We start from the raw sequence: 57671 nt of genomic DNA, 5'->3' as shown, positions 1-57671 counted from the left end.
TTCGCCCACCTAATTATCGTTGATGGATTCGACGCGGTTCTACCAACCCATGTGCTTCCGCTGGTCATTGTTCCAACCCTTCGGGGAGTCGGAAGCGCCGCCACGATCGCGACTCAGCTTCCGCTCTTCATTCCTGTATCGCTGATTATCGTTCTCCTACCATTGCTAACGGAGGATCCATGGAGGCTGGCAGCGGCAGCACGAGATCGACTTGGGTGGTTTGCCGCTCTCGCCCTTCTACCACCGATGATGCTTTTGGCTTGGCGCATCATGCGCACCCAATCAGCGAACGTTCTTCACACGGCAGCGGATCGCCTTTCGGCGCTTTCGGATCGTGATGCAGTTGCCCTCCGGGAGATCAAGAAGATGCGCCATAGCCGTGATCAGGAACTTGACGAGGCGTCAATGAGACGCGAAATCCGTTCCGCTATGGAGACGGATCAACCCGAGGAAGCGGCGGCACGAATCCTCGAAGCCGCCAGAACTTCAACGCGCCTAAGGGCGGCTCGCCGCCTAGGCTCTCTCGCTCTCGGGGTGTCCGTTATTATATGGGCGTTAATATATTCTCTAGCTTGGGCCTCAATGCCTGTCTCGCTAGCAGCCGACTGGTCGAAGGCAGAGGTCACCTTTGAGACTTTGAATATTTTTTGGGTCAACATTACGGTGCCGGTAGCTCCTTACGTGTGGGTATCCACATTATTGGCGATCGTCGCGTGCGCAGGGTTCTTCGGCTTCGCATTGACCGAGGATCAGCATTCTGACGCATTATGGGAAACGGTCGCTCAGAAGCCTGCCGACACGTATCTCCTCATGGCGCTTCCTTACTTGCAGGCATTCGGAGGCGGGGACCGCATTGAGAGCAAGACGAAAAGCTCTTCCAATCTGCCGACTCCTCGGCAAAGGCCCCGCGGAGATGCTTCCAAAGGCAGTGAGAATGCCCCTGGTCGACGTTCTAAATCTCACAAGCAACGTCCGACTAAATAAATAAAAGGCCTTCACCTCAAGTGCGCCTTGACGACGGATGTTCGGACGTCGACCAACGCGGCCGTCGCGACGAGGCCGTGGTGGGGATGCGGCGCGCGCATACCGGGCAGGCCCCTGTAGCAGGGCGCCCCGGCCCTGTTTGCCCAGCTCAGGAAGGGTGACGGCGTCACTTGGCGTTGAACTGTCGCCCGATGGCAGGCGAGCCGGGTAAAGGTGGTTCACCCCTCGCCTGAGCTGCTCGAACTCCGGGCATCGACCGTCACCGTTAGGCACCTTTGGTCGACGTTTCACGGCCTGGCGACGGCCTGAACCTCGACCCGATGCGAGGAGGTTCGGCCGTTGCCGACTCAGGCGAGCGGGCAAAGTCCGGCAGGCAGGGGGTCGCCCAGGCATCACGGCCGCCGACCAACCTCCATACTTGCACTGTGACCGTCGACTGGGGTGACGCCCCCGCCTGGGCTGGATTCGCCATCTCCCTAGGTGCCAGCGTCATCGCACTACGCGCTCTCAAGCACTCGAAGGACTCTGCCGGCGCATCCGTGATCTCAGCCCAAGCTGCGGTCAGGCAAGCTGCGGCCGCCGAGCGTCAAGTTGAACTGGCCGAAGCTGCGTTCAAGGCTGCCGAGGAGAAGGCTGCAGAGCCGGCCGCGGCCGTGGACACACGCCCCGCCCAGGAGGTGTTGGTAGGACCCACCCCGCCCTACGTTGCTTGGTGGATCGAGCAGAGGTCCAAGAACAACTACGTGTTGCGCAACATCGGAACAGACACCGCGCGTAACGTCGAGATTGACAAGTCCCGTATCGAATGCCCTTTCAGGGGGGCAACCGAGGTCGAGGAGTTGCCGCCGCAGGCGTCGCTCGGCCTGCTCCTCATCCCGGCTTGGGGGGCTCCCAAACCGAACGAACTCTGGGTCCGCTGGGATGAACATCCCGACTGGGTCGCCGTCCCGGTGCCGTAAGGCATGATCCGTATCCTCGGGCGAGAGTAGGGACTGCGACCGACAGGCCCGTCGCCTCGGCCTCAGGGCACCCACCCTCCTCGCCCCCGCTCCGGCGGTGGGCCGACTTCAGACGTTGAAGCGAGCTTAGGTCGACCTGCCGTTGAACTGCACCGACGTGCTTGCGGCGCAGGTCAGGCGGCTTTGGCACCTCACAATGCTGCCAGCTGCTTGCCAACGTTTGACGACGTCTTGTGCCCTAGCCGTGCCCCCAGACGGTCGCTGTACCGCTAGTCGCCCACGAGCCACTGTCAGATCTTCGACATAACCTCCTTGGAATTTGTGCGGAGGCGGTGCAGTCGATAAAGGCAAGGAGTTCGTACTAGGATGCGGCTATGGCTAGTGGGCGGACCGGTAGGCCAATTCGGGGAATCAGCACAATGGCGCGGGCAATCGCAAGGAGGTGGAAAAACGCCCGATCCAAGAGCTATCAACCTAAACCCTTCTTAGTCATCTATTTGCTCTTACTCCTACTGGGTACTGCTGGCGCATTCGTCACCTACCTCGCCCTAGTTAATTGGGTTCCAGGAGCAAGAAGCAATAGCCTGGACGCACTCAAAACATCCTTGACCGTTGTTGCAGGAACTGGTGCAGCTGCCGCCATTTATGTGAGCTATCGCAAGCAGAGGAATGACGAAGCGAATAGCACTCGAGAACATGACCGACTATTCACTGATCGCTTCACAAAGGCTTCCGAGCAGCTTGGCCACGACGCTGCGGCCGTACGACTGGCCGGCATGTATGCGCTTGCGCGGATCGCGGACGATTCAGAGCGCGACCGCGAAACATGCATGAAGGTGATATGTGCGTACCTGCGAATGCCTTTCGACCCGACAGCCCCAGACTCGGACCTTGCCGAGCGCAACGTGAGGGCCACCGCCTTAAAACTCTTAGAGGAACGCTTGCGCCCTTCGCATCCTCACTTCTGGAAGGGTGCGGATGTCGACCTGAGCGGTGCCTATTTAATCAATGCAGCATTCGCTAGGACCGTTTTAGATAAGGCCATCTTTTCCGATGCGCATTTCTATGGTGTTGCGCTTTTCAGCCTTATGCGATTTGGCTGGCGCACGTATTTTGAGCGTGCAACATTTCACGACAGAGTGTGGTTCGGGTACTCAGAGTTTCACGATCAAGTCACCTTCAGGGGCGCTCGGTTTCTTTCCGAAGCAGCCTTCTGCCACGGTCAATTCTTAGACAAGGTGACCTTCTTTGATGAGGCTAGATTTGAGGGGGCGGCCGACTTTTCGAATGCAAAATTCCCCGCGTCTGCCTCCTTTAAGGACGTCCACTTCGAGTCCGCCCCGACCTGGCCAGAGGGATACGAGTTGAACGATGGCAAGCTCGTCAGGGTTGTATCTGACGTACCGAAGCAACAAACGCCAGAGGATGTTGCTTAGCCGGTTCGCCCACACACGCCCACGTGACCCAGTCGCATGTACGGACGCTGCCGGAACGGAGTGAGTCGGCTCTCGTGTCACGGACCGTGCCCCCGGCGGACACCGCCACAGTGGCGCAGTTGACTTGACCTCGCCCGGCACGGACCCTGCTCCCGGGGCCGGATCTGGCCACCGACGGCCACCGCTCCCCCCTCCCAGGTGAGCGGTTGATCTGACCCTGAGCGGCTGCGGAGCGGGCTCCTGGATGACCTGCAACGCCCTCGGCGGACACCGTCCCCATGCTTGGGGCTTGCCGCGCGGACCCCGGCGCGCCCTCCCCTGCGCTGCGCTGCTCAGGCGCGGCGCGGCCGGTTGCCGGCGACGAACCTCCACTACTCTCACCGCTATCCCGTCTGCGGCGGCCCCGGGCTCCCCACTCTCCGCGCCAGCGGCCGGGCATAAGGCGTGACGGCCGCAGAGCGACAGCGACGCGGCCAGGCACGCGCCCAGGCGGCGGCGCGTGCGGCCCGTTGCGGGCCGCCTTGATAGACGTACAGAAAGTCCTCCCAGACGGGGGCCGGCGGCCAGCTGTCGGATCACAGGGCCGGCGGCCGGCTCCTGCGCCGCTTGATGGGTCGCATGTGAGCGCGTAGAAAGCCGGTGGTTCGGCAACGGGCGGTCGGGCTACGGTTCGCGGATGAGCATCCTGCCCGGGGCGACGAGACAGTCGTTTGCGGGTCGCAATCTTCGGCATCGCACCCTGGACAGGCACTCCTTCAAGTTCTGCGATTTCCGGGGCGCCGACCTTCGGGGCGCCTCTCTCCGAGGTGCTCACTTCGCTGGCTGCGATCTGCGGGATGCTGACCTGCGCGATGCCGATCTTTCCTACGCACAGTTCACCTACGTGAGAACACACGATCCGGAGTACGGACGCACAGACGTAACCGGGGCCCGGTGGGACGGGGCCACCCTCCGAGGCATAATCACGGAGCGCGTCCTTGGGTGGCCGGATGGCCTCTCAGACTCCGGCATTACTTCGGGTTGACGTGTCGGTACCCGGTGCTACTCTTGCGCTCGTCGAGCACGCCAGCGCGGCCTTCCTGCCGGATCGCTGGACTCGACGCCGAAGATGCCGAGCGGCCGTCCTGCCGCTGATGCGGGCCACGCCCCGCCGGCTCTCGATCGCACCGGCCGCTATGCCGGTCCCCTGAATCCGATTAACCGGCCCAGCACGGCCTTTGCCTGCCGTCCACTATGGCCCGGATTCGCTGATCTCCACGGGTGGGGGCAGCCTGCGGCAACCCGCCGGATGCCGACATCCCAGGCTCCCCACCCGTGCCGGCCTCGATGCCAAAACCACGAGCGTGAAAGGACATGACCCCATCGGCGGGAAGTGGCACCACCACGATTCCGCCCTCCGGCGTCAGCCGCCCTCTCGGCGGTGCCAGGAGACACGACGAACACCACCAGCGGACAGGCGTCCACGGCTGGTGGTGCTTCGTCTCCCGTCCCTGCCACCCCCGCACGAGGAGACAGCCATCTTCGCCACCTACCGTCCCGGCCTCGCCGCCGGTCGTGACGCCCAGGTCCTGCACCGCGCCGCTACGCCGGAGTTCTCCGGCTGGCTGGAGCACACCCGTCCCGCTGGCGGCTGTGCTCGCCCGGTCCGTCTCAGCGGCACGATCGCCGCCGTTGACCGGAACACCGGCCGAGTCCTGAGCGAGCAGCACACCGACGAGCTGCCCGACCGGACGCTGTACAAGGCGTGTGGCAACCGCCGCGGATCGGTGTGCCCGGACTGCGCCTGGGTCTACCAGGGCGACGCGTACCAAGTCGTCTGTCGCGGCCTGACCGGCGGCAAGGGCATCCCCGCCTCGGTCGGCCGGCACCCGGTCGTCTTCGCCACCTTCACCGCCCCGTCCTTCGGCCCGGTCCACCACCGCCACGTCCCAAGCCACACCTGCCGCAACCGGCAGCGCTGCGACTGCCGACCCGCACCCTGCCGCGCCCGCAGCAACGCCGGCACCTGCAAGCACGGACAGCCCATAGCGTGCTTCGCCCGCCACGACGCCGACGATCCGCGGCTGGGCCAGCCGTTGTGCCTCGACTGCTACGACCACGCCCACCAGGTCGTCTGGAACCACTTCTCCGGCGAACTGTGGCGACGTACCAAGCAGGCCGCCGAACGCCACGTCGCCGGGCGCTGCCGTCGACGCGGCATTCCGAAGGTCGGCATCGTCACCGCCTCCGGCAAGGTCCGCTGGGTGCCGCCCGTGCGGGTGTCCCACGGCAAGGTCGCCGAGATGCAGCGTCGGGGAGCGGTGCACTTCCACGTCCTGTTGCGCCTGGACGGCGTTGACCCCGACGACCCGGACGCCCTCGTACCGCCACCGGACGGCATCACCGTCGACGACCTGGAAGACGCGATCCACGCCGCCGCCCGGCAGATCACCGTCACCACACCCCCGCACCACGACCAGCCGCAAGGCTGGCTGGTCACCTGGGGCGAGCAGGTCGACGTCCGACGCATCAACACCGTTGGCGGCGAGCTGACTGACGGCAAGGTGGCCGCCTACCTCGCCAAGTACGCCACCAAGGCCACCGAAGCCACCGGCCACTCCTCCACCCGACTCACCACGGCCACGATCGACGACTACGCCGACCCCGGAGGCGACCACGTCGCCCGCCTCATCGACGCCTGCTGGCACCTCGGCCGCCCCATCCACACCGATGTGACCGGCGGCGCCGCAACCGGCGACCACCGTCAAGCCAGCCTTGACACCAAACCGACCGCTTACACCGGACTGCGTCGCTGGGCGCACATGCTCGGATTCGGCGGCCACTTCCTCACCAAAGCCCGCCGCTACTCCGTCACCTTCGGCCAGCTCCGCGCCACCCGCACCACCTACCGCCGCGGAGAGGACGACGAACCCGCCGACACCATCACCGTCGGCACCCTCACCTACATCGGCTCCGGCTGGCTCACCGAAGGCGACGCATTCCTAGCCAACACCGCCGCAAGGCAGCGACGCGAGAGCAGACGCATCGGACGGGAAGAACTCGCCCACGAGGCGTGGCTAGGGGTGGCCGCATGAGCCGTGACCTCACCCCGCGCTGGTACTCCCCCGCAGAACTCGCCGTCCTGCTCGGCTTCGGCATCTCCAAGGTCAAGATGAAGATCGCCACCGGCGAGCTGCGCTCCATCAAGGACGGCAAGTACCGCCGCATCCTCCCCGAGTGGGTCGACGACTACATCCGCGAGCAGGTCGAGCGCCAGGAGGCCGCCTGATGCCCGGACGTGCATGAGCCAACGGAGAAGGCTCGATCTTTCCGTACCGCAACGGCTTCGCCGCGTACGTCTGGGTCACCAAGCCCGACGGCCGACGCACCCGGAAGTACGTCTACGGCAAGACCCGCGAGGCCGTCCACGACAAGTGGATCAAACTGCACCAGCAGGCCAAGGCCGGACCGGTGGCAACCAGCGTCCCCACGGTCGGCAACTTCCTCACCTATTGGCTGGCTGAGATCATCCAGCCGAACCGGGCACCCCTGACCTACGCCACCTACGAGACGTTCGTCCGCCTCTACATCTCCCCCGGCCTCGGCGCGAAGCGGCTCGACCGGCTCCAGTCGCGGGACGTGCAGACCTGGATCAACCGGGTCGCCCGGACCTGCCAGTGCTGCGCCCAGGGCAAGGATGCCGCCCGGCCGAAGCACAAGCGCCGCTGCTGCGCGGTCGGCCGCTGCTGCCAGGCCGTCCCGTCGACGCGGACGGTCAGCGACATCCGGGCCGCGCTGCGGGCCGCTCTCACCCACGCCCAGGCCGAAGACCTCATCGCCAAGAACCCGGCCGTGCCGGTCACCCTCGCCACCGTCCGCCGCCGCCGGGGCAAGTCATGGTCGAGCGACGAGGCCCGGAAGTTCCTGGAGTCCGCGAGAGCCGACGACGACCCGCTCTACGCCGCCTACGCCCTGGTCCTCGTCACCGGACTCCGCAAGGGCGAAGCGCTGGGACTCACCTGGGAGGACGTCGACCTCGATGCCGGAGAACTGACCATCGGCCGCCAACTGCAACGCGTACGCGGGCAGCTCCTGCACCGCGACACCAAGACCCAGGCATCCGACGCCACCCTCCCCCTGCCCGACATCTGCCTCACGGCCCTGAAACTGCGGAGCGAGCAACGCGACGAGGCTGAAGCAGCCGCCGGCAAGGCGTGGCACGAAACCGGACTCGTCTTCACCACCCGCTACGGCACCCCGATCGAGCCGCGCAACTTCCAACGCTCCTGGCAGACGAGATGCGACAAGGCGAACGTCAAGCCGATCACCGTCCACGACGCCCGGCGAACCTGCGCCACACTGCTGGCCGACCTCGACGTCCACCCCAGAGTCGCCATGCAGGTGCTCAGGCACGCCCGCTTCTCGGTAACGATGGAGATCTACACGCAGGTCACATCGACAAAGACGAGAGAAGCACTCAAGCGCCTCGGCGAATCCCTGAGCCGCTGACGAGAACTGCTGTACAAAGCTGCTGTACGCAAGCAGAAAGGCCACCTCCCGAACCCGGGAAGTGGCCTTTGACCTGCGTGGGCGATACTGGGATCGAACCAGTGACCTCTTCGGTGTGAAGCAGGACGCCGCACCGACTCTGACCTGCGGAAACGAGAAGCCGCAGGCAGGGGTGGGTGCAGTTGCGCACCGTTGGGTGCCGTTCGGTGCGGTTGAGGGCCGTTCAGTGCACCCTGTTGCTCCCAACCTGCTCCCCCAATCCCGGGCCCGTGACCGGGTTGCTGCAGCCAGGCTGGAACGGGCGTCCTACAGGTCGTTCGTCAGAGATCGTGGCCGCTTGCCCGAGCGGCCTTGGCTGGCGTCGGCGCCGGTTAGCCGCGCCCCGCGTACCGCTCAGACCACCGCGGGCTGGGCTCGGTCGCCACCCTGCCGACCAGCACGATCCGCTGCGGGTCGAGCAGGAGGCAGCACGTGACGAGCCAACGGGCCAGTTCGTCGACGCGCTGGCGAAACTGCTCGCCGGGCGTCCAGATCGCCTCGGTCGTGACCAGCGAGCCGTACACCGGTTACCGGATCGAGGTCAAGATCCCGTTCAGCGTGCTGCCCGACAACATCTACTCCGGAGGACGGGGGCGCGCCGGTCAGAGCGTCGCAAGCACCCCGGCCAGAACGACCAGGCAGCACCCGATCTCGATCATCCCGACCTGCACAGGGCGGAGCCGGCGTGCCGGCAGCAGCGCGGCCCGGAGCAGGAGCAGCAGGAAGACCGGACCGAGCAGCACATCCAGCAGCCAGACCACGGCGGCCAGGGCGAGCACGTGGTATCCGATGGAGAGACGGAGGAAGCGACTGTCACCGCGTTGCCGGATCATCGTCTTGACACAGAGGACAGTGCCGAACAAGTAGAGCAGGAGCACTGCGAAGGCCGGGGCGACCCGGGTGACGGACACACCGGCGATGGTCGCCGCGACGAAGACCAGCAGGCAGCTCTGCGCCACCGAGGCCAAGTCGTTGAGCAGTGCCCGTTCCCGGCGATGCCAGGCGTATCCGGCGTTGACCGCCAGCAGCGCGGCGTAGCCCGGGGCGTACCAGAGGACGGCGGGCCGGGCGAGCGCCACAGTCGCCGCGAGCGGCGCCGCCAACAGGCCGTACACCAGCAGCTGGGGGGTAAAGCGGCTCGGCCGACGGCTCTTGATCGCCTGGAAGGCGTAATACGACAGCAGGTAGCCGGTCAGCCAGGCGCCGAGCAGCGGCAGGTGCGGCCAGCGCGGGCCGGCCAAGGCCACCCCCACGGTGTACGGCAGCAGGAGCATCGCCCACGCGCCGTGCTGGGGTGGGACGAACTGGCGCACGCGGCGGCGGCGCGTTACCGGGCGGTCGGCTACGACAGCGGTGTTCATGGTGGTCACCGGACCTCGAACAGGCCACGGGCGCCGCGCTCGGCGTCGACCATGGCGTGACTGACGAACGGGTAGTGCCCGGCTGCGGGGAAGACCGTCTCCACGAAGCCGCCGCCGGCCGGGGTGAGGGACAGCACCTGTGCTCCACCGGGGTCGGTCGGCCGGTTCTCCCAGTGCCCCTCCCGGTAGACGGTGTCGAACTGGGCGCCGACGATGTGGAACGAGCTGTCTCGGTTGGGGCCGGCGTCGAGCAACCAGACTCGGACCCGTTCACCGGCCCGGGCGGGCAGCGGACGGTGCGCGTACTGGGCGGGGTAGCCGTTGAAGACGACGGCGTCGGGGCGCTCCGCCTGCATCGCGGCCAGGTCGCCGGGCTCGCCGTCCGGGCCGAGGTAGAGCTCGGACTGGACGAGCACGAACTCGCGATCGACGCGGGGCAGGTCGGGCGGGTCGACGATGACCGCACCGTACATCCCGTTGCCGATGTGGTGCAGCATCGGCATGGTCGAGCAGTGGTACATCCAGATGCCGGCGCGGGTCGCGGTGAACCGGTAGGTCAGCCGCTGCCCGGGGTCGATCGGGCGCATCACCTCGTCCGGGGCGACGGCACCGGCGTGGAAGTCGATGCCGTGGTCCAGGGTGCCGTCGTTGACCAGGGTGATCTCGAAGGTGTCGCCGACTCGGCCGCGCAACACCGGGCCGGGCACGGTTCCGTCGAAGGTCCACAGCCGCTGCCGTACCCCGGGCGCGACCTCCCGGACGACTTCCCGGACGTGCAGCTCACGCCGGTGCAGCCGGCCGGGCGGCACGGGCGGAGCGGTGGCGTCCCGGGCGACGAAGGCCGCGCCAGGGTCGGCCATGGCATCGAGGCGCGGCCTCGTTCCCTCCGTCGCCGCGGCCGTCCCTGTCGGAGCGGCCACAGTGGCCCCCGTCGGGACGATCCGCAGTGTCATGCCGGCCTGCCGGTGGGCGGGCAGGGAGCACCAGCCCTCCACCGTCGCCCCGATCACGCCGGCGTCCAGCCGGGCGTCGCCGCCCCGCGTCAGCAGCGGTGTCTTCGCCCCGGAGGCCAGGACGAGGTCGTGGCGGCGGTTGTCCCGGTTGGTCAGCTCGATGACCAGTCGATCACCCCGGGGCACGTCGATCCGGTCGGGGTGGAAACGCATGCCGTCGGCGACCACGGTGACCGTGGTGGTGTGCCCGGTCGGGGTGACGGCGGTGGCGGCGGCGGGGACGGGCGCGTCACCGGAGACGCGTTGGGCGGCGACCCCGACGAGGACGGCGACGAGGACGAGGGCGAGACCCGCGGCTGCTCCGCCGAGCGGGCGGGGCACGGGGGCGTCGGTGCGCGCGGACACGGGTTACCTCCGGGCGGTGAGCAGGACCCGCACGGCCGGCACGAGGAACTGCACCAGCGCGGCGAGGATCAGCAGTGAGGTGGTGATGCGGACGAACGGCGGGGTGGGCAGGACGAGGACCAGCAGGGCGGCGTTGGTCATCGCGACGCGCTGCGGGCCGTGCCGCTCCAGCAGCGCGGCGCGGCGGCGCACCGGCGCGGGTCCGCCGCCGAGCACCACGGGCAGCAGGTGGGTCAGGGCTCCGACGAGGACCTGGGCGACGAAGCCGACCAGCAGCGGGAGCAGCACCGCACCGAAGCGGTCGGCCGCGCCGGCCGGGTCCGCAGCGGGCAGCAGCGTCGCGGCGTCCACAGCGAGAGCGACCATCAGCCAGCCGCCGGCCGCGGCGAGCGACCAGGACGCGAACGCGTACGGGGGGCGAGTGCGCGCGACGGCCAGCGCGGGGCGCAGGGCGACCAGCGCGCCGAGGGCGAACAGGCTCAGCCCGGCCGCGGTGACGAGCCGCCACCAGGCGAGCAGGCCGACGCCCAGCAGGACCAGTCCGGTCGTCGCCACCGGCAGCGCGACGGTGGCGGCTCGGACCGCACCGTCGGCCATCCGGGTACGCAGCACGGTGGGCCAGAGTGTCAGCAGTGTCCCGAGGACGGTCAGCGTCACCCAACCGAGCAGGTTCACGTGGGCGTGGAACAGCAGCAGCCGGGGGCGCAGCGGGTCGTCGATCACCAGCATCCCGGCGCCGACCGGCACGCCGGCGAGCAGGGCCACGGTCGCCGCCAGGTAGTAGCGGACCGTGACGGAGAACCGGGCCGGCAGGGCGCGGCGCAGCCGGCGGGTGAGCGCGACGAGGTGGGCGGTCACCGCGACGAAGACCAGCGTGGCGCCCGCCACGCCCAGCCAGGGGCGGTCGGCCGTGCCGCCGGTCAGGACCGCCAGGACGCCCACGTTGAGCGCGGCCAGCCGGGCCGCCTCGGCGCGGCGGCGGTCCGGGGCGGGAGCACGCAGCACGGCGGCGGCGAAGTGGGCGCTCCACACCACGACGGCGTTGCTGACCGCACCGAGCAGCAGCAGGTGGATGGCCGTCCAGTGCCACGCGGGGAGGAACGGATGGACGAAGGCGAGCACGACCAGCCCGGCCAGGTAGGCCAACGGCAGCGCAGCGACCCGGCGGTGCCAGCCGGCCCGCCGAAGGCCCGCCGCCACGGCCGGAGCGGTCACCGGGCCGGGGGCCGGGGCGGCGGGACCGGCCGACGCGACTGCCGAGACGGTCGGCCCGGGCCTCGGGCCCGAGGGCGCGGTCGGGGCGGAGTCGCCGCGGGTGCCGGCCATCACCGCACCGCCGGCACGACCGGCGGGACGACCGCCGTCCGGGTCCGCCGCCGGGCGGCGCGGACCAACGCGGCCACCACTCCGCCGACGAAACCGAGCACCGCCAGGACGTTGCCGACGCCGCCCCAGCGCCACCCGGCCGGCACGCCGAGCACGTCGCCGACCAGGACCCGGATCGTCAGGGTGGTGTGCAGCAGGGCGAGCGGGGCGTACAGCCACGGTCCGTAGGGCAGTGGGCGGCGAAGCACAGCCGGCAGGATCACTGGAGCGTGCGCGAAGATCATCGACATGGTGAAGCCCAGGAAGACCAGGTGCAGGGTGGCGTCGTAACGGGAGCCGCCGGTGACCGGCCCGGCGCCGGCCCACAGCAGGCCGGCCAGCGCCAGCCAGGCGTACCCGGTGAGCAGGCCGACCGCGACGTAGCGGGGGAGGCCGACGGCGCGCACCGTGCGGCGGGCGACGTCGCAGACCACCAGCCAGGCCACCGTCGCGAGCAGGCCGACCCCGAAGAGGTACGCCCCGACGGCCGGCCAGAGCGCGGCGGCGGTGGCGCCGGCGGTCAGCGTGCCGAGGGCGGCGAGGAACCAGCCGACGCCGTGCCGGGGCAGCGTGAGGTGAGCGAGTTCCAGACGCTCCCCGGCGATGGTGGCCACCACGAAGGTGGCCAGCCAGGGCACGATCTCCGGCACGCTGAGGCCGGCGAGCCAGAGCAGGGTAGCGGCGTACCAGCTCAGCGCGCCGGTGACCTGGGCCAGCAGCGCCGGGCCGGGCTGCCGCCACCACAGCCGCTGGTAGATCAGCAGCAGCAGCACCGAGGCGAGCATGAGCAGCAGCCGGCCGGGCAGGCTCGGCCCGGTCAGCACCAGCAGCACCGCCCCGGCGCCGGAGCAGGCGGGTGCGAGCAGGGCCCACCGGGTGCCGAGGGCCACCGCGCGTTCCAGCGCCACCAGGGTGCCGACGAAGCCCAGCACCATCAGCGGGCCGTGCACCTGCTCCAGTGGGACGTGAGGCGCGGGCATCGGCAGGCCGAGCAGCAGCAGGGCGGCGTAGAGACCGCTCACCAGGGCGAAGCCGCCCGCGGCGAGGACGGGGAGACGCCATCGTACGGCGACCGGCCGTGGGTTCATGCCGGCTCTTCGGTGATGTTCGGCAGGGCCAGCCGCACCACGCAGGCGTCGGGTGCGCCGAAGGGTTCGAGCACGGCGCCGGCCGGTGAGGCACCGGCGTGTTCGAGCGTGCCGCGGACCACGCCGACGTGCAGGGCGCAGATCGCGTCGGGGTTGCGGTTGACCAGTTCCAGGAAGGGACAGGTGTGCAGGTGGATCTCGGTCGCCCCGTCGGCCGTCCGGTGTCGGCGGGGATTGAAGCCCAGCCCGCGCAGGACGTCGAGCAGCGTCTCGACGGGCTCCCTGCCGGGCGGGGTGGCGGCGGCGAGGTGGCGTCCCCAGGCCTGGCCGGCGCGGGTGGCCTCCGCCCGGACGTCTCCGTGGCCACGCCGCGACAGGTGGTCGAGCAGGGCGGCGGCGAGTGCCCGGTAGGGCGCGGGGGCCGGGGCCTCCGCGACGGCCCGGTAGCGCCACGCCGGCCGTCCGGGCTGGCCCCCACTGGCCCGCGCCTTGACCAACAGTCCGGCGTCGACCAGGCGGTCGAGGTGGGCGCGGGCGGTGGACAGGTGCAGGCCCGTCCGTTCCCCCACCTCGGCGATCGTCATGCCGACGCCGGCGGCGCGCACGAACTCCAGGATCGAGGCCCGGCTGGCGGTGCCGAGGGCCCGGTGGCGTTGCGGGTCGATGGTCTCGCCGGCCGGCCCTGTTCTCGGGGTTTCCACGTTAGATAACGTTACAACGTCGTTCACCCGCAAAACCCTGGAGGGCTCCATGTCCGCCTCACGCTCCCCGGCCGACCACGAGGCCGCGCAGGCCGTCGTCCGGCACCACGCCCAGCTCGCCGCCGACCTCGACCGGCACGTCGGAAACCTGCTGACCGCGGCCGACCAGGGTGACGCCGCCGGGGCGCTCCGGCACCGCGACGAACTGCTCCGATGGCTCCGCGACGAACTGCTGCCGCACGCGCACGCCGAGGAGGAATCCCTCTACGCCGCCGCCGGTGAGCGGGCCGAGGGTGAGCTGCTGGTCCGGGGCATGCTCGACGAGCACCAGGCGATCACCGGCCTGGTCGCCGAGCTGGAGACCGGCAACCGGCCGGTACGCCTCGCCGGCACCGCGCGCGCCCTCGCCGCGCTCCTCGCCGTCCACCTGGCCAAGGAGAACGACCTGGTCGTCCCGCTGCTGGTGGACGCGGCCGACGTCTCGCTGGCGAAGTTGCTGGAGGGGATGCATGATCTGCTCGGCTCCTCGGAAGGCTCGAAAGGCGGCGGTTGCGGCGGGGGTGGCTGCGGCTGCGGTGGTGACCGGGCACCGGCCGACGCGGCGGCACCGACCCTGACCATCGATCCCCGGCTGGACGTCCGGCAGCTCCCGCACGACCAGCGCCACGCGCGGGTGCAGGCGGCGCTGGAGGCGCTGCCGGCCGGTGGAGCGCTGGTGCTGGTCGCCCCGCACGCACCCCGCCCGCTGCTGGCCGAGGTCGCAGCCCGCTACGGCGACGGCATGACCAGCGAGTGGCTGCAGGACGGGCCGGACGTGTGGCAGATCCGGCTCTCCCGCCGGCCGTTGACGGTCTGAGCAGTCTGTCGGTGCCAGGGCGGCGGGGGTCAGGGCCCGCCGTCCCGGCGTACCGGGCCGTCCGGCCCTGCTGACGGAGGTTGCCGGTACGCACGATGGAGTCGCCCACCCTCGTGGTCAGGAGACGAAGTGTGCAACTACTGCGGCTGTCGGGAGTTCCCGCTGATCGGCCGGCTCTCGGCCGAGCACGAGGCGATCGCGAACGCGGCCGGCCTGCTGCGCGGCGCGGTGCGGGCCGGCGGCCCGGACGCTCTGGTGGCGCTGGACGCGCTGCTGGCGCTGCTGATGCCGCACACCGCCACCGAGGAGGACGGCCTCTTCGAGGAGCTGCGGGCCGAGGGCAGCCTGGCCGAGGCGGTGGCGAAGCTCTGCGCGGAGCACGACGACATCCACGGCGTGCTCGGCGGCGTCGACCGGGCCGCCCCGGACTGGCCCGCGGTGCTGGCCGCCCTGGACCGGCTCCACCGGCACATCGACAACGAGGAGCACGGTCTCTTCCCGGCCGCGGTGATCGCGCTGCCGATCCCGGCCTGGGACCGGATCACCCCGGCGGAGGCGGCGGCCGGGTGAGCCGGCCCGGATGCCGGCCGCTGCCGACGCCGCCCCGCGGCTACCGGCGGTGCGCCTCGGTGGTCTTGACCGGCACGGTCTCGCGGAGGTCGTAGAGGGCGTCGAGCACGTCCTCGGTCTGCCCGCGTCGAGGCCGCCCAGCGCGGCGCCCCACCCGACCGGCACCAGGAAGAACACGCTCCACAGTGGCCCCCGGTCCCGGACCTGCCCGGCGAGCGCCTCGCGGGTGAGGGTGGGCGTCCCGGACGGTGACGCCGAGACGGCCGGGCCCCGCTCCGTGCCCTGCCGGTGACCGCCCGACCGGGCCCGAAGTCCCGCCGCGAACCCGCAGATTCAAAGCCGATGATCTCGGGACCTTCGGCCCGGTTTCCCGAGGTTGTACGTCGGCACCATGGCCATTACGCCCTCGCTCGGGGTTGCACTCCGGCGCATCTGTCGAGAACGTGGGGCAGTACGGCCATCTATCGAAGGAATGAGGCGTATGTCGCGAGCCACCGATAGTGCGGGGCGGGCGCTGCTGGCGGTGGGCGGCCTGGTACGCCGGGCCGAGGTCTCCGCCGACGGCAGGACATTGCACCAGATCGGCGGCCGGGAGGCGGACGCCTTCTACCGGGATCGCTGGTCCTACGACAAGGTGGTGCGCTCCACACACGGAGTGAACTGCACCGGCTCGTGCTCCTGGAAGGTGTACGTCAAGGACGGCATCATCACCTGGGAGCAGCAGCAGACCGACTACCCGAGCGTCGGACCGGACCGGCCTGAGTACGAGCCTCGGGGCTGCCCCCGGGGTGCCGCCTTCTCCTGGTACACCTACTCCCCCACCCGGGTCCGCTACCCGTACGCGCGGGGCGTGCTGGTGGAGATGTACCGGGAGGCCAGGGGCCGCCTCGGTGATCCGGTGGCCGCGTGGGCGGACATCCAGGCCGACCCGGAACGACGCCGCCGCTACCAGAAGGCCCGCGGCAAGGGCGGCCTGGTGCGGATCACCTGGGACGAGGCCCAGGAGATGGTCGCCGCCGCGCACGTGCACGCGATCGCCGAGTACGGCCCGGACCGGGTCGCCGGCTTCTCCCCCATCCCGGCCATGTCGATGGTGTCGCACGCCGTCGGCGCCCGGTTCCTGTCCCTGCTCGGCGGCTCGATGCTGTCGTTCTACGACTGGTACGCCGACCTGCCGGTGGCCTCCCCGCAGGTCTTCGGCGACCAGACCGACGTGCCCGAGTCCGGGGACTGGTGGGACGCCTCCTACTTCGTCATGTGGGGCTCCAACGTCCCGGTGACCCGCACGCCGGACGCACACTGGATGGCCGAGGCGCGCTACCGGGGGCAGAAGGTCGTGGTGGTCAGCCCCGACTTCGCCGACAACGTCAAGTTCGCCGACGAGTGGATGCCCGCCCAGCCGGGCACCGACGGCGCCCTGGCGATGGCGATGGGGCACGTCATCCTCAAGGAGTTCTTCGTCGACCAGCGCACCCCGCGCTTCGTCGACTACGTCCGCAGGTTCACCGACCTGCCGTTCCTGGTCACCCTGGAGCCGGGTGCCGACGGGGCGTACCGGCCGGGCAAGTTCCTCACCGCCGACGACCTGGGCGAGACGGACAAGGAGGCGGCCTTCCGGACGGTGCTCTGGGACTCGGCCACCGACGCTCCCGCCGTGCCGCGGGGCAGCCTCGGCCACCGTTGGGGCGAGCAGCAGGGCCAGTGGAACCTGGACCTGGGCGACCTGGAGCCGGCGCTGACCTGCCTCGGGGCGGGCGACGCGGTGGAGGTGGAGCTGCCTCGGTTCGACACCGACACCCCGCAGACGCTGCGCCGGGGCGTGCCGACCCGCACGGTGCGGGGCCAGTTGGTGACCAGCGTCTTCGACCTGGTGCTGGCCCAGTACGGGGTGGGCCGCGACGGCCTGCCGGGCCAGTGGCCGACCGGGTACGACGACGTCGAGGCGCCGTACACGCCGGCGTGGCAGGAGCCGGTCACCGGCGTGCCGGCGGCGCAGGTGGCCCGGGTGGCGCGGGAGTTCGCCGACAACGCGGACCGCTCCGGCGGACGGTCGATGATCCTGCTCGGCGCCGGCACGAACCACTGGTTCCATTCCGACGCCACCTACCGGGCGATTCTGGCGCTGGTCACCCTCACCGGCTGCCAGGGGGTCAACGGCGGCGGCTGGGCGCACTACGTGGGGCAGGAGAAGTGCCGCCCGGCGACCGGCTGGGCGCAGCTCGCGTTCGGCCTGGACTGGGTCCGCCCGCCCCGGCAGATGATCGGCACCGCCTTCTGGTACGTGCACACCGACCAGTGGCGCTACGACACCTACTCCGCCGACGTGGTCTCCTCCCCCACCGGCACCGGCGCGTTCGCCGGCAAGCACACCATGGACCTGCTGGCCCAGTCGGCCCGCTCGGGGTGGATGCCGTCGATGCCCACCTTCGACCGCAGCCCGCTCGACCTGGCCGACGAGGCCCTCGCCGCCCGGCCGGACGACCCGACGGGCTGGGTGGCCGAGCGGCTCGGCGAGGGCGACGTGAAGTTCGCCTGCACCGACCCGGACGCGCCGGAGAACTGGCCACGGGTGCTGACCGTCTGGCGGGCCAACCTGCTCGGCTCGTCGGCCAAGGGCAACGAGTACTTCCTGCGGCACCTGCTCGGCACCGACGCGAACCTGCGCGCCGAGGAGGCGCCGGAGGAGTTGCGGCCCAAGGACGTGACCTGGCGGGAGGAGGCCCCGGAGGGCAAGCTCGACCTGCTGCTGAGCCTGGACTTCCGGATGACCTCCACGACGCTCTTCTCCGACATCGTGCTGCCCGCCGCCACCTGGTACGAGAAGCACGACCTGAGCAGTACCGACATGCACCCGTTCGTGCACGCCTTCACCCCGGCGATCAACCCGCCGTGGCAGACCCGGACCGACTTCGACGCCTTACACGGCATCGCGAAGGCGTTCTCCACTCTCGCCGGGCCGCGGCTGGGCGTACGCAAGGATCTGGTCGCGGCGCCGCTGCTGCACGACACCCCGGACGCGATGGCGACCCCGCACGGCCGGGTCCGCGACTGGGCGGCGACCGGGGAGACCCCGGTGCCGGGCCGGACCATGCCGAAACTGGTGGTGGTCGAGCGGGACTACGGCGCGATCGCCGACAAGATGGCCGCGCTCGGGCCGCTGATGGATACCCTCGGCACCACCGGCAAGGGCTTCTCGGTCGACGTGCGGCCGGAGGTCGAGTATCTGCGCCACAAGAACGGTGAGGTGCGCGGCGGCGCCGCGGACGGGCGGCCGTCGCTGGCGAAGGACACGCACGCCTGCGAGGCGATCCTGGCGCTGTCGGGCACCACCAACGGGCGGGTCGCCACCGCGGGCTTCCGGGACGTGGAGAAGCGCACCGGGGTACGCCTGGCGGACCTGGCGGCCGAGCACGAGGGCAAGCAGATCACCTTCGCCGACACCCAGTCCCGCCCGGTGCCGGTGATCACCAGCCCGGAGTGGTCGGGCAGCGAGCACGGCGGCCGCCGCTACTCCCCGTTCACCATCAACACCGAGCGGCTCAAGCCCTGGCATACGCTCACCGGCCGGCAGCACTTCTTCCTCGACCACGACTGGATGCACGAGGCCGGCGAGGCGCTGCCGATCTACCGGCCGCCGTTGGACATGCACAAGCTCTTCGGCGAACCGCGACTCGGCCGCAACGGGGAGCTGGAGATCACCGTCCGCTACCTCACCCCGCACTCGAAATGGTCCATCCACTCCGAGTACCAGGACAACCTGATCATGCTCACGCTGTCCCGGGGCGGACCGACGATGTGGATGAGCGAGGCCGACGCGGCGAAGATCGGCGTCCGGGACAACGAGTGGATCGAGGCGGTCAACCGCAACGGCGTGGTGGTCTGCCGGGCCGTGGTGACGCACAAGATGCCCGAGGGCACGGTCTACATGTACCACGCCCAGGAACGGGTGATCGACGTGCCCAAGTCGGAGACCAACGGCCGGCGCGGCGGCATCCACAACTCGCTGACCCGGCTGCTGGTCAAGCCCACCCACCTCATCGGCGGGTACGCGCAGCTGTCCTTCGCGTTCAACTACCTCGGCCCGACCGGCAACCAACGCGACGAGGTCACCGTGATCCGCCGCCGCTCCCAGGAGGTGCAGTACTGATGCGGGTCATGGCACAGATGGCGATGGTGATGAACCTCGACAAGTGCATCGGCTGCCACACCTGCTCGGTCACCTGCAAGCAGGCGTGGACCAACCGCTCCGGCGTCGAGTACGTCTGGTTCAACAACGTGGAGACCCGCCCCGGGCAGGGCTACCCGCGCACCTACGAGAACCAGGAGCGCTGGCAGGGCGGCTGGGTGCGGACCCGCTCCGGCAAGCTCAAGCCACGCTCCGGTGGCCGGGTGAAGAAGATGTTCAGCATCTTCGCCAACCCGAAGCTGCCATCCATGCAGGACTACTACGAGCCGTGGACGTACGACTACGAGCACCTGATCAACGCGCCGGCCGGCGAGGACACCCCGGTGGCCCGGCCGAAGTCGCTGCTCACCGGCCAGGATACGAAGATTACCTGGAGCGCCAACTGGGACGACTCGCTCGCCGGCGGCAACGAGATCGCCGCCGGTGACCCGGTGCTGGCGAAGGTCTCCGGCCAGGTGAAGCAGGAGTTCGAGAAGACCTTCATGTTCTTCCTGCCGCGCATCTGCGAGCACTGCCTCAACCCGTCCTGCGCGGCCTCCTGCCCGTCGGGGGCGATCTACAAGCGGGCCGAGGACGGCATCGTGCTGGTCGACCAGGACCGCTGCCGGGGCTGGCGGATGTGCGTGACCGGCTGCCCCTACAAGAAGGTCTACTTCAACCACCGCACCGGCAAGGCCGAGAAGTGCACCTTCTGCTTCCCGCGCATCGAGATCGGCCAGCCCACCATCTGCTCCGAGACCTGCGTGGGGCGGCTGCGCTACCTCGGGCTGATGCTCTACGACGCCGACCGCGTCGCCGAGGCCGCCGCCATCGCCGACGAACACGACCTGTACGACGCGCAGCGGTCGGTCTTCCTCGACCCGCACGACCCGGCCGTGGTCGCCGCCGCCCGCGAGGTCGGCATCCCGGACGACTGGATCGACGCCGCGCAGCGCTCGCCGATCTGGGACCTGATCATGCGCTACGAGGTGGCGCTGCCGCTGCACCCGGAGTACCGGACCATGCCGATGGTCTGGTACATCCCGCCGCTGTCGCCGGTGGCCGACGCGCTGCGCGAGACCGGCCACGACGCGGAGGAGGCCGGCAACCTCTTCGGGGCCATCGACGCGCTGCGCATCCCGGTGGAGTACCTCGCCGAGCTCTTCACCGCCGGCGATCCGGAGCCGGTGCGCGGGGTGCTGAACCGGCTCGCCGCGATGCGCGCCTACCAGCGCCGGATCAACCTGGGCGAGGAGCGCGACGAGTCCATCGCCGCCGCGGTCGGCATGACCGGCGCGGAGATGGACGAGATGTACCGGCTGCTCGCCATCGCCAAGTACGAGCAGCGGTACGTCATCCCCGCCGCGCACGCCGAGGACGCGCACCGGCTGGAGAAGATCGCCACCGAGTGCAGCCTCGATTACGAGGGCGGCCCCGGGATGGGCGGCGGCGGCCCGTACGGCCAGGGGCCCTTCGGGGAGTCCTCCGGCACGCCGATGCCGGTCCAGGTGGAGACCTTCCACATGCTGCGCGACCGGCAGACCGCGGAGGGCTTCACCGATCCGGGCGACGAACCCCGCCGGGTCAACCTGCTCAACTGGGACGGCAAGGGCAGCCCGAAGGGTCTCTTCCCGCCCCGCAGCCACGAATCCGCACCCGTCGACGGAGGTAACCGGTGAGCCAGCCGACCTGGCGGGCGGTGGCCGCCCGCGCGGCGTCCCTGCTGCTGCGCTATCCCGAAGAGGAGGTCCTCGCCGCGCTGCCCACCGTGCGGGCCGCGCTCGACGGCCTGCCGGCCGAGGTCGCCCGGCCGCTGCGCGAGGTGGTCGCCCACCGGGAAGCCGACGCGCCGGTCGACCTGCGGACCGCCTACGTGGAGGTGTTCGACTTCCGGCGCCGCTGCTGCCTGCACCTGACCTACTACACCTGCGGCGACACCCGTCGCCGGGGTGAGGCGCTGGTCGACTTCGCCGCCGCGTATAAGGCGGCCGGACTGACCGTCGTCGACGGCGAGCTGCCCGACTTCCTGCCCGCTGTCCTCGACCTGGCCGCCGCCGACGACGACGGGTGGCGGCTGCTGCGGGAGAACCGCGTCGGCCTCGACCTGCTGGTCGAGGCGCTGGCGCGGGAGAAGTCGGTGTACCGGCAGGCCGTCGCCGCCGTCCGGGAGATGCTGCCGCCCGCCCAGCCCGGGGACATCGCCGCCGCCGCCCGGCTGGCCCGCATCGGGCCGCCGGTGGAGCAGGTCGGACTCGAACCATTCGGACTGGTCGACACGACTGGAGGACGCCGATGAACATCCTGCTGTGGGTGGTGTACCCGTACCTGTCGATCGCGATCCTCGTCGGCGGCCTGATCTGGCGCCACCGCTACGACAAGTTCGGCTGGACGACCCGATCCTCCCAGCTCTACGAGAGCAGCATCCTGCGGTGGGGCAGCCCACTGTTCCACTTCGGAGTACTGATGGTCCTGATCGGACACATCGGTGGCCTGTTGGTCCCGAAGTCCTGGACCGAGGCGGTCGGCGTCACCGAGCACACCTACCACCTCATGGCCGTGTTCATCGGCACGGTAGCCGGCTTCTGCACCCTGATCGGGCTGGGCATCCTGATCGCCCGCCGCCGGTTGACCGGGCCGGTCTTCGCCGCCACCACCCGCAACGACAAGGCGATGTACGTGGTGCTGGCGGGGGTGATCGTGCTGGGCCTCTGGGCCACGGTGCGGGCCAACGTCGCCGGCACCGGCTACGACTACCGGGAGACCATCTCCCCGTGGTTCCGGTCGCTGTTCTACCTCCGCCCGGATCCGGGGATCATGGCCGACGTCCCGGTGGGCTTCCAGATCCACATCCTGGCCGCCTTCGCGCTCTTCGCGTTCTGGCCGTTCACCCGCCTCGTCCATGCGTTCAGCGCCCCGGTCGGCTACGCCACCCGACCCTACGTCGTCTATCGCAGCCGCGACGACCGGCCCGGACTGCGGCCGACCCGCCCCGGATGGGAGGGGCCGCCCCGGCTGCCCACCCCGCGCGGCGGTCGGACCCGCTCGCGCCGGTGACCACCGCCGCCTCGACCGCCCGGAGACCGCCACCGGCTGCCTCCGGCGAACGGGCAGCCCGACGTCCCGGCAGGGAGGAACCACCGGTGACCATCGCACCGCACCACACCGACAGTCACCATTCGTCCCGACCCGCGACGGAGTGGGCCGCGGCGCGGGCGCTGGCCCACCGGCTCCCCGCTCCCCTGCCCGCGGAGTCGGTACCGCTGGCCTCCGCCGCCGGCCGGACCCTCGCGGCGCCACTGGTCGCGGCGGTCCCGCTGCCCGGGTTCGACAACTCCGCGATGGACGGATACGCGGTGCGCGGTCCGGGCCCGTGGCGGGTGGTCGGCCGGATCCTGGCCGGTCGCACCCACGCCGTCGCGCCCCTGGTCGAGGGGACCGCCGTAGAGGTGGCCACCGGCGCTCCCGTCCCGGCCCGGGCGGACCGGGTCGTGCCCTACGAGATCGCCGACCGGATCGGTGACGTCCTGCGGGCGGTGCCGGGCGACCGTCGGCACATCCGGAGCGCGGGCGAGTACGCCGCCCGCGGTCAGGAACTGGTGCCGACGGGTTCGCCGGTCACGCCGGCGGTGCTGGGGCTGGCCGCGAGCGTCGGCCTCGACCACCTCACCGTCCGGGCCCGACCCCGGGCCCGCCTGGTGATCAGCGGCGACGAGGTGATCCACGCCGGCCGTCCCCCGTGGGGCAGGGTCCGGGACGCGATCGGCCCGATGCTGACCCCGCTGCTGTCCGCCTGGGGAGCGGACCTCCTGGGTCCTCGGATGGTCGGCGACCAGCCCGACTGGTTCGCCGAGGCGATCGCGGACAGCACGCGAGAAGCAGACGTGACGGTCGTCTGCGGGGCGTCCTCCGTCGGCCCGGCGGACGGGCTGCACGCGTCGCTGCGGCACCTCGGGGCCGTGGCGCACGTGGACGGGGTGCGGTGCCGGCCCGGGCACCCACAGATCCTGGCCCAGGCCGGGGCCCAGTGGATCGTCGGCCTGCCGGGCAACCCGTACGCGGCGCTGGTCGCCGCGCTCACCCTGATCGACCCGCTGCTCACCGGGCTGGCCGGACGGCCGCCGGCCGATCTGGACACCGCCGTCCTCACCGATCCGTTGCGCCTCGACGAGCGGAACACCCGGATCGTGCCGGTTCGGCGCGGCGCGCGGGGCGTGCGGCTGGTCGACGGGGCGCACCCGGGATACCTGGGCGCGGCGGCGGACGCCGACGCGCTGGCCGTGGTGCCGCCCGGTTGGCGTCCCGGCACCCCGGTCGGTCTGCTCACCCTGCCGTGACAGGTGGGGACGTCCTCCTGGCCGGGTCTTCCGGCCCTGCCGGGGTGGGTTGGCTCGAGCGAGGCTCGTACCGGTGAAGCGGACCGCCGCATTCCCCTTTGACGCCGCGACAGCAGCACGACAATCCTGACGGAGTTGAACGATGACCAGCATCCGTGACCAAGCCGGGTCCACCGCCCCGGTCGGGCGTCCCGAGGCCACCTCCGGCGCCGCCCTCCAGCTAGCCGTGGCCACCCTCGGTTTCCTGGTGAACTTCTGGGCATGGGCCCTGCTCGGTCCGCTGGGCCCCGGCATCAAGGAACGGCTGGGGCTCGGCTTCGCCGCGCAGTCCCTGCTCGTCGCGGTGCCGGTGATCGTGGGCTCGCTGGGCCGCATCCCGGTCGGCGCGCTCACCGACCGGTACGGGGCCCGGGTAGTCTTCCCGCTGGTCACCGTCGTCACCATCGTGCCGGTGCTGACCCTCACCACGGTCTCCTCCTACCCGGCGCTGATCGTGACCGGCTTCTTCCTCGGCATCGGCGGCACCGCCTTCGCCGTCGGCGTCCCGCTGGTGTCCGGCTGGTATCCGCCGGCCCGGCGCGGCTTCGCCATCGGCGTGTTCGGTGTCGGCATGGGTGGCACGGCGATCGCCAACTTCACCACCGTCCGGCTGGCCGACACCTACGGGGAGCGGGCCCCGTTTCTGCTGGTCGCGGCGATCCTGGCGGCGTACGCGGTGCTGTCGTTCTTGCTGCTGCGCGACGCGCCGGGCCCGGCCCGGCCCACCGGGTCGGCCTGGCAGCGGCTCGCCGGCGTCGCCCGGCTGACCGTCACCTGGCAGCTGTGCTTCCTGTACGCGGTCGGGTTCGGCGGGTTCGTGGCCTTCAGCGTGTACCTGCCGGCGTACCTGCGCACCGCCTACGGGCTCGACGCCGCGGACGGTGCGCTGCGGACCGCCGGGTTCGTCGTGCTCGCCGTGCTGGCCCGCCCGGCGGGCGGCTGGCTCTCCGACCGGCTGCACCCCGTGCCGGTGCTGGTGTGGTGCTTCGCCGGGGTGGCCGGGTTCGCCGTCGTGCAGGCCTTCCAGCCGGCCCTGATGCCGGTCGCCACGGTCGCGCTGCTCGGCATGGCGGTGCTGCTCGGCGCAGCCAGCGGCGCGGTGTTCGCCTTGGTCGGCAAGGTCGCCCCCGCCGACCAGGTGGGCGCGGTCACCGGGCTGGTCGGGGCCGCCGGCGGGCTCGGCGGGTTCGTGCCACCTCTGGTCATGGGCTGGGTGTACGGGTCGCAGGGCTCCTACGCCATCGGGCTGATGCTGCTCTCCGACGTGGCGCTGGCCGCCGCGGTGTTCACCGCGGTAAAGATGGGAGGCCTGGCCCGCCTCGCCGGTTGACGGTCTCGGTGCGGGCTGACCGGTGCCGGGTCTGGCCACTGACCGCTTCGTCAGGGCCGGGTCCGTCGAATGAACGGTGTGACCCGGGTCGTCGACGACGTGGCCATGGCCCACACCGGCATCATGGCTGGAACCCGCAACCCGTACGTCTTCCGCGGCCTCATCTACTGCGCCGCCTGCGACCGTCGCCTGCAGGGCCAGTACAACCACGGCGACGCCTACTACCGCTGCCGCTTCCCGCAGGAGTACGCCCTCGCCAACCAGATCCCCCATCCCCGCAACGCACATCGGCGGACAACCCTTGCGTAACGGCTTCCAATGGGCCGACCTGACCAGCTGATCCCGATCGCCCTCACCACGCCGACGCTGTCGGTCGATGCACTGGAGCGTGCGGTCGCGGGCATCGGCTCCGCCGCGGCCCGCGCCGTCAGCCGGACGGAGACGGCGTGGCGGCCTCCGAAGCAGGGCGAGTTCCCGGCCATTTCGTCCGGGAACTGGCCGGTCTGCGCGGACGAGCCCGAGGGCGAGGTCGGCCAGCAGGTCCCGCCTGCGACGGCCTCCTGGTCATGTCTGCTGGGCCGGGCGCGGGGTACGACCAGAGCCGGCCCGCCTCGGTTCAGGCCGCCACAGCCAGGAGCGAAACTGAGCCGCTCCCACTCCCGGCCCCGCGGGCACGGCAAGCCCGAGGGGGACGCCAGCAGGCTGCGACCCACCGGCCGCCGCCCGGTAGATGTCGAGACGATACCCACTGGGTAGGCTCCGAGATCGGCGCGGTGGTTGACAGTGGCACTGAGGGACAGGGCCGCCGTCAGCAGGGATGAAGGGCGGGCCCCCGGGGGGGCGGCCTTGTTCTCAGGGTTGGCTCGACGGGACCGGAGCGGATGCAACTGTGAAAGGCAACCAGCGGACTGGCGATGCGAGCGCTGCCGCATCCACGCTGGACCTGAACCCGCTTCAGAGTCGGCAGAGCCTACGCGAGGACGTAGCGCACGCCCTGCGCGCGGCTATCGTGGCTGGCAGCTTGAGGCCGGATTCGACCTACTCCGTCCCGATGCTTGCCGGACGCTTCGGCGTCTCGCCCACGCCGGTTCGCGAAGCGATCCTCGACCTGGCCAAGGAGGGCTTGGTCTCGATCGTCAAGAACAAGGGGTTCCGCGTCAAGGCCCTCAGTGAGCGGGATCTGGACGAAATCACTCAGATTCGGGAGCTTCTCGAGATTCCGGTGGTGGCCGACCAGACAGGCAGACTGTCGGAACCGCAGGTGCGGGAACTGCGGAGGTTGGCGGACAACATCGTTTCTGCTGCCGGACGTGGGGACCTGGTGGCGTACATCGAATCGGACAACGCCTTCCACCTGACACTGTTGCGTGCCGCCGGGAATCAACGGCTGGTCGAGACGGTTGCCGACCTGCGCAATCACACCCGTTTGTACGGCCTCGACGCGCTGGTGGAGAGTGGAGGGCTGGTCGACTCCGCGAACGAGCATCTCGAGTTGATCGAGCTCATCGCCGGGGGTGACCGTGAGGCCGTGGTCGGCCTGATGCAGCACCACTTGCGGCACGTCCGAGGCATCTGGGCGGCCCGTCGTGAAGACTAGGACCAACGTGGTCTGTTAGCACGTCCGACATGCCATGCTGCCGCCCCCGACCGCCAGCATGGCACCTCGGGCCACACCTACTGTGCTCGCCGGCAGCAGCCGGCCCGCCATCGCATGCGGTCACGCCCTCAGCACGTCATCGACTGACCTCGAACGTGCCAGGGGCGGGCCGATTGCACCTCTTGACGGGGCGGGCGCAGCCACTATGGTGCTGTGTAACATATTACCGATGGAGGCCGCATGGAAATGGCGCCGTGGCGTGGGGTTCTCGTAGCGACCGCTCTACCGTTCCACGCCGACCAGGGCATCGATTTCGATGCTTACGCTGCACATGTCGGGTGGCTCGCTGACAACGGCTGCCATGGCGTTGTCCCCAACGGTTCCCTCGGTGAATACCAGGCGCTCAGCAGCGAGGAACGGGCTTCGGTGGTGCGAACGGCGGTGCAAGCCGCCCCTGATGGGTTCGCCGTCGTACCAGGCGTCTCGGCCTACGGTGCCGACGAGGCACGGCGCTGGACCGAGCAGGCTGCGGAGGAAGGCTGCCCGGCCGTCATGTTGCTGCCACCGACGACGTACCGCGCTGACGAGGCAGCAGTGCTGGCCCACTACCGCGAGGTGGCGAAGGCAGGTCTACCGATCGTCGCCTACAACAATCCGATGGACACGAGGGTGGACCTGACACCCGACCTGCTGCGGCGTCTACACGACGAAGGTTTGATCGTCGCGGTCAAGGAGTTCAGCGGCGACGCCCGCCGGGCGTACCAGATCGCCGAGACGGCGCCTGGTCTCGACATCCTCGCCGGCGCGGACGACGTCGCGCTCGAATTCCTGATCGCGGGCGCGGTGGGGTGGATTGGCGGTTACCAGAACGCCATTCCGGCGAGCTGCGTTCGTCTTTACGAGGCCGCGACGGCGGGTGATCTCAGGACGGCCGTCCTCCTCTACCGGGCACTGCATCCGCTGCTCCGTTGGGATTCGCGCACTGAGTTCGTTCAGGCGATCAAGCTTTCCATGGATGTCGCCGGTCGTCCCGGTGGCTTCACGCGCCAGCCGCGCCAGCCACTGGCCCCCGCCGACGCCGAGGTCATCCGTGCCACGACCGAACGGCTGCTCGCGGCAGGGCACCGCTGATGCGCAGCAGCCGCGTCATTCACGTCGTCGACTCCCACACGGAGGGAATGCCCACCCGGGTGGTGACCGGAGGCGCGCCGCTCCTGCCGGGCGACACCATGGCGCAACGTCGGGAGTACCTGACGAACCACCGCGATGACCTGCGCACGTTTCTGATGTACGAGCCGCGCGGGCACTCCGCCATGTCGGGTGCGATCCTCCAGCCGCCCACCCGCCCGGACGCCGATGTCGGTGTGGTCTTCATCGAGGTGTCGGGGTGCCTGCCGATGTGCGGACACGGTGCGATCGGTGTGGCTACCGTACTGGCAGAGACCGGGATGGTGCCGGTCACCGAGCCGGTGACCACGATCCGCCTCGATACGCCGGCCGGACTGGTGGTGGCGTCTGTCAAGATCGAGCAGGGCCGCGCCACCGCTGTCACCATCCAGAACGTTCCTTCCTTCCTGGTGGAACAGGACGCGCTGGTCGACGTCCCCGGCTACGGCCACGTCCGTTACGACCTCGCGTTCGGCGGCAACTTCTATGCGATCGTCGACCTGCCGGAGCTGGGCCTGCGACTGGATCGCACGGACAAACAACGGCTGCTGGAGGTGGGCCTCAGTGTCATGAGAGGCGTGAACGACACCGCCCGGCCAGTGCACCCCGAACAGCCGCACATCGCCGGATGCCACCACGTCTACCTGACGGCGGAGGGGGCGACCGCCCGGTTGTCACGCCACGCCATGGCCATCCATCCCGGCTGGTTCGACCGATCCCCTTGCGGGACCGGCACGTCGGCGAGGATGGCGCAGCTCCACGCCCGCGGGTTGCTCCCCCTCGGACAAGAATTCGTCAACGAGTCCATCATCGGCAGCCGGTTCTCCGGTCGGCTGGTCGATACGACCACCGTCGCCGGTCGGCCCGCGGTGGTGCCGACAGTTACCGGGCGGGCGTGGCTTACCGGTACCGCCCAGTTCTTCCTCGACCCCGAGGATCCTTTCCCGGCGGGATTCATGTTGTGAGTCTCATTCAGAGCCGTTCTCCTCAGAAGCCGGACGATGTAGTCGCGGAGCGTGCCCCGGTCACTCCTGATGGGGTGCGGAAGCTCGCCGATTCGGTCCGTGTCGCGCAGGACGCCTGGCGCCGTCGGGATCCCTCCGGCCGCGCCGCTGCCCTGAGCGGGGCGGCGGACCGGCTGCGGGCTCGGGCCGGTGAAGCGGCTTCCCTGATCGTCCGTGAGGTGGGCAAGCCGGTCGTGGAGGCGAACGCCGAGGTCAGCCGGGCCGCTGCGATCCTCGACTACTACGCACAGTCCTGCTTCGCGGCGATCGGCGACCTGCTGGCGCCGACGCTGCCGGCGAATCAGCCGGGACTGCTGTTCACCGAACGTCGGCCGCGGGGCGTGGCCGGTCTGATCACGCCGTGGAACTTTCCACTGGCCATCCCCCTGTGGAAGGCCGCACCGGCCCTCGCCACTGGTAACGGAGTGCTGCTCAAGCCGTCACCCGAGGCGCTGGCTTGCGGCGAGTTGGTGGCGGGCCTGTTCGACGGGCTGCTGCCCGACGATCTGCTCCATGTCGTGCCGGGAGGGGCGGACACCGGACAGGCCGTCGTCGAAGCGGCTGACGTCGTGTCCTTCACCGGCTCCGCGACGGTCGGCAGGGGTGTCGCCGCCGCCGCCGTTCGCGCCGGGCTGCCGGTTCAGGCGGAGATGGGCGGACAGAACGCCGCGGTCGTGCTGCCGGACGCCGACCCTGCCACCACTGCCACGATGCTGGCAGGTGCCGCCATGGGATATGCGGGCCAGAAGTGCACCGCGACCCGGCGGATCATCGTGGTGGGCGATGCCACCGCGCTCACCGAAGCCCTGGTGGCCGCGGTGGCGGGGCTACGCGTCGGCGACCCGGCCGATGCCGGCGTCGCAGTAGGTCCCGTCATCACCGACGCCGCGCGCCGTCGAGTTCTGGACGGCGTCGCGGCAGCCCGCGCGGCAGGAGGCCGGGTTCTCACCCGTCTCACGTCCCCGGGTGACGGCCTCTATGTGGCGCCGGTGCTGCTCGATTCGGTCGACCCCGGCCATCCGGTCGCGTGCGAGGAGACGTTCGGCCCGCTGGCCAGCATCTTCACCGTGCCGGACCTGCCCGCCGCGGCCGCTCTGGTCAACCATGTTCGGTACGGGCTGGTGACGTCCGTCCACGGCCGCGACATCGGCCGGTTGTTCGAGGTGGTCCGGGCCGTCGACACCGGTCTCATCCGGGTCAACACGCCCACTACCGGAGTCGATTTCCATGCGCCGTTCGGCGGTGAGAAGGCGTCCAGCCAGGGCCCTCGAGAACAGGGCACAGCCGCACTGGACTTCTACACCTCGTTGCGCACCATCACCCTCTGCACTCCCCCACCCAATCCCGCCGAGGAGGCCGCATGAAACGGGTCGACCTGCACACCGGTAGTCATGATCTGCCGGTCAGCCCCGCGCTGGAGAAGTTCATGCTCTCCGGGTGGGCGGACAGCGAGCAGTACGTCACACAGGTCGACGAGGTCGCCGGCTGGGCCGCGGCGCGCCGGAGACAGCTGCACGGCCGTTTCTCCGGGGAACGGCTCGTCGTCCCGGCCGGAAGCTTCAAGAGGCGTTCCAATGACCAGCACTATCGGTTCCGCCCGCATTCTGCCTATGTCTGGCTGACCGGCGACCAGTCCTCAGACGGGGTCCTGGTCATCGAGCCGGACGGCGAGGAGATGCTCTATCTTCGCCCCCGATCCGACCGGAGCACGCCCGAGTTCTTCCGTGACCGGATGTACGGGGAACTGTGGGCCGGACGCCGGCCCACCTTGGGAGAGAGCCGTCGGCGGCTGGCTGTGACGACCCGTCATCTGGCCGAGCTGGAATCGGTTCTGTCCGGGCGGGGCGTTCCGACCCGCGTGCTGCGTGGAGTCGACGTGCACGTGGATGGGCTGACGGCCGACGCCGCGGGGCCGGGCGACCTGGAGTTCGCCGCGGTACTGGATGAGATGCGGCTGGTCAAGGACGACTGGGAGATCGGCCAGCTGGAAGAGGCGGTAGCCATCACCACCCGCGGTTTCGAGGACATGGTGCGTGCCTTGCCGATGGCGAAGCGTACGTCCGAGCGTTACCTGGAGGGGGTGTTCTGGCAGCGAGCCCGCCTGGAGGGCAACGACGTCGGATACCACTCGATCGTGGCCGCCGGTGCGCACGCCGCCACCTTGCACTGGATCGACAACGACGGCGCGGTCCGCGACGGGGACCTGCTGCTGCTCGACGCCGGTGCCGAGACGAGGTCGCTCTACACGGCAGACATCACTCGGGTTCTACCGGTGTCCGGCCGGTTCAGTCCGCTGCAACGCGATCTTTACGAGTTGTGCCTGAAGGCGAACGACGCAGCTCTGGACTGCCTCAAGCCGGGCGCCGACTGGCGTGCGTTCCATCAGGCGGCGATGACCGTGCTGGCGTACGGCCTCGCCGACCTGGGCGTGCTGCCTGTGTCGCCGGAACGCGCCTTGACCGAGGAGTCTGGGCTCTACCGGCGGTGGACGCTGTGTGGATCAGGCCACATGCTCGGTCTGGACGTCCACGACTGCGCGGCTGCCCGCGCTGACAGCTACCTGCACGGACGGCTGGCTGCCGGCCAGGTTCTCACTGTCGAGCCCGGCCTCTACTTCCAGCCTGACGACGAGTTGGTTCCGGCTGAGCTGCGCGGAATCGGGATTCGGATCGAGGAGGACGTTCTCGTCACCGACAACGGCTGTCGAGTCCTCTCCTCCGGGCTACCTCGACGTCCCGACGAGATCGAGGCATGGATGCACCGGGTGTCGTCGTGATCGACGCCGGCGCCGACGTGGTGGTGATAGGCGCCGGGATGACCGGTGCCGCCTGCGCCTACTACGCCGCCCGGGCCGGCCTGACGGTGACAGTGGTGGACCGGGCGGGCGTCGCGTCCGGCACCACCGGGGCCGGCGAAGGCAACATCCTCCTGTCCGACAAATCACCCGGACCGGAACTCAGCCTGGCGCTTCATTCCGTCGCGCTGTGGCGCGAACTGGGCGAGACGGTGGGCGATGCGCAGATCGAACTGGAGCGTAAGGGCGGACTGGTGGTGGCGGCCTCGGCGACAGAGCACGACACGCTGTCGGCGTTCGCGGACCGCCAGCGTGCTGCGGGCGTCGAGGCGCACGCCGTCGCCTCGCATGAGTTGCCCGGCTACGAGCCGCACCTGTCCCCCCATCTCGTCGGTGCGGTGCACTATCCCCAGGACATGCAGGTCCAGCCCATGCTCGCCGCCGCACACCTGCTCCGTGCGGCCCGGGCAACGGTACTGACCGGCACCTGCGTCGTCGGCCTGCTCCGGGACGGCACCGGGGGGATTCGAGCTGTGCGGACTGATCATGGCGTGCTGTCAACGACCAGGGTGGTGAACGCCGCCGGCGTATGGGCTGGCAGAGTCGCCGCGTTGGCGGGCGTCGAACTGCCGATCCTGCCTCGACGTGGCTTCGTCCTGGTCACCCAGCCGCTGCCAGAGCTCGTGCGGCACAAGGTCTACGCCGCCGGCTACGTTGCGAACGTCGAGCGCAGCACCGCTGGGCTGGAGATCTCCCCGGTGGTGGAGGGGACTCGCGCCGGCACGATCCTGATCGGGTCCAGCCGGGAGCATGTCGGCTTCGACCCGGCCATGTCTCTGCCGGCGCTGAGAGGGCTCGCAGCGGCTGCGATACGCCTGTTCCCGATCCTGGCCGGCGTCTCCGCGATCCGCGCCTACCGGGGTTTCCGGCCGTACAGTCCGGACCACCTGCCGATCATCGGCGCGGACAAGAACGTGCCGGGGCTCTACCATGCCACCGGCCACGAGGGCGCCGGTATCGGCCTCGCCCCGGCGACCGGGCACGCCATCGCGGCACTGCTGACCGACCGCCGCCCGCATGTAGATCTACGACCGTTCGCACCGGAGCGTCACCATGTTCACCTTTGACGGCCGTTCGATCCCTCACGACGGGCGGCAGAGCGTAGCCGCGGCTCTTCTGGCCGCCGGGATCCGATCCTGGCGGAGCACACGCGTCGAAGGGCGACCCCGGGGGGTCTTCTGCGGCATCGGCGTGTGCTTCGACTGTCTCGTCACGGTCAACGGTGTGCCGTCGCAGCGGGCCTGTCTGGTGGTCGCCCGCAGCGGTGACGTGATCGAACCTCAGGACGAGCGGCGGGAGAGGACATGAGCACGTACGACCTGGTGGTGATCGGTGCAGGACCGGCCGGTCTGGCCGCGGCGGTCACGGCGGCCGACGCCGGCTGCCGGGTGGCCGTCCTGGATGCCGGGCCGCGTCCCGGCGGACAGTACTGGCGGCACCGATCCGGAGCGGATGCCCACAGCCACACGGACTGGGCGGTCTTCGCCGGTCTGCGCGCACGGTTCGACCAGCTCCATCACCACCCCGACGCGGCACTGTGGTTCGTCGAGTCTCGCCCGGACGACGTCGGTCCGCAGTTCGCCGTCCACACGCACTCCACGGTCGTGTACGGCCGGCGACTCGTCATCGCCACCGGAGCTCATGACCGGGTTGTCCCTTTTCCAGGGTGGGATCTGCCGGGGGTGGTCACCGCAGGTGGAGCTCAGGCCCTGCTGAAGGGTCAAGGGGTGGTGTTCGCGCGACGCGTCGTCGTCGGGGGTACCGGACCGTTTCTGTTGCCGGTCGCGACCGGCTTGGCCGACGCCGGCGCCACGGTGGTCGGCGTGTACGAGGCGAACGACCCTGTCCGGTACGCACGGCATGTCGGTGCGGTTCTCGGCGCAGCGAGCAAGTTGACCGAGGCAGGCCGGTACGGCTGGCGCATGCTGCGCCGTCGGGTGCCGTATCGGCGGCGTACGGCTGTGGTGGCCGCGCACGGCGACGAGCAGCTGACCGGGGTGACGGTGGCGGCGATCAGCCCGCTGGGCTCGGTGGTGCCCGGCAGCGAGAGACACGTCGGCTGCGACGGTCTCGCCGTCGGCTTCGGCTTCACCCCGCAGGTGGAGGTGGCTGTCGCCCTGGGATGCGAGACATTCATGGACCGCGACGGCAGTCTCGTGGTGAGGATCGGGCCGGATCAAGCGACCTCGGTACCGGGCGTGTATGCAGCGGGCGAGGTGACCGGCGTCGGCGGGGCGAAGCTGGCGCTCGTGGAAGGGCACCTCGCCGGGGACGCGATCGCCCGGTCTCTCGGCCGTGCGGAGCCGCTGCGTGCGGGTGAGCGCAGCCGGCTGCTACGGATCCGGCGTCGACTGCGTCGTTTCGCGGCGGCTCTGCACGCGGTTCATCCCGTGCCGGCGTTCTGGCCCGACCTGTGTGACGACCAGACGCTCGTCTGTCGGTGCGAGGAGGTGTCGGCAGGCGCTGTTCGGCAGGCGGTGCGTGAACTGTCCGCGGGCGATGCCCGGGGCACGAAGCTGTTGACCCGCGCTGGCATGGGCTGGTGCCAGGGGCGAACATGTGGTTACGCCACAGCATGCCTCACCGCCCGAGAAGCGGCCCGGCCGGTGAGTTCGGTGGATCTTCAGGGACATGCGTCTCGTACGCTGATGCAGCCGATCACGCTTGCCGACCTCGCCGGCGACGACTGATCTCGCGCACGGCGAATCACGGTCGGCGCGGAGGTGCCCTCAGCATTCGATGACGTTGACGGCGAGCCCGCCCCGCGCGGTCTCCTTGTACTTGACCTTCATGTCCGCGCCGGTCTCCCGCATGGTCTTGATGACCTTGTCCAACGACACGTGGTGCACCCCGTCGCCCCGCAACGCCAGCCGGCCGCGGTGATCGCCTTGATGCTGGCCACCGCGTTGCGCTCGATGCACGGAATCTGCACCAGGCCACCCACCGGATCGCAGGTCAGCCCCAGGTTGTGCTCCATGCCGATCTCGGCGGCGTTCTCCACCTGCTCCGGCGTACCGCCCAACGCCTCGGCCAGCCCGGCCGCCGCCATCGAACACGCCGAACCCACCTCACCCTGACAGCCCACCTCCGCACCCGAGATCGACGCGTTCTCCTTGAACAACACACCGATCGCGCCCGCCGCCAGCAGGAACCGCACCACGCCCTCCTCGGACGCGCCCGGCACGAACCGGGTGTAGTAGTGCAGCACCGCCGGGATGATCCCGGCAGCCCCGTTCGTCGGCGCGGTGACCACCCGCCCACCCGCCGCGTTCTCCTCGTTGACCGCCAACGCGAACAACGTCACCCAGTCCATCGCGCGCAGCGGATCCCCGCTACCGGTCTCCGCCTCCAGGCCGCGCCGCATCTCCGCCGCGCGCCGCCGGACCTTCAACCCACCCGGCAGTACGCCGTCACGGGTGCAGCCGCTCTCCACGCACTCGCGCATCACCCGCCAGATCTCCAGCAACCCCGCCCGCACGTCCGCCTCGCTACGCCAGGACACCTCGTTGGCGAGCATCACCTCACTGATCGACAGCCCGGTGCCGGTGGTGACGGTGAGCAGTTCCGCGCCGGTGAGGAAGGGGTGCTTCACACGGGTGCTGTCCGCCTTGATCCGGTCCGCCCCGGCGGCCGCCTCGTCCACCACGAACCCGCCACCCACCGAGTAGTACGTGCGCGTCCGCACCTCGTTCCCGGCCACGTCGTACGCCGCGAACGTCATCCCGTTCGGGTGGTACGGCAACGACCGCCGGCGGTGCAGCACCAGATCCGTGTCCGGGTCGAAGTCGACCCCCTGACTGCCGAACAGGTCGAGCCGCCGCTGGGTGCGGATCCGCTCGACGCGCGGCCCCACCGAGTCGGTGTCGACAGTCTCCGGAACCTCGCCCTCCAGCCCCAACAGCACCGCCCGGTCACTGCCATGCCCGTGACCGGTCGCACCGAGCGAACCGAACAACTCCGCCCGCACCCGCGCCACATCGGCCAGCTGCCCGTCAGCCTTCAAACCCGCCACGAACGTACGAGCCGCCCGCATCGGCCCGACCGTGTGCGAGCTGGACGGCCCGATACCGACACTGAAAAGATCGAAAACACTGATCATCGCGCGCATGCTCCTGTCATCGCCACGGACGACGGTCTTCGGTTCCGCGTGACCGCCCATGGCTGCCTGGTCCGCGGCGAACGATGCCGGAAGCTCCGCGTCGCGCTCAGTCGGCGGCGCCAGGCTTGAAGGATCGAGCCAGGAGGAGCAGGTTCGCGGGCTTCTCGGCAAGCCTGCGGGTGAAATATGCGTACCAGTCCTGTCCATACGGCAGATACACCCGCACGCGGTACCCCTCCCCCGCAAGCCGCCTCTGCTCGTTGGCGCGGATGCCGTACAGCATCTGGACCTCGAAATCGGTGGTGCTCCGGCCACCGGCGCGGGCGAGCCCGATGGCGCTGTCGATCAGGCGGGGATCGTGGGTCGCCACCATGGGATAGCCCTGGCCCTGCATCAGGATCCGCAGGCACCTGTCGAATGCCTCGTCGATCTGACGCCGTCGCGTATATGCCACTGACGCCGGCTCCGCGTAGGCTCCCTTGACCAGGCGCACCCGGCTCCCTGCGTACGCGAGGCGCTGGCAGTCCGCCGGGGTACGGTGCAGGCACGCCTGCAGCGCCACGCCCACCCAGGGAAATTCGGTACGCAGTTCGTCCAGCACGGACAGCGTCAGGTCAACCGTGGTGTGATCCTCCATGTCGAGGGTCACCGTGGCGCCGGCGGCAGCCGCAGCGGCACAGATGTCGCGCGTCAGCCGATACGCGTGTCGGCGACCGTCGTGGGGCAGCGCGCTACCGAGCGCCGACAGTTTCACCGACACCTCGGACGTACCGGGCATCCGCATCTCGGAGAGCAGGCTGAGATACGCGTCGCGTACGGCGGCGGCCTGCTCGACTGTCGTCGTTCCTTCGCCGAGATGGTCGATCGTCACCCGCATCCCGGATTCGACGATGCGCCGCGCCACTGCGATCGCCTCATCGTTCACCTCGCCGGCAACGAACCGTTGCACCACACCCCGGGTCAGGGGGGATCCGGCGACGATTCTCCGGAGTCGGTGACTGCCGGCTGCCAACAGCAACAGCTTGTTCGGCAATTGGGGTCCTTTCTCGGGGCTGTCGTCGCCCTCAGGCAGCAGAGCGTGACGAAGCGATCTACCACCCGCGGAAGCTCGGGTTCCCCGTACGGTCAGGAGGTGTGGCCGGGATGGAGGGGGTGCCGATCGACGAGGCGAGCCACCCGCGTGCGTAGCGACGTGTCAGCCTCCCTGGCGGTCAGAGCAGCGGCGATGATGTCGGCCACCTCCATGAAGTCCGCTTCGGAGAACCCTCGGGTGGCGAGACCGGAGGTGCCGATCCGTAGCCCGGAGGTGACCATCGGCGGGCGGGGGTCGAACGGCACGGCGTTACGGTTGACGGTGATGCCGACGCCTTGCAGCAGCCGCTCCGCCTGCGCGCCATCGAGATCCGCGTGGCTCAGGTCGACCAGCACCAGGTGCACGTCGGTGCCTCCGCTGACCACCCGGATGCCGGCCTTCGCGACCTCGGCGGCGCAGAGACGATCAGCAACGATCTTCGCTCCGGTCAGGGCTCGCCGCTGCTGATCCTGGAACTGCGGTTCTCCGGCGATCCGGAAGGCCACCGCCTTCGCGGCCACGACATGCGCCAGCGGACCACCTTGCTGGCCTGGGAAGACCGCCGAGTCCAGCCTCCGCGCGAGATCGGTGTACGCGCTGAGGATGGCGCCGCCCCGAGGGCCGCCGAGGGTCTTGTGCGTGGTCAGGGTGACGACATGGGCGTGAGGCACCGGGTTGGGATGCAGGCCGGCCGCGACCAGCCCGGCGAAATGGGCCATGTCTACGAGCAGGTATGCACCCACCTGATCGGCGATCCGCCGGAATCGGGCGAAGTCGAGCGTTCGAGGGTAGGCCGACCAACCGGCGATGAGCAGCTTCGGCCGATGCTCGCGCGCCAGTTCTTGGACCTCATCCATGTCGATCAGGTGGTTCTCGGCGCCTACCCGATAGCTCACGGCCCGGTACAGCCGCCCCGAATAGTTGATGCGCATGCCATGGGTCAGATGACCGCCGTGAGCGAGGTCGAGCCCGAGGATGGTGTCACCCGGCTGGATCAGAGCAGCCATCACGGCGGCGTTCGCCTGCGATCCGGAGTGCGGCTGCACGTTCGCGTAGGTGGCGCCGAACAGCCGCTTGGCCCGGTCGATCGCCAGGAGTTCGATGTCGTCGACATGCTCGCATCCGCTGTAGTAGCGCCGCCCCGGGTAGCCCTCCGCGTACTTGTTGGTGAGGGCCGATCCCTGCGCCTGGAGGATGGCTCGGGGCGCGAGATTCTCGGAGGCGATCATGCCCAAGGTCTCGTGCTGCCGGCGTAGCTCCCGGCCGATCGCCTCGGCGACGGCGGGGTCGAGGTCGGCCAGATCATCGTCGATGGCTGCCATCGGGGCCTACCGCGACTCGTCGGAGAAGGCGCGGTACTCGTCCGGCGACATCAGGGAAGGCACCTGCGCCAACCGGACCCGCAGGAGCCAGCCTTTGCCGTACGGATCGGCGCCGATCAGGCCCGGATCGGCGATGACCGCCTCGTTGACGGCGACGACCTCTCCACTGACCGGGAGGTACAGCTCCGCGACCGACTTCGTGGATTCGACCTCTCCACACACGTCACCGGCAGTGAGCTGGCTCCCCGGCTCGGGCAGTTCCACGTAGATGACATCACCGAGCGCTTCGGCGGCGAAAGCGGTGATGCCCACTTCGGCCGGCTGAACCGAGTCGTTGACCCACTCGTGGTTGGGGCTGTACTTCAGGTGTTCCGGTACGTTCATGACGCTGAACCCTCGCAAGGAATGGCCGCGGATCACCGCGGACGACGGTAGAACGGAAGAGGGACGATCTCGACCGGCTCGGTGGTCCCCCGGACCTGCACGGCCAGCCGGATGCTGTCGCCAGTGCCGGCACGGATGCTGGCCATCGCGATCGGCCGCTTGAATGTGGGTGAAGGGGCGCCGCTGGTGATGAGGCCGACCGGATCAGCGCCGTGGCCGTCGTCGGTCAGCGTCACCACCTGCTGGCCCGCTCGGGGAATTCTCTGCCCGGACGCGACGAGGCCGACAAGCCGACGGGTGACACCGCTCTTGTGGGCCTCGGCCAGTGCGGCTCGTCCGACGAAGTCGCCTGGTTTGACGAAGGACACCACCCGCCCCAGCCCGGCATCGAACGGGGTGACGTCACGGCCGATCTCTGCGCCGTACAACGGCATTCCGGCCTCGATGCGGAGGGTGTCGCGGCACGCGAGCCCCGTGGGCGTCAAGCCGTGACGCCGACCGGCCACAAGCGCTGCTTCCCACGTGCGGACCGCGTCTTCGGCGTGTACGAGCAGTTCGAAGCCGTCTTCGCCGGTGTAGCCGGTACGAGCGACGACGGCTGGACGACCGTCGATATCCAGTAGCGCTGCGGTGTAGTAGCGAAGTCGGGTGAGTCCCGTACCGGTCAGGGCTTCCACGATGGGGGCGGCGCTCGGCCCCTGCACCGCGATGATCGCCCGCTCGTTCGTGCGGTCGGCGGCCCAGGCCGCGTAGTCCGCACAACGGGTCCTGATGGCCTCATAGACGACGCGTGTGTTGATGGCGTTGACGACCAGCAGGTACCGGTGCGATGCGAGGCGATAGGCAACGAGGTCGTCCAGCACTCCGCCGGCGGCGTCGCAGAGCATGGTGTAGCGCGCGCCGCCGATCGGTACGGCAGACAGATGTCCGACCAGAGCGTAGTCCAGCGCTGTCGGGGCCTCCGGCCCCGTCACCTCGAGCTGACCCATGTGGCTGAGATCGAAGAGGCCGGCCTGTTCGCGTACGGCGCGGTGCTCAGCGAGCTCGCTTCCGTAGCGGAGCGGCATCCGCCAGCCGCTGAAGTCGGTGAATCGAGCTCCGTGTTCTATGTGCGATGCATGCAGAGGTGAGCGGAGCAGAGCCGCAGGGTCCTGGTGCACGGGGGCGCTCCTCGTCCCGACGCACGCGGCGTCGATCGGTCGGTTGCCTCCCGCTCTGTCATTGACCTGAGAGCTTCACCGCTGCGTCAGCGGCTTGCACCGTGGGTGAGACGACGGTCGTCTGCTTTCCAGAGTTACCTCGCCTGCACGGTAATGGGGCCTGAGAGTTTCTTGGGAGTTTGCTCCTTCGGCGCTCCGAATGAACGGAGTCTCTCCCGTGCAGGTTCGAATGGTGTCTATGTAGTTGTGAGTCATTCGCAGGTTAGGTGACCGCACATACCGCGTCAACATCATCCTGCCCATAGCTGACGCCTATATATCGCGTCGGATCGCTACGACGCTGCGGGATGGGCGTGGGGATTGGCCCGCCACCATCGGGCGAAGGCAGCGTTGTCGTTCACGTGATCCAGGTAGGCCCGGGTGATGGCCTGGAACAGGGCGCTGCTCTCTGCATGGGTCAGCGCATCGCGCCGCCAGACGACCACCAGCCTGGCCAGCAACTGCGGCTCCCCGCGCAGCGGCAGCACCCGAGTCCCGGCGGCCGGGGCCCAGGTCGGGTCGACCAGCCGGACACCGTCTCCGGCGGCCACCAGTGGGTGCGCGGCGCCACTCGGCGCTTCGTACCGGATCTTCGGCTCGAAACCTGCGGCGCGGCAGGCCCGTCGCAGCGAGGCGAGTGAGCCGTCGTCCGGCCCCGGCGGGCACACCCACGATTCGTTTCTCAGGTCGGCCAGCCGCACCTGCTCGTGGTGGGACTGCGGGTGGGAGGCGGACATGGCGACAAAGATCGGGTAACGGGGGATCAGTGGCCGGCTGGTGAGGGTGGGACCGATCGGCAGCTCGAAGCCCTCAAGGATGCCCAGCAACGCGGCATCCAACTGGCCTCGGGTGAGTGCCTCCACCAACAGGCGCGAGGACGGCTCGATCTGCAGCGCGATCTCCGGATCCGGGAACGCTTCGGCGACATGGCGTACGAGACTGCCCGCGCAGGCGATGTGGACGGTGCCGAGTCGGAGCAGGCCCGGAATGGGGTGCCGGTCGCCGAAGTCCTCGACGAGCGCGTCGACCTCGGCCAGCACGACGCGGGCGCGCTGGAGCACCTGCTTGCCGAGTTCGGTCGGTTGCATACCGGTACGGCTTCGGACGAACAGCGGCCCACCGACCGTCTTCTCGATCCGATGCACCTGGGCCGTCAGCGCGGGCTGCGACAGGCCCAGGCGGGCGGCGGCGCCGGTCACGCTTCCGGCCTCGGCGATGGCACTGATCGCCCGCAGGTGGCGCACATCGATGCCCATGACCGAGATTATGCACGCGACCGCAGGCAGTGCGGCGGCCACAGGGCAGGCGGGCGCGCCGCCCGGCGACTCTCGCCGGGCGGCGCGCTCATACCCATCACATGTGGTTCAGTAGCGCGTGCTCACCGTGGCGCCGGAGCAGGCGGTCTTCCCGTAGAGGCTGATGTAGTGGTACCCGGCGGCCGGGCTGGGGACGGCCAACGACTCGGTGTTGCCGGCCCCGGCGGAGGAGCGGGTGGCGTTGCTGGTGGTGGCCCAGCTCGACGGACTGTAGTAGAGATCGCAGTTGCCCGTGCCGCCGGCTACGGCAATGGTCAGGGTGCTGACGCCGGCGGGCAGGTAGATGTACAGGTAGTCGTAGTTGCCCGCGGTCGCGGAGCGTCCACTGCGCTGGCAGTTGCGGTCGAGGGTTCGTGTGTCGGTGCCGCTGCATTCCGGCACGGTGGTGCCGCCGCCCGTCGTGACCGAGATCGTCTGGGACGATCTCGCGGTCGCTCCCTGGTTGTCGGTGACCGTCAGTGAGACGGTGTAGGTGCCGGCCGTAGCGTAGGTCTTGCTGGGGTTGACGGCCGACGAGGTGCTCCCGTCCCCGAAGGCCCACTGCCGGGACGCGATGCTGCCGTCGGCGTCCGTGGACCGGTCGGTGAAGGTGGCGGTGAGCCCACTGGTCGTCACGGTGAACGAGGCGGACGGGGGCTGGTTGGTCGGGGGCGGCGTGGTGCTCCCGCCGCAATCCCCTGCCGCGCAGCGCGTCAGCCAGGCGTCGAAGTCCGCGTCGTAGCGCGAGCCAATGGTGCTGGTGAGGTACGTGCGGGCGGCGTTGAATGCCCCCGATCGGTAGTATCCGAGCACTGTCGTCATGTCCGGCCGATGGGACTGCATCATGTACCGCACGGCCAGGTAGCCCCAGTTGTAGATGCGCGTCTGGTCGTTGTTGTAGGTGGTGTCGAACAACGTACGCAGCGCATAGGTGTGGTTGCCCGCCTGGTTCTGGGCGCTGGTGTAGGTGACGTTCCGGTAGGAGTAGGAGACGTACTCGGCGAAGCCTTCGATCCACCAGATGGTCGGTGTGGTGATGTTGGCGCTGAAGTCGCCGTACATGTTGAACCGGCCATCGAGGTAGTGGGTGTACTCGTGGTTGAGGTTCCAGATCTGGAAGGCCGGCCGGACCCACTCGGCTTCGTAGGCGATGAACCTTGCCTGGTTGTTGGGGTCTGACGGGTTGCCCTCCAGGTACATACCACCGTTGTTCGTGTCGATGCCGTAGATGGCGCCCGCGTAGGTCTGGTAGTCGGTGCTCGAGTTGAAGACGACCACCTCGATGTCGGTGTTGACATCGCCTGCCACCGGCCCGCTGTCTGCGACCAGGCTGTGGAAGTAGGCGTCCTGGCCCTTCAGGCTGGTGCAGGACTGGCTCAGTTCAGCCGAGGTCATGTCCTGCGCGACGATCTTGATCGACGGACTGCATGTGTAGTTAATCGTCAGGACAGAGCTGGTCAGCTGGGCGGAGAGGTTGCAGGTGGTGTAGTAGGAGCAGTTGGCGACGTCGTATGCCTGGGTCATCTCTGCGACGCCGACCCAGAGCGGCGCCGTCGGGCCGGTCATGTTGCTTCGCGAGAGAAGCGCCGACGCCATCGGCCGCACGATGGGACTGAGCGGGGCGTGCTGCAGGAATCGTCCGAGTTCCCGGCCCGCGTTCGACGTGAGGTAGCCGTTGTCGGTGCCGAGGAGACCGGCGTGGGTGTTGGCGAAGTTGTACAGGTTGTCGAGCACGGTGCGGTCGGCCTGCACGGCGGAGACGAACGCGGGCACCTGGTGGCCTCGGAACAGCACCGTGTAGACGTTGTTGACCGCGTTGAGCATGTACCAGGACGAGGTGTACGACGAGTTGAAGCCGGTCAGGAGCCGGTTCACCACGAACAGGTATCGGGCGTTCTCCTGTGCGCTGTCGATGAGCGTCACCGCCTCCGCCAGGGTCTCACCGTTGGCGTCGGTCACGTCCCAGGCGCGTGGGTTCGCGAAGAAGGCGTCGAGCGCTGAGCGGATCGCGGTCTGCAGTGCCGGCCCGTAGGTTCCGACGCTCGTGTCGTACCACTGCACGTAGTAGCCGGCCCGCAGGTAGAGAACGAGCTGGGGCATGCCGGTGGAGGGGTTACCCGGGTAGCCGGGCGAGCCGTCGCGCACCGCGTACGCGACGCTTGCCATCTGCGCCTCGCGGAAGGCGTTGTAGGCATCGCTGCCGGAGAGGCTGAAGAGGCTGTTGATGCAGTCGACCGTGGATCCCTTGATCTGGCTGACCAGCGCCGACCCCGTTCGGCTGGTGAAGTCTGCGGTGCTGCAGGCGGCAGCGGCGGCGCGAGACCCGGCGTCCGACGGCCGAGCGCGTCGCTTCGGGGTTGCCGGGCGGTCGTAGTCGACACGGGCGGCGTCCTTCGCGGCCGGCTGCGGCGGGCGCTTGTGTACGGGGAGCGCCTGCTCGCTCACATGGTCTACCCGGTCCTTGCCCCGAACAGTCGCATCGCCCGCTGCCGGCGGTGCCGCATCGGCCTTCCTGGCCTGCTGCCCGGGTGGCACGGGCCGCGCCGAGTTCGCGGCGGCCGGCGGCGCGATGACGCCGCAGGCGAGCGTCAGCGCGGTGAGCGCGCCGAACAGCTGACCTAGTCTTCGCCGCAATGGGTGTCCAGACATGCTCTCTCCTCATGGGCGAGGGTGTGATCCAGCAAAGGCGCTGACGCACTTCGATGGATGCTTGGGGGGTGGACGCTAGCCAGGCGGTTCCGGCGGCCACAACGAGTCCACAGCGGGCGGTCAGGGTGGCCCGCCTGGGCCTTACCGGAACCTGTGAGCGATGCGTCGAGGGTCGTCGGATCGATCAGGCGACGTGATGGACAGATGACATGAAAGCGGGCGGTCCGGTCGTGCGATCGTCCAGGTGTTCACGATTCAGACACCGGACGGCAACCATGGCGACCATCTTGCTCATCGACGAAGACCATCGCTATCGGCGGCTACTCGGCGATCAGTTGACGCGCTTCGGTCATCTGGTCACCGAGATCGCCCTCCATGAGAGCGGGCGGACGTTGTCCGACCTGACCTGCCACACCCACCGGAGGCCGGATGTCGTGATCGTGGACCCGGTCGTGCCGGCGGTGGACGGGCTGCTGCTGATGCGCCTGCTTTGTGTCGCGTCCCGCCGCCCGGTTCTGGCACACAGCATCAGGAGTATCGATGATGACGTCGTCCGCATGCTGCGCGCCGGCGCAGACGGATTCCTGCCGAAGCCGTGTCCACCCGCGGTGGTTGACGCCTCCGTCCGCGCTCTGCTGCGCCGGGTTCCGCCGGCACCGCCTCCGGCGCCGTCCGAGGTCGGCGCTCTTCGCATCGATGTGGCAGGTCGCAGCGTCTCAGTGGACGGACGACCCGTGGCGCTGACACGTACCGAGTTCGAGCTTCTCGCCTATCTTGCGGAGCACCCCGGCCGGGTGGTGCCACGGTCGCAGCTCCGGACGAGGATCCGCGCGGAGGGCCTGCCGTCGGCGGCGTCCCTCGACGTCCTGCTGTCCCGTCTGCGGCGCAAGCTGGGCGAGCGCTCGACAGGCACGAAATACCTGCACACCGCTCGGGGGCGGGGAGTCTCGTTGCGACCGGTTCCGGCGCGGGAGCAGATCACGCAGACATCCGGGAGCGATGCGGCGCGTTGATCGCCGATCGTTCTGGGCCGCGCCGCGGCGCACTTCATGGAGGACCGCGATGCGTTGCGGCAAGGGACGTGGTCCGGCGGGCCGTTACCAGACGAAGCAGCATGACGAGGGACGAGTGTGATGTCATGGGGAAGATCGGTCATCGGCCCGCCGAGCGGCAACTCGCTTACACGTTCGGGGGTCGGATACCAGTCGCGCATCTGCGCTCCGGTGACGTGCTGGAGGTGTACACCGAGGACTGCTTCGGTGGCCGGCTTCGCAGTGTGTCCGACCTGTCGTCCTGGATGTTGGAGACGCCGCATCTGAATCCGGTCTCCGGACCCTTCCTGATCGAGGAGGCCGAGCCCGGTGACACACTCGCCATCCACATCGTCTCGATCGTTCCCGCGCGAGACTGGGGGGTGTCGTCCACGCCTCCACACATCGGCGCGCTCGGATCCGGTGTGCGAGCGCTCGCGCTTGGCGCACCGGTCGAGGCGCGGGTCTGGTTCTACGAGATAGATCGTCGGGCTGGAACGGTCCGGTTCCAGTCGACGAGAACGGACCATGCGGTGGACCTGCCGCTGGAGCCGACTATCGGCACCATCGGCGTGTCTCCCGGGAGACTCGAGGCTCGGTCCACCATGGTGCCTGACTTCTACGGCGGGAAGCTCGACATCCCCGAGGCGCGTGCGGGCGCGACCCTGTACCTGGGTGTCAACGTTCACGGGGCGATGCTTGCGCTCGGTGACGGCTACGCTCGCCAGGGGCACGGCCAGGCCTGTCCCGCCGGTGTGGCGATCGCTACCGTCACCACTGTCGCCATTGAGGTGATCAAGGGATGGCAAACCAGTTGGCCACGGTTGGAGACCGACCTCGATCTCATGTCGATCGGCTGCGCCCGTCCTCTCGATGACGCCTATCGAATAGCTCACCAGGATCTGGTGAGCTGGGTCGGATCCTTGGCGGGGCTGGAGATGCTGGACGCTCATCAGCTCGTCTCGCAGGCAGGGCGGTCGGCCCTCGGCAACGTGCGCGACGCGAACTACACGCTTCTCGCCGCGATCGGGAGACGGCTGGTCCCCCATCCTGCTGCCGCGTACGACGACGCACACGATCGGCTCAAGCGGACCGCCGCCTCGGCGGGATAGCGGTCGTCGATCCCTCCGCGCACCGGGGCGTGCTTGCTGGTCGATGAGAGTGCTGTTCGTCGTCGCGAGGCGCCGTCAGACAAGCTGATGGGTGCCTCGACCAGCGCGGCTGGAAAACGGGGCTCTCCATCGCGAACGTCGAGTAGGTGCCGAGGATAACCTCGAAGAGGCGGTCGGCCTGTTCGGCACTCATGCGACGGCGATGCCACCAGAGCGTGAGGTGCATGCGCAGCGGTTCCCCGGCGAGGGGAACGACTGCGACTCCCGGACCGCCATGGGAGGTCGGCTCCACCAGCTGAACGGCGCGTCCGGAGCCGACGAGCTGCCGCCCGCCGCCGCTGGGCACGTCGAACTGGATTCGCGGGGTGAAGCCTGCCTTGCGGGCCGCCTGCCAGAAGGCGGACAGGGAACCGTCCTCTCCGCCGGGCGGCCTGATCCATGCCTCTTCTTTGAGCCCTTCCAGGGGGATCTCCCGAAGACCCGCCGCCCGGTGGGCGCTGGAGACAGCGACGTACACCGGGATTGCCGACGCGAGCACCCGCTCACCTAGTTCCTGCGGGAGTGGAATCTGATGGGACTCCGCAATCGCCAGCACTGCCACATCGAGGTCGCCGTGCACCAGTCGCTGGGCGAGCCTCAGGCTGGACGGCTCGACGCACATGGAGAAGGAGATATCCGGGAAGCTCGTCTCCAGACAATGAAACAGAGACGAGACGCACTCCATGTGCACCGATCCAAATCGGATCGTGCCCGCCGGGCCGGCGATACTTCCCCCCAACGCGTCCATTTCGGCGACCAATAGGCGGGCTCGTTGGAGGAACTGCTCTCCGAAGGTGGTGGATCGAGCGCCACCGCGCCCGCGCTGGAATATCTGATGACCGACCATCCGTTCGACACGCTGAAGCAGGGTCGTGACGGAGGGCTGCGAGATCCCCAGTCTGGATGCTGCTTTCGAGATGCTTCCGGTATCGGCGATCGCGCAAACGACTCTCAGATGCCGGATTTCCAGATCCATGCGTGCACCCTATCCATCCGGGTTCAGGCCGGGTAGTCGCTACTCCCCCGTCCTCGCGCGAGGGCATGTCGTCAAGAAAGCGTCGCAGTCTCGGTGGCAATGGCGGGCGGAAGCTTCGCGAGCATTCATGAACCGTCATTGGGCTCGGGGTGGTGACCCGGCGGCTACGGCTCACTGGGGAGAGGCCAGCGGGACGGCCCCGCTGCTCGAGATATCCGTCGTGGTGTCGCGGCCTTCACCGCGAGGACCGGGCAGGAGACCCGGAGCAGGATCTCCTGTGCGGTCGAGCCCAGGATCAGCTTGCCGATCGGGCTTCGATGCCGGATTCCGATGACTACCAACGACACGTCCTGCGCCTCGGCGAGATCGGCTATCTCCTCGGCGGCGTCCCGACCCTGCATGAGCTGCCTGATCGCGAACGGTACCCCGGACGCGGTCAGCTCGCGGGTCACCGCGTCCAGGTCGGGCTGCTGGGCGAAGCAGGGATCGACGTAGGCATCTCCCCGCGAGGTGTTCACCACGAGCACCGGCTCGTCGCGGAATCGCGCTTGTCCGATCGCGGCCTGCAGGGCCGCCATTCCCATCGGGGATGGAACGTATCCCACCAGAACGGTCACTCTGTCACCATCCTTGCACGTCGGCGGAGGACGAACCGCCGGACCAACGGCCAGAAGAGCACCACCAGCACTGTGGTGTAGATCAGACCCGACACCCAGCCGCCCAGCAGCCCGTGCCACTCTCCACCGGACAGCTGCAACGCCCGGCGGCCCTGCAGTTCGGCGCGCGGAGCCAGGATCACCCCGACTATCAGCGGCAGGATCGGCAGCCCGAACCGGCGCAGGCCGAAGCCGAGCAGGCCGAGTACGAGCAGGAGGAACAGGTCGAACGGCTGTGCGTTGACGGCGTACGCGCCCATCGACGCGAAGAAGAGGATGCCGGCGTAGAGATACGGTCGAGGAATCCGAAGCAGCCGCGCCCAGGCGGGCGCGAGCGGGAGATTCAGCACCAGCAGCAGCAGATTCCCGACGAAGAGGCTGGCGATGAGCGTCCAGACCAGACCCGACTCCCGCTCGAAGAGCAGCGGGCCGGGTTGGATGCCGTACTGCTCGAAGGCGGCCAGCATCACCGCGGCGGTGGCGTTGGTGGGCAGGCCGATGGCGAGCATCGGTACCAGCGTGCCGGCGGCGGACGCGTTGTTGGCCGCCTCGGGGCCGGCAACGCCTTCGATCGCTCCCCGACCGAACTCGTCCCGGTGCTTGGACAGCTTCTTCTCGGTGGCATACGACAGGAACGTGGGTATCTCAGCGCCGCCCGCGGGTAGCGCCCCGAACGGGAATCCGTAAGCGGTGCCGCGCAGCCAGGGCTTCCAGGACCGGCGCCAGTCGTCGCGGCCCATCCACGGCCGGCCGACCGGGATCACCTCGGCCGGACGGCGTCGGAGGTGCGCGGCGATCCAGAGTGCTTCGCCCACGGCGAAGATCCCGACAGCCACCACAACCACGTCGATGCCGTCTGCGAGCTGCGGCACACCGAAGGTGAGCCGCTGTTGACCGGTCACCCTGTCGATCCCCACCACTCCGATGACCAGGCCGATCAGCAGCGAGGCGAAACCGCGTATCCGGGAGGCGCCCAGCACCGAGGTGACGGCGACGAACGACAGCAGCATCAGGGCGAAGTAGTCCGGCGCGCCGAGGCTGACCGCGAACCGGACCACCGGCGGGGTGATGACCACAAGCAGCAGGGTGGCGATGGTTCCGGCGACGAACGACCCGATCGCGGCGGTGGCCAGCGCCTGCGCTGCCCGGCCGGCCTTGGCCATCTTGTTGCCCTCGATCGCGGTCACCACCGACGAGGACTCACCGGGAGTGTTGAGCAGGATCGACGTGGTCGATCCGCCGTACATTCCGCCGTAGAAGATGCCGGCGAACATGATGAAGGCCTGCGTGGGCTCCATGCCGTACGTCACCGGCAGCAGCAGCGCCACTGTCATCGCGGGGCCGATGCCCGGTAGTACACCGACCGCGGTGCCGATGGTGACACCGAGAAGCGCGATGAGCAGGTTCATCGGCGTCGCCACGTGGGCGAACCCGTCGAGAAGCGAATGGAGGTTCTGCATCTACAGGATTCCTCGCAGCACGCCAGCGGGCAGGTTGATGCCGAGCCCGATGGCGAATGTGTAGAACGTGATGAGGGAGAGCCCCACGGCGATCAGCAGGTTCCGGACGTGGTCGCGGCTGCCGAGCGCGAACGCCGTACCCCAGAAGAGCAACGTGCCACTGATCACCCAGCCGAGTGGCTCGATCAACACTGCGTTGGTCAGGAACGCCGCGACGAGAAGCAGGACGGTGCGCCAGTCGATAGGGGTGGCCAGGTCGACGTCCTCGCCGGCCTCCGGCTCACCGACGCCGCCACGGGCCACATCCACGGCGTAGACCACCGCGACGACCATGAGCAGCGTTCCGAGCAGGATCGGCACCGGCCGTGGGCCGAGCGGGTCGGTGCTGCTCACCGCCTGACCGATCTGGGTGGCGTCGACGACAACCATGATCCCGACCAGCGCCAGGAAGACGCAGACGACGTACTGTGCGCGGTCCGGCTTCGACGCATCCGCTGCGGAACGCGGAGCGTCGGCCGCTCGTACCGCGTCCGACGGCTCGGGCGCGGGCTGGATCGGGATGTCAGACAACGCCGGGAACCGAGACGGCGAACCGCCGTCCCGATCCGATCGGCTCGGCCGGCCGATCATGCCAGGCCGAGCTGCTTGAGCAGGTCAGCCACCGACTTGTCCTGCTGGGTGAGGAAGGCGGCGAACTGATCGCCTGTGACGAACGCGTCGGTCCAGCCCCGCTTGGTGAGCTCGGTCTTCCACTCGGCGGAGTCGTGCATCCTGGTCAACGCATCGATCCACAGCTTCTTGTCGGCGTCGCTGATGCCGGGCGGTGCGACGATGCCCCGCCAGTTGGTGAAGACGAGGTCGATACCTGCGGACTTCAGCGTCGGTACCTCCGGAAGCGCGTCGACAGGCGCTTCGCTGGTCACCGCGAGAACCCGGAGCTGCCCGGCCTCGACCTGATCGAGGAACTCCCCGAACCCACTTGCACCGAAGGCCACCTTGCCTCCGAGTAGGGCTGGCAGCAGCTCGCCTCCGCCGTCGTACGAGATGTAGTTGACCTGTCGCGGGTCGATGCCGATGGTCTTGGCCAATTGCATCGGCAGCAGGTGGTCGGGGCCGCCGGGAGACGAGCCGCCGCCGACAGCGAGGCCCTCCGGGTTGGCCTTCCAGGCCGTGACCAAGTCGTTGATCGTCCGGTACGGCGAGTTCTTCGGCACGACGACCGCGCCTGCTTCCTCGATCATTTTGGCCAGCGGGGTGGTATCGGTCAGTGTGGCCGACGACTTCGAGGTGTACGAGGCGCCGACCACCCCCAGCCCCATCTGCATCGCGAGCTTGCCGTTGCCCTTCTCGTTCACGATGCGCTGCAGTCCGACCGTGCCGCCCGCTCCGGGCAGGTTGAACACCTGCACGCCAGCGGCGATCTTGGCATCCTCCATCACCTTCGCCGCCGTGCGGGCCGTGGTGTCGTATCCACCACCGGGGCTGTTCGGCACCATGATGCGTAGACCGGTGATCGGCTTGCCGTCGCCGCCGGCGCCCGCCTCGCCCTCTTCTGCCGTGGCGCCGCAGCCCACCAGGGCAAGCGCCATGGTTACGGAGACGCCCACGAGTAGCGCTTTTCTTCTGGTTGCCATCAGGTTTCTCTTCCGTTTCGATTCAGACCGGCGGCAAGATGATGACCCCGACGCAGGGTCCCCGTCTGCCTTGTGTCACCAGCGGAAGTTGAGGTCTTTGTGGTCGCGGTCATGCCTCGGCGTCGTACGCTCGCCGGGCAGTTGCTCGCTCTCCAACTCGCGATCATCGTCGTGGTGCTCGCAGCGGTGGCGGCCGTGTCGCTGGCGCAGTCGGCGGCCACCTTCAACCGGGTCGAAGGCCGCCGTGTTGCTGCCCTCGGCGAACAACTCGCCGGGAACCCGCTGCTACGGGACCGCCTCGACCGGCCGGCGCCCGGGGAGACGATCGCGTCCCTGGTGCAGAACCTGCCGGTTCAGGCGAACGTGACCACCGTCAGCGTCGCCGATGACAGCGGACGGATAGTCACCTCCACCAACCCGACGCTGGTGGGCAGCCTCATGGTGCTCGGTGATCCGAGGGTCGCCGACGGTCGGAGCTGGTTCGGTGAGCTGGCGGTGGGCGGGGCACGCGAGCTGGTGGCGCAGGTGCCGGTCCTGGGCGACCGCAAGAAGGAGAATCTCGGGCGGCATCTGGGCGTGGTGATGGTCGGCGAGGCACTTCCGTCCTGGTGGCAACGGCTGGTCGGCGCTTCGTCCTACCTCTTCACCTACCTCGGCATAGCCAGCGCCCTCGGAGTGCTCGGATCATGGCTGCTGGCCCGGCGCATCAAGCGGCAGACCCTCGGCCTCGAACCGCGGGAGATCGCCGGTCTGGCAGAGCACCGGGAGGCGCTGCTGCACGGCCTAGCCGAAGGGGTCATCGCGCTCGATCCGCAACACCGGGTCACGCTGGTCAACTCTGTGGGCCGCCGATTGCTCGACCTGCCCGAACATTGCCTCGGCCGCAGCCTGTCGGAGCTACGGATTGAGGGCCGGTTACGCGACGTTCTCGCGGGGGCGGGCAGCGCGCGGGAGACGCGGGACCAGGTCGTGGTTCGGGGCGGCCGGGTGCTCGTGATGAGCCGGATGAGGGTGAACAAGGACGGCCGGCGGCTCGGCTCGGTCACCACACTGCGGGACCGGACCGAGCTGGCCCGCCTGGAGCAGGAGATCGGTTCCTTTCGCAGTACCACTGAGTCGCTGCGCGCACAGACACACGAGTTCGCGAATCAGCTGCACACCATCTCCGGGCTGATCCAGATCGGTGAGCACGAGGAGGTGGTCCGGTATGTCGAGGCGCTCAGCCGGCATCGCGCCTCCCTGGACCTCGCGGTGACGAGCCGGATCCACGACACTGCGGTGGCAGCTCTGCTCACGGCCAAATCGGCGGTCGCCGCCGAGCGCCGCGTGGAACTGCGGATCTCTGAGCGGACCAGGTTGGGCCGGCTGGACATGGCGGTATCAGCCGATGTGGGTACGGTGTTGGGCAACCTCGTGGACAACGCCGTCGAAGCCGTCGCAGGAGGCCGGAATGTCTCCCCCGCGGACTCGGGCGCCTGCCCGGACATCAACGGCAGGCCGGGCGCCGGAAACCAGTGGGTAGAAGTCGAGTTGCGTCAGGATTCCGCATCGATCGAAATCGTCGTCCGCGACTCGGGGCCGGGGATCGCTCCCCGACTGGCGCAGGAAGTGTTCGCCCACGGTTTCACGACGAAAGCGGCAGAGGGCGGTGAACGGGGTATCGGCCTCGCGCTCACCCGCATGGTCTGTCACCGCCGCGGTGGTGAGGTCGCAGTGACGAACACCGAGGAGGGCGCGATGTTCACCGCGCGAATGTCGGTAGCGCCGCTGGAGGCAGGGCCGTGATCGACGTGCTGATCGTTGATGATGACTTCATGGTGGCCCGGATCCATCGCGGTTTCGTCGAACGGCTCGAAGACTTCCGGGTCGTGGCAACCGCGAGCACCGGGGAAGAGGCAATCGCCGCGGTGGAGCAGTTGCGCCCCGACCTGGTGCTGCTCGACTTGTACCTTCCGGACATGTTCGGCCTCGACGTGGTCGCCAGGCTGCACACCGCCGGGCATGACTGCGACGTCCTCGTCATCAGCGCTGCCCGGGAAGTCGACACGGTACGGAGGGCCGTCCGGTACGGCGCGGTCAACTACCTCCTCAAACCGTTCAGCTTCGAGGAACTGCGAGGCAGGCTCGAACAGTACGCGGCCCGGCGTAGCACTTTCTCGAACAGCTTGGTCTGCGACCAAGCGGATATCGACCGGGCGCTCACGTCCAGCAGCCCGATCACCGGCGCGCCCGCTCTGCCCCGTGGCCTGAGCCCGGAGACTGCTGGACTGGTCGAACAGATCCTCCGGGAGCAAACGGGCACCGTTTCCGCTGCGGAGTGCGCGAATCAGATCGGCATCTCCCGGGTCAGCGCCCGTCGCTACCTTGAGCACTTCACCACAGCCGGCCAGGCCGCGGTAACTCTCAAATACGGGAGCACCGGACGGCCGGAGCGCCGTTACCGTTGGACTGGCCGTTACAGATCTTGAAGTGTGAAGCAGGCCGCCGCACGGAATTTGACCTGGGGAAACGCGAAGCCCCAGGCAGGGGTGGGTGCAGTTGGGTGCGATCAAATGCCGTTCGGTGTGGTTCAGCGCCGTTCAGGGCACCCTGTTGCTCCCAACGCGCTCCCCCGATCACGGGCCCGCGACCGGGTTGATGCCTCCAGGCTGTGTCGGACCGTCCTGCACGTCGTTCGTCAGACTCCGTGGCCGCTTGCTCAAGCCGTCCTAGTGACGCCGACGCCCGCTCAGCAACCGTTAGGCCTCAGCTGCTCCCGATCCGCTCCCACGGCGCGCTTGTCGACCCGACGAGCTCAGACATGCCGCGCCTAATCAGCGGCATGAGCGTGCACCAGATTGGAACGACCACGGGACGTCAGAGGTGACCTCCGCTGCCTTTCCATAGATAGAGGTCCCGCAGCAGCGATATCTCGGCGCCGTGGTGAATGACCTCGCGGTGTACGTGCAGGACGAGCTTCGCCATCGGTGCATCCGCGTACTCCGGCGGTGAGATGGCGCCTTGGGGCTGAGCTAATCCGGCTGTGCCGAGGTGGCGGACATCGCGGATCCACGCATCGTGCCCGTCGTCGAGCTGTCGCAGTGCTGCCTCGGCGGTGCCCGGGTAGGCGACGGCCCGGTGACGAGCAAGCGAGCCGTCGAAGTGGGGTGCGGTCGGTGGCCCGAACACGTCAAGGAGGTGCGCCAGCCGCCAGGCGATCGTGGTGACCGGCGCCCGGTCGTGTGGCGTGCTGGCGTAGTCCAAGGTGAATTCGCCTGCGCCGATCGACATCGGCGCAGAACTCTGGCCGCGTCGGCTGAGGGTCCAGGAGCCCGGGACCGGCTGCCAGAAATACTCGTCATCGGTCAGCCCGTCCAGCCGTGGCCGAAGCTGATGCCGCCAGTGCCACTCAAGTTGGTCGACCAGCTCTGCGTTCCAGTCCACATCCACGGCGCGACAGTAGAGATTGACAGGCGACCCGATCAAACCTACGACGAGACCCTCAGGGCTCCGAAGTAACCTAGGCCGCACCTTCCCGCTCCGGAGCAGCCGCGGACAGCCGCGACCAGCGGATTGCGGCAGATCGGGACACCTGGCCGGCCGCTGGTGTCTGTAGGCGGCAGTGGCCTGCTCAGCGGGACTGGGCGTCGTCTTGCAAGCCGGCCGCTCGGCGCCAGCGGGTGACTTCGGCCTCGTGCGAACCGGTAGCGGTCGCGGCCGCGACTGCTGTCGGATCCGCCCCGCCGATCAGTAGGGCCAGGGGCCAGGCCGGCACTCCCCCCGCGCCGTCATAAGCGGTCCAGGTCCACGGGCCATCGAAGCGCCCTGCACGACCAGCGGCATCGGCAGCATCATCGCCGACCTCCAGGAAGGCATACGGCCTGAAGAGCAGTTCGAGCGTGAACGGAACACCGCCATCGGGCTCGATGCTCGTGCCCTGGAACTCCGCTGCCACATCCGGAGCCTCACCGACGCGCAGGACGAGCAAACTCAGGCTCGGGCGGGGCAACCAGCCCGTCTCCTGCGGCGGTTCGTACTCGTGAACCTCGATGACGTGGATGATCCGCGCCGGGATACCGACCCGGCAGGTATCGCCGGGGGCGAGGCGGGGCGAGGCCGGGTCGGTCATGTACAGCTCGTCCGGATCGGCGCGGCCCAGGTCCACCTCTCCGTTCCAGCGCACGCCTTCCGCGTCCGGGTCAATCTCCCACCACGGCCAGCGGACGCTGACGTACGCCTCGTCGACGCCGGTGACGACCGTCGGCGTGAACGGGCAGGAGATCCGCAGCACGTCCCCGACGCGGTAGATCATGCGCGGCAGACTAGCGCGCGACGCCCCGGGCAGGACGGGGCTTGTAAGGACCAGGTCCAACGGCCCTGACTGCTCGAACTGGTGCGCGCGGCCGCACGTACGGTCCCCGCCGTGCCGCAGCCGATGCGCGCGTTCTTCGCGGCATGAGCGGATGTTCTCGCCGTTTCAGGCGCCAGCAACGTAGACCAGCGGACGGTACGGTCGCACGTCGTGGGAGATTCACCGTTCGGCGTACGGTTGTGGCGCCTGTTGTCGCAGCGGCGACCTACGTTCGACACGTCGATCGAGCAGATGCGGGCCGCCCTGACCCGGGAGGCAGGTGTCCCGAGTGATGAGCTCGCCGCGGTCATCGACAACAATGCTGCGCCGAGACCAGACCTCGTCCGGAAACTGGCACCGGCACTCCGGATCCATACCGCCGACCTCTTCGTCATCGCTGGGATGCCAGTGCCGGATGACCTGGCCTCGGCCTGGCCAACGTCGCCGTGGAATGTGGGTTCGGTCGTCCGACACGCCGCCCGGATGGACGGGGACCAGCGGAGTCGGTTGGAGGCGCTGGTCAGGTCCCTGCCCGTGCAGCCGCCGGATGGGTCCCAGCCAGCCGACGACTACCCGGACACCCCTGGAGCTCTGCTGTTGCGCCTGCTGCGCAACCGCAACATTCGCCCACGCAACGCACAGATCCTCCAGGTTGTTGGAGATGGTCCGTACGTCTCCGACTCCACGGTGGCGATGCTGGGCCCAGGCAAGGTGGTCATCACCCCGCAGTACGTGACGGCGTTCGCGCACCTGCTCGGCTATCCGCCCGGCGACATGGTCGCGCTGACCGGGATCGGGCCGGTCGTCGAGGACGCGCGGGTACATCCAGCGAGCGCGGAGATCGCCGCGCTGGCCTGGCGCGCCCGGCTGCTCAGCAGTAAGCAGTTGAGCCAAGTGATTGAGACGGCCGATGCTATACGGCATGCCTGAATCCCCGCTGTGGACGCCCTCAACCTAACCTAACTCCACATCGACGCCGGCTGTCTGCGGCATGAGAGCGCCTGCGTGGCATGATCACGTCATCGGGTAAGTCCGTGCGGCAGACCGCTGAAAATTCGCTCGAAATCCGCCGTCATGGGCTTCCGACGTTGAAGCGGAACTCAGACCGGCCACCTCGCGACCTGCGTCAGCTCTACAGCGTGCTGGTCACGTCGCATCTCAGCTCGACGTCATTGGTGGCTGATTGCCGACCTTTCACGCTGTTCTGCGCCCTGCGTGTGCCCGCGCCCAGGTGGTGGCGCTTCCTCCATCGGCGGATACCTGCCCTAGACATACCCCCGCCCACCGCGCCAAAAATGAACTCATTGAACGGTCCTGGCTGGTCGATGTATCTCATGGCTACCAGGAGCACGGTCCCGCCACCATCACGCCTGCGGCCGCCAGCATGACGCACAGAAGGAGGCGGGCATGCATGTCACCCAGTAGAGCAGCCCGTCACAGCTCCCGCCAGCTCACACACGCGGTTGAGGAAGGCGGTTGCGCCCGCCCGGACGCCGGTCCCCTACCAGGACATACGCCCGATGCTCCAATCAGCGGCGGCCATGATCATCCCGCGCAAGATAGCTGTTGCGGCGTGCGATGAGGCGTTGCAGGTACGGACGCAGGATGACGCTGGCCACGAGACCACCAACCGGTCCCATCGGCGCAGTGAGGTCGATGACGTCGCGCATGAGGGTTGCCGAGGAGTCAGCCGGGTTCGGCCTGAAGCTGTGCTCGTGGTGCGATCGGCCGAAGTGCCTGGCCTCCAACGTGACGGCATCGCCGGCCTTCAACCGGCCGGTCGCTATACCGCCGACTGCCCGTTCGGCACTACTTCCCATGGACTCGGTGTGCATATCGACATCGAGGCAAACGTCAAAGACGGTTTCCGGGACTGCCTGAACGACCGTAGTCAGCTCGATGCGCGGCATTCAGCCGCCGTAGGCCCCTGGCCGCGCCACGAGCGCAGCAGATTGAGCACTTGGCCGCCAGGTAATCAACACGGCTCGCTGACCTGCATTGCCCGGTTCGTTCAGGCTGCGAAGCCTTCCCACTGGCATCCGTAGACGTCCACCACCGCTCGTACCCGTGGTCGCCCAGATAGTCACTCAGCATCGATGCCGTGACACGATCGATCATGCTCGTGCCTGCTTGCCGATTCTCCGTCCCGCTGTCATCGAGGAGCCGCCGATGAGTCCGCTTGGCAGCCTCATATGCATCGGCTTGCTCAACCTTGCAGCATCACTGGCCCTGCTCTGGGTCTGTATCCGCGTCCCTGAAAGCATCCAGCGATTGCGGCACCGTCTGGCCCGGAAGCGATCCCGCCGGCTACGAGATCATCCGTTGCTTCAGGCTCCGCCGGAGGTGGATCGCAGAGAAGAGACTCTATGGCGACCTGATCTCTACGACTAACGGTCAAGCTCGGTCGACGCCCGCGCGTCACGACGTGCGGGCGAAGCGGTGGTCGTGCGCTACTACGGCATGCCCCGCAAGTGAGTGGACAGAAACCGCTGGTTCGGCGACGGGCGACCGCGCTACGGTTCGCGGGTGAGCATGCCGCCCGGCGCGACGAGGCAATCGTTCGCGAGTCGCGATCTTCGGCACCGCACCCTCGATAGGCACTCGTTCACGTTGTGTGACTTCCGTGGCGCCGACCTTCGGGGCGCGTCCCTTCGCGGTGTCAGCTTCGCCGGCTGCGATCTGCGCGACGCCGACCTGCGCGACACCGACCTATCCTAC

50 protein-coding genes, 2 pseudogenes and 1 riboswitch (2 of these 53 running past the window's edge) are annotated in these 57671 nt (G+C 69.0%); of the genes and pseudogenes, 30 read left to right on the top strand and 22 right to left on the bottom strand.

The window, feature by feature from the left end:
- From PVK74_RS30890 to PVK74_RS30865, 7 genes are all read left to right on the top strand, one after another.
- Positions 1 to 984 carry the 3' portion of a hypothetical protein gene (locus PVK74_RS30890; protein ID WP_147265149.1) on the top strand. The gene continues 204 nt to the left of window position 1, outside the view, so the window shows 984 of its 1188 coding nt (coding positions 205-1188); its start codon lies beyond the left edge, outside the window; the stop codon is at positions 982 to 984.
- Positions 985 to 1409: 425 nt separating this feature from the next.
- On the top strand, positions 1410 to 1943 hold the full coding sequence (locus PVK74_RS30885; RefSeq protein ID WP_147265150.1) for a hypothetical protein: 534 nt from the start codon (positions 1410 to 1412) through the stop codon (positions 1941 to 1943).
- A 419-nt stretch (positions 1944 to 2362) separates the two neighbouring features.
- A complete protein-coding gene (locus PVK74_RS30880; protein ID WP_158559993.1) occupies positions 2363 to 3379 on the top strand; it encodes a pentapeptide repeat-containing protein in 1017 nt (338 codons plus the stop codon).
- 676 nt (positions 3380 to 4055) lie between these two features.
- Positions 4056 to 4403, top strand: a complete 348-nt coding sequence (locus tag PVK74_RS31270) for a pentapeptide repeat-containing protein (protein WP_420800511.1) — start codon at positions 4056 to 4058, stop codon at positions 4401 to 4403.
- 493 nt (positions 4404 to 4896) lie between these two features.
- A complete protein-coding gene (locus tag PVK74_RS30875; RefSeq protein WP_274479334.1) occupies positions 4897 to 6453 on the top strand; it encodes a replication initiator in 1557 nt (518 codons plus the stop codon).
- The gene (locus PVK74_RS30870) at positions 6450 to 6647 is read left to right on the top strand and encodes an excisionase family DNA-binding protein (protein ID WP_274477846.1); all 198 of its coding nucleotides are present in this window, start codon (positions 6450 to 6452) and stop codon (positions 6645 to 6647) included. The genes PVK74_RS30875 and PVK74_RS30870 overlap by 4 nt, the downstream gene beginning before the upstream one ends.
- Before the next feature lie 35 nt (positions 6648 to 6682).
- A complete protein-coding gene (locus PVK74_RS30865) occupies positions 6683 to 7867 on the top strand; it encodes a tyrosine-type recombinase/integrase (protein WP_274479333.1) in 1185 nt (394 codons plus the stop codon).
- Positions 7868 to 8238: 371 nt separating this feature from the next.
- On the opposite strand, the gene PVK74_RS30860 is transcribed toward PVK74_RS30865, so the two are convergent.
- The 6 genes from PVK74_RS30860 to PVK74_RS30835 form a co-directional block, all read right to left on the bottom strand.
- Positions 8239 to 8430 (bottom strand): hypothetical protein, encoded by a 192-nt coding sequence (locus tag PVK74_RS30860; protein ID WP_245254705.1) that lies wholly within the window; start codon positions 8428 to 8430, stop codon positions 8239 to 8241.
- Between the two features lie 78 nt (positions 8431 to 8508).
- Positions 8509 to 9267, bottom strand: coding sequence for a YwiC-like family protein (locus PVK74_RS30855; protein WP_064447519.1), 759 nt, complete (start codon positions 9265 to 9267; stop codon positions 8509 to 8511).
- 5 nt (positions 9268 to 9272) lie between these two features.
- A complete protein-coding gene (locus PVK74_RS30850) occupies positions 9273 to 10625 on the bottom strand; it encodes a multicopper oxidase domain-containing protein (RefSeq protein WP_209960729.1) in 1353 nt (450 codons plus the stop codon).
- A gap of 3 nt (positions 10626 to 10628) precedes the next feature.
- The gene (locus tag PVK74_RS30845) at positions 10629 to 11951 is read right to left on the bottom strand and encodes a hypothetical protein (RefSeq protein WP_209960728.1); all 1323 of its coding nucleotides are present in this window, start codon (positions 11949 to 11951) and stop codon (positions 10629 to 10631) included.
- On the bottom strand, positions 11951 to 13078 hold the full coding sequence (locus tag PVK74_RS30840) for a hypothetical protein (protein WP_209960727.1): 1128 nt from the start codon (positions 13076 to 13078) through the stop codon (positions 11951 to 11953). Before PVK74_RS30840 ends, PVK74_RS30845 begins: the two co-directional genes overlap by 1 nt.
- Entirely contained in the window at positions 13075 to 13830 is a 756-nt protein-coding gene (locus PVK74_RS30835) for a helix-turn-helix transcriptional regulator (RefSeq protein ID WP_245254704.1), read from the bottom strand. The genes PVK74_RS30840 and PVK74_RS30835 overlap by 4 nt, the downstream gene beginning before the upstream one ends.
- Between PVK74_RS30835 and PVK74_RS30830 the strand changes: the two genes are divergently transcribed.
- Both PVK74_RS30830 and PVK74_RS30825 read left to right on the top strand, forming a co-directional pair.
- Entirely contained in the window at positions 13829 to 14635 is an 807-nt protein-coding gene (locus tag PVK74_RS30830; protein ID WP_209960726.1) for a DUF2249 domain-containing protein, read from the top strand. The genes PVK74_RS30835 and PVK74_RS30830 overlap by 2 nt on opposite strands.
- Positions 14636 to 14764: 129 nt before the next feature.
- Positions 14765 to 15205: a hemerythrin domain-containing protein gene (locus PVK74_RS30825; protein WP_064447300.1), complete on the top strand. Its 441-nt coding sequence runs from the start codon at positions 14765 to 14767 to the stop codon at positions 15203 to 15205.
- Positions 15206 to 15254: 49 nt separating this feature from the next.
- Here the strand turns inward: PVK74_RS30825 and PVK74_RS30820 are convergent.
- Positions 15255 to 15493, bottom strand: a pseudogene (locus PVK74_RS30820) (radical SAM/SPASM domain-containing protein); the annotation flags it as partial.
- 193 nt (positions 15494 to 15686) lie between these two features.
- Here PVK74_RS30820 and PVK74_RS30815 point away from each other — a divergent pair.
- The 15 genes from PVK74_RS30815 (at position 15687) to PVK74_RS30745 (ending at position 34385) form a co-directional block, all read left to right on the top strand.
- Positions 15687 to 19352, top strand: a complete 3666-nt coding sequence (locus PVK74_RS30815) for a nitrate reductase subunit alpha (protein WP_274477845.1) — start codon at positions 15687 to 15689, stop codon at positions 19350 to 19352.
- Positions 19352 to 21049 (top strand): nitrate reductase subunit beta, encoded by a 1698-nt coding sequence (narH, locus tag PVK74_RS30810; RefSeq protein WP_064447298.1) that lies wholly within the window; start codon positions 19352 to 19354, stop codon positions 21047 to 21049. Before PVK74_RS30815 ends, narH begins: the two co-directional genes overlap by 1 nt.
- Entirely contained in the window at positions 21046 to 21666 is a 621-nt protein-coding gene (gene narJ, locus PVK74_RS30805) for a nitrate reductase molybdenum cofactor assembly chaperone (protein ID WP_064447297.1), read from the top strand. Before narH ends, narJ begins: the two co-directional genes overlap by 4 nt.
- Positions 21663 to 22424 carry a respiratory nitrate reductase subunit gamma gene (gene narI / locus PVK74_RS30800; protein ID WP_064447296.1) on the top strand — a complete coding sequence of 254 codons (762 nt, stop codon included), beginning with the start codon at positions 21663 to 21665 and terminating at the stop codon, positions 22422 to 22424. Before narJ ends, narI begins: the two co-directional genes overlap by 4 nt.
- Positions 22425 to 22510: 86 nt before the next feature.
- The gene (locus PVK74_RS30795; RefSeq protein WP_064447295.1) at positions 22511 to 23704 is read left to right on the top strand and encodes a molybdopterin molybdotransferase MoeA; all 1194 of its coding nucleotides are present in this window, start codon (positions 22511 to 22513) and stop codon (positions 23702 to 23704) included.
- Between the two features lie 142 nt (positions 23705 to 23846).
- A complete protein-coding gene (locus tag PVK74_RS30790; protein ID WP_274477844.1) occupies positions 23847 to 25073 on the top strand; it encodes an MFS transporter in 1227 nt (408 codons plus the stop codon).
- A gap of 69 nt (positions 25074 to 25142) precedes the next feature.
- Positions 25143 to 25382 carry a recombinase zinc ribbon domain-containing protein gene (locus tag PVK74_RS30785; RefSeq protein ID WP_064447293.1) on the top strand — a complete coding sequence of 80 codons (240 nt, stop codon included), beginning with the start codon at positions 25143 to 25145 and terminating at the stop codon, positions 25380 to 25382.
- 580 nt (positions 25383 to 25962) lie between these two features.
- Positions 25963 to 26670, top strand: coding sequence for a GntR family transcriptional regulator (locus tag PVK74_RS30780; RefSeq protein WP_128137433.1), 708 nt, complete (start codon positions 25963 to 25965; stop codon positions 26668 to 26670).
- Positions 26671 to 26910: 240 nt separating this feature from the next.
- On the top strand, positions 26911 to 27801 hold the full coding sequence (locus PVK74_RS30775; RefSeq protein ID WP_043325419.1) for a dihydrodipicolinate synthase family protein: 891 nt from the start codon (positions 26911 to 26913) through the stop codon (positions 27799 to 27801).
- A complete protein-coding gene (locus PVK74_RS30770) occupies positions 27801 to 28802 on the top strand; it encodes a proline racemase family protein (protein WP_043325420.1) in 1002 nt (333 codons plus the stop codon). The genes PVK74_RS30775 and PVK74_RS30770 overlap by 1 nt, the downstream gene beginning before the upstream one ends.
- Positions 28799 to 30205, top strand: coding sequence for an aldehyde dehydrogenase family protein (locus PVK74_RS30765; protein ID WP_043325421.1), 1407 nt, complete (start codon positions 28799 to 28801; stop codon positions 30203 to 30205). Before PVK74_RS30770 ends, PVK74_RS30765 begins: the two co-directional genes overlap by 4 nt.
- On the top strand, positions 30202 to 31617 hold the full coding sequence (locus tag PVK74_RS30760) for an aminopeptidase P family protein (protein WP_043325422.1): 1416 nt from the start codon (positions 30202 to 30204) through the stop codon (positions 31615 to 31617). The genes PVK74_RS30765 and PVK74_RS30760 overlap by 4 nt, the downstream gene beginning before the upstream one ends.
- Entirely contained in the window at positions 31593 to 32762 is a 1170-nt protein-coding gene (locus tag PVK74_RS30755) for an NAD(P)/FAD-dependent oxidoreductase (protein WP_274477843.1), read from the top strand. Before PVK74_RS30760 ends, PVK74_RS30755 begins: the two co-directional genes overlap by 25 nt.
- On the top strand, positions 32749 to 33003 hold the full coding sequence (locus PVK74_RS30750) for a (2Fe-2S)-binding protein (protein WP_073827198.1): 255 nt from the start codon (positions 32749 to 32751) through the stop codon (positions 33001 to 33003). The genes PVK74_RS30755 and PVK74_RS30750 overlap by 14 nt, the downstream gene beginning before the upstream one ends.
- Complete coding sequence (locus tag PVK74_RS30745; protein ID WP_274477842.1) at positions 33000 to 34385, top strand: FAD/NAD(P)-dependent oxidoreductase; 1386 nt, start codon at positions 33000 to 33002, stop codon at positions 34383 to 34385. The genes PVK74_RS30750 and PVK74_RS30745 overlap by 4 nt, the downstream gene beginning before the upstream one ends.
- A 39-nt stretch (positions 34386 to 34424) precedes the next feature.
- Here the strand turns inward: PVK74_RS30745 and PVK74_RS30740 are convergent.
- The 7 genes and pseudogenes from PVK74_RS30740 to PVK74_RS30710 form a co-directional block, all read right to left on the bottom strand.
- Positions 34425 to 35794, bottom strand: a pseudogene (locus PVK74_RS30740) (L-serine ammonia-lyase).
- 106 nt (positions 35795 to 35900) lie between these two features.
- Positions 35901 to 36827, bottom strand: coding sequence for a proline dehydrogenase family protein (locus PVK74_RS30735; protein ID WP_043325427.1), 927 nt, complete (start codon positions 36825 to 36827; stop codon positions 35901 to 35903).
- Positions 36828 to 36919: 92 nt separating this feature from the next.
- Positions 36920 to 38188, bottom strand: coding sequence for a serine hydroxymethyltransferase (gene glyA, locus PVK74_RS30730; protein ID WP_274477841.1), 1269 nt, complete (start codon positions 38186 to 38188; stop codon positions 36920 to 36922).
- Between the two features lie 6 nt (positions 38189 to 38194).
- Positions 38195 to 38608: a glycine cleavage system protein GcvH gene (gene gcvH, locus PVK74_RS30725; protein ID WP_425799718.1), complete on the bottom strand. Its 414-nt coding sequence runs from the start codon at positions 38606 to 38608 to the stop codon at positions 38195 to 38197.
- Entirely contained in the window at positions 38605 to 39732 is a 1128-nt protein-coding gene (gene gcvT / locus PVK74_RS30720; RefSeq protein ID WP_274477840.1) for a glycine cleavage system aminomethyltransferase GcvT, read from the bottom strand. The genes gcvH and gcvT overlap by 4 nt, the downstream gene beginning before the upstream one ends.
- A 138-nt stretch (positions 39733 to 39870) precedes the next feature.
- A riboswitch (glycine riboswitch) is annotated at positions 39871 to 39960 on the bottom strand.
- A gap of 104 nt (positions 39961 to 40064) precedes the next feature.
- On the bottom strand, positions 40065 to 41027 hold the full coding sequence (locus PVK74_RS30715) for a LysR family transcriptional regulator (protein WP_043325432.1): 963 nt from the start codon (positions 41025 to 41027) through the stop codon (positions 40065 to 40067).
- A gap of 108 nt (positions 41028 to 41135) precedes the next feature.
- Entirely contained in the window at positions 41136 to 43715 is a 2580-nt protein-coding gene (locus tag PVK74_RS30710) for a collagenase (protein WP_064447284.1), read from the bottom strand.
- A gap of 275 nt (positions 43716 to 43990) precedes the next feature.
- Between PVK74_RS30710 and PVK74_RS30705 the strand changes: the two genes are divergently transcribed.
- On the top strand, positions 43991 to 44728 hold the full coding sequence (locus PVK74_RS30705) for a response regulator transcription factor (RefSeq protein WP_051611145.1): 738 nt from the start codon (positions 43991 to 43993) through the stop codon (positions 44726 to 44728).
- A 101-nt stretch (positions 44729 to 44829) separates the two neighbouring features.
- Complete coding sequence (locus PVK74_RS30700) at positions 44830 to 45858, top strand: acetamidase/formamidase family protein (RefSeq protein WP_223201178.1); 1029 nt, start codon at positions 44830 to 44832, stop codon at positions 45856 to 45858.
- On the opposite strand, the gene PVK74_RS30695 is transcribed toward PVK74_RS30700, so the two are convergent.
- The 5 genes from PVK74_RS30695 to PVK74_RS30675 all read right to left on the bottom strand — a co-directional run bounded on the left by PVK74_RS30695 (position 45830) and on the right by PVK74_RS30675 (position 50623).
- Positions 45830 to 46873: a LysR family transcriptional regulator gene (locus PVK74_RS30695; RefSeq protein WP_209960711.1), complete on the bottom strand. Its 1044-nt coding sequence runs from the start codon at positions 46871 to 46873 to the stop codon at positions 45830 to 45832. The genes PVK74_RS30700 and PVK74_RS30695 overlap by 29 nt on opposite strands.
- Positions 46874 to 47037: 164 nt before the next feature.
- The gene (locus PVK74_RS30690) at positions 47038 to 47490 is read right to left on the bottom strand and encodes a universal stress protein (protein WP_043325436.1); all 453 of its coding nucleotides are present in this window, start codon (positions 47488 to 47490) and stop codon (positions 47038 to 47040) included.
- The gene (locus PVK74_RS30685; RefSeq protein ID WP_274477838.1) at positions 47487 to 48989 is read right to left on the bottom strand and encodes a tripartite tricarboxylate transporter permease; all 1503 of its coding nucleotides are present in this window, start codon (positions 48987 to 48989) and stop codon (positions 47487 to 47489) included. Before PVK74_RS30685 ends, PVK74_RS30690 begins: the two co-directional genes overlap by 4 nt.
- Complete coding sequence (locus tag PVK74_RS30680; protein ID WP_274477837.1) at positions 48990 to 49619, bottom strand: tripartite tricarboxylate transporter TctB family protein; 630 nt, start codon at positions 49617 to 49619, stop codon at positions 48990 to 48992.
- The gene (locus tag PVK74_RS30675; protein WP_244206314.1) at positions 49616 to 50623 is read right to left on the bottom strand and encodes a Bug family tripartite tricarboxylate transporter substrate binding protein; all 1008 of its coding nucleotides are present in this window, start codon (positions 50621 to 50623) and stop codon (positions 49616 to 49618) included. Before PVK74_RS30675 ends, PVK74_RS30680 begins: the two co-directional genes overlap by 4 nt.
- 141 nt (positions 50624 to 50764) lie before the next feature.
- Between PVK74_RS30675 and PVK74_RS30670 the strand changes: the two genes are divergently transcribed.
- On the top strand, positions 50765 to 52408 hold the full coding sequence (locus tag PVK74_RS30670; RefSeq protein WP_274477836.1) for a sensor histidine kinase: 1644 nt from the start codon (positions 50765 to 50767) through the stop codon (positions 52406 to 52408).
- The gene (locus tag PVK74_RS30665; protein ID WP_274477835.1) at positions 52405 to 53091 is read left to right on the top strand and encodes a response regulator; all 687 of its coding nucleotides are present in this window, start codon (positions 52405 to 52407) and stop codon (positions 53089 to 53091) included. The genes PVK74_RS30670 and PVK74_RS30665 overlap by 4 nt, the downstream gene beginning before the upstream one ends.
- Before the next feature lie 388 nt (positions 53092 to 53479).
- On the opposite strand, the gene PVK74_RS30660 is transcribed toward PVK74_RS30665, so the two are convergent.
- The gene (locus tag PVK74_RS30660) at positions 53480 to 54046 is read right to left on the bottom strand and encodes a DinB family protein (protein ID WP_104115707.1); all 567 of its coding nucleotides are present in this window, start codon (positions 54044 to 54046) and stop codon (positions 53480 to 53482) included.
- A gap of 187 nt (positions 54047 to 54233) precedes the next feature.
- A complete protein-coding gene (locus PVK74_RS30655; RefSeq protein WP_274477834.1) occupies positions 54234 to 54914 on the bottom strand; it encodes a hypothetical protein in 681 nt (226 codons plus the stop codon).
- A gap of 210 nt (positions 54915 to 55124) precedes the next feature.
- On the opposite strand from PVK74_RS30655, the gene PVK74_RS30650 reads away from it, so the two are divergent.
- A complete protein-coding gene (locus PVK74_RS30650; RefSeq protein ID WP_209960780.1) occupies positions 55125 to 55883 on the top strand; it encodes an XRE family transcriptional regulator in 759 nt (252 codons plus the stop codon).
- A gap of 599 nt (positions 55884 to 56482) precedes the next feature.
- Here the strand turns inward: PVK74_RS30650 and PVK74_RS30645 are convergent.
- Positions 56483 to 56863 (bottom strand): SRPBCC family protein, encoded by a 381-nt coding sequence (locus tag PVK74_RS30645; protein ID WP_274477833.1) that lies wholly within the window; start codon positions 56861 to 56863, stop codon positions 56483 to 56485.
- 622 nt (positions 56864 to 57485) lie between these two features.
- Between PVK74_RS30645 and PVK74_RS31265 the strand changes: the two genes are divergently transcribed.
- Positions 57486 to 57671: the 5' end (the start) of a pentapeptide repeat-containing protein gene (locus tag PVK74_RS31265; RefSeq protein ID WP_420800542.1), read on the top strand. Its footprint extends 390 nt past the window's final position; only the first 186 of its 576 coding nucleotides appear in the window; its start codon is at positions 57486 to 57488; the stop codon falls past the right edge of the window.

The sequence above is a fragment of the Micromonospora chalcea genome (genome assembly GCF_028768405.1).
Lineage (GTDB): Bacteria > Actinomycetota > Actinomycetes > Mycobacteriales > Micromonosporaceae > Micromonospora > Micromonospora chalcea.
The sequence above is the reverse complement of the archived record's forward strand: the minus strand, read 5'-3'. Positions and strand labels throughout refer to the sequence as shown.

What these genes read in the sequence shown, in the direction of transcription:
- PVK74_RS30880 (WP_158559993.1), top strand. Translation starts at nt 2,363, where the DNA reads ATGGCGCGGGCAATCGCAAGGAGGTGGAAAAACGCCCGATCCAAGAGC.
- PVK74_RS30790 (WP_274477844.1), top strand. Translation starts at nt 23,847, where the DNA reads ATGACCAGCATCCGTGACCAAGCCGGGTCCACCGCCCCGGTCGGGCGT.
- PVK74_RS30815 (WP_274477845.1), top strand. Translation starts at nt 15,687, where the DNA reads ATGTCGCGAGCCACCGATAGTGCGGGGCGGGCGCTGCTGGCGGTGGGC.
- PVK74_RS30785 (WP_064447293.1), top strand. Translation starts at nt 25,143, where the DNA reads ATGAACGGTGTGACCCGGGTCGTCGACGACGTGGCCATGGCCCACACC.
- PVK74_RS30750 (WP_073827198.1), top strand. Translation starts at nt 32,749, where the DNA reads ATGTTCACCTTTGACGGCCGTTCGATCCCTCACGACGGGCGGCAGAGC.
- narI (WP_064447296.1), top strand. Translation starts at nt 21,663, where the DNA reads ATGAACATCCTGCTGTGGGTGGTGTACCCGTACCTGTCGATCGCGATC.
- PVK74_RS30835 (WP_245254704.1), bottom strand. Translation starts at nt 13,830, where the DNA reads ATGGAGCCCTCCAGGGTTTTGCGGGTGAACGACGTTGTAACGTTATCT.
- PVK74_RS30655 (WP_274477834.1), bottom strand. Translation starts at nt 54,914, where the DNA reads ATGATCTACCGCGTCGGGGACGTGCTGCGGATCTCCTGCCCGTTCACG.
- PVK74_RS30755 (WP_274477843.1), top strand. Translation starts at nt 31,593, where the DNA reads ATGGATGCACCGGGTGTCGTCGTGATCGACGCCGGCGCCGACGTGGTG.
- PVK74_RS30705 (WP_051611145.1), top strand. Translation starts at nt 43,991, where the DNA reads ATGGCGACCATCTTGCTCATCGACGAAGACCATCGCTATCGGCGGCTA.
- PVK74_RS30775 (WP_043325419.1), top strand. Translation starts at nt 26,911, where the DNA reads ATGGAAATGGCGCCGTGGCGTGGGGTTCTCGTAGCGACCGCTCTACCG.
- PVK74_RS30695 (WP_209960711.1), bottom strand. Translation starts at nt 46,873, where the DNA reads ATGGATCTGGAAATCCGGCATCTGAGAGTCGTTTGCGCGATCGCCGAT.
- PVK74_RS31270 (WP_420800511.1), top strand. Translation starts at nt 4,056, where the DNA reads ATGAGCATCCTGCCCGGGGCGACGAGACAGTCGTTTGCGGGTCGCAAT.
- PVK74_RS30715 (WP_043325432.1), bottom strand. Translation starts at nt 41,027, where the DNA reads ATGGGCATCGATGTGCGCCACCTGCGGGCGATCAGTGCCATCGCCGAG.
- PVK74_RS30840 (WP_209960727.1), bottom strand. Translation starts at nt 13,078, where the DNA reads ATGAACCCACGGCCGGTCGCCGTACGATGGCGTCTCCCCGTCCTCGCC.
- PVK74_RS30745 (WP_274477842.1), top strand. Translation starts at nt 33,000, where the DNA reads ATGAGCACGTACGACCTGGTGGTGATCGGTGCAGGACCGGCCGGTCTG.
- PVK74_RS30675 (WP_244206314.1), bottom strand. Translation starts at nt 50,623, where the DNA reads ATGGCAACCAGAAGAAAAGCGCTACTCGTGGGCGTCTCCGTAACCATG.
- PVK74_RS30645 (WP_274477833.1), bottom strand. Translation starts at nt 56,863, where the DNA reads ATGCCGCGCATCGAGCTGACTACGGTCGTTCAGGCAGTCCCGGAAACC.
- PVK74_RS30710 (WP_064447284.1), bottom strand. Translation starts at nt 43,715, where the DNA reads ATGTCTGGACACCCATTGCGGCGAAGACTAGGTCAGCTGTTCGGCGCG.
- PVK74_RS30770 (WP_043325420.1), top strand. Translation starts at nt 27,801, where the DNA reads ATGCGCAGCAGCCGCGTCATTCACGTCGTCGACTCCCACACGGAGGGA.
- PVK74_RS30680 (WP_274477837.1), bottom strand. Translation starts at nt 49,619, where the DNA reads ATGATCGGCCGGCCGAGCCGATCGGATCGGGACGGCGGTTCGCCGTCT.
- PVK74_RS30685 (WP_274477838.1), bottom strand. Translation starts at nt 48,989, where the DNA reads ATGCAGAACCTCCATTCGCTTCTCGACGGGTTCGCCCACGTGGCGACG.
- PVK74_RS30845 (WP_209960728.1), bottom strand. Translation starts at nt 11,951, where the DNA reads ATGGCCGGCACCCGCGGCGACTCCGCCCCGACCGCGCCCTCGGGCCCG.
- PVK74_RS30760 (WP_043325422.1), top strand. Translation starts at nt 30,202, where the DNA reads ATGAAACGGGTCGACCTGCACACCGGTAGTCATGATCTGCCGGTCAGC.
- PVK74_RS30830 (WP_209960726.1), top strand. Translation starts at nt 13,829, where the DNA reads ATGTCCGCCTCACGCTCCCCGGCCGACCACGAGGCCGCGCAGGCCGTC.
- glyA (WP_274477841.1), bottom strand. Translation starts at nt 38,188, where the DNA reads ATGGCAGCCATCGACGATGATCTGGCCGACCTCGACCCCGCCGTCGCC.
- narH (WP_064447298.1), top strand. Translation starts at nt 19,352, where the DNA reads ATGCGGGTCATGGCACAGATGGCGATGGTGATGAACCTCGACAAGTGC.
- PVK74_RS30855 (WP_064447519.1), bottom strand. Translation starts at nt 9,267, where the DNA reads ATGAACACCGCTGTCGTAGCCGACCGCCCGGTAACGCGCCGCCGCCGC.
- PVK74_RS30870 (WP_274477846.1), top strand. Translation starts at nt 6,450, where the DNA reads ATGAGCCGTGACCTCACCCCGCGCTGGTACTCCCCCGCAGAACTCGCC.
- PVK74_RS30700 (WP_223201178.1), top strand. Translation starts at nt 44,830, where the DNA reads ATGACGAGGGACGAGTGTGATGTCATGGGGAAGATCGGTCATCGGCCC.